We start from the raw sequence: 56,542 nt of genomic DNA on the forward strand, positions 1-56,542 counted from the left end.
GGCTGGCGCGACTTTCCGCTGGTCGACCGGGTCCGGGCGGTGACGGGGAACCTCCCGGTCGAACTCATCGGCGACGGCGTGGCGATCACCGCGGCCGAACACTGGCAGGGCGCCGCCCGCGGACACGACAACGCGCTGTGCATGGTGGTCTCCACCGGTGTCGGCGGCGGTCTGGTGCTGGGCGGCCGACTGCACCCCGGCCCCACCGGCAACGCCGGACACATCGGCCACATCAGCGTCGAACTCGACGGGGACCCGTGCCCGTGCGGCGGGCGCGGCTGTGTGGAACGCATCGCCAGCGGTCCCCACATCGCCCGCCGGGCCCTGGAGAACGGCTGGCTGCCCGGCCCCGACGGCGACACCTCCGCGGCCGCGGTGGCCGCCGCCGCCCGCGCGGGCGACCCGGTCGCGGTGGCGTCCTTCGAACGGGCCGCCCAGGCCCTGGCCGCCGGTATCGCGGCCACCGCGACCCTCGTCGAGATCGACATCGCGGTGATCGGCGGGGGCGTGGGCAAGGCGGGCGAGGTGCTGTTCGCCCCCCTGCGCAGGGCGCTCCGCGACTACGCCACCCTCTCCTTCGTCCAGCGCCTGACCGTGACGCCGGCGCAGATGGGCACGGACGCGGGCCTGGTGGGAGCGGCCGCGGCAGCGTTGTCGGCGAGCACGGGGGCCGGGGCCGGGGCGGGCGCCACGGCGGCGGGGGTCTGACGCCGACGGGCGCCCCCGTGAAAAAACGTTTCCGGCTTCGCCGTGGTGTGCGGGGGCGGTGGCGGGCCGGGTTGCCGGTGCTCGTGTGCGCGCCGGGCGACCGGGGGGCTGCGCGGTCACGGGCGGGGGCCCGGCCGTCGCACGGCCGGCCGTGCGACGCTCACTCGACGACGTGCCGGCCCGCCGTACCGGCCGCCGTGACGGCGTCCCAGCCGCTCCAGGCCGGGATGGCCTCGCGGGACCGCCGCCAGAGGGCGGGGACGCCGTCCGTGCCGGTCCGGGACGCGACCACGCCTCCCGCGATGGCGCAGGTCGTGTCGCGGTCGCCCCACCCGCCGACGGTCTGCCACAGCGCCTCGGGCAGGTCGTCCAGGTGCCCCGCGGCGGACCAGAGGGCGAACGGCACCGTGTCCGGAGCCGAGATCAGCGTCCCCGAGCCCAGCACGGACGCGGCGTGGCGCACCGAGGCGCGCTCGGGGAGGCCCGCGGCCACCAGCAGCCCGGAGCGGACGTCGCTGTCCGGCAGGTGCGAGGCGACCTCCCGCAAAAACGCGTCGCGCGCAGGGGCGTCCCGGCCCGCGCCGGCGGCCGCCAGCGCGGCGGCGACCGCCACGGCCACCGCGCCCGCGACCGCCTCGGGGTGGGCATGGGTGGCCAGCGCCGACAGCCGGGCCTGCTCGCGGGCCGCGGCGAGGTCGTCCCGGAACCAGGCGCCCAGCGGGGCGACCCGCATCGCGGCGCCGTTGCCGTACGAACCCTGTCCGCCGAACTGTCCCGTCGTCACCGCCCGCCAGTCCTCGCCCTCGCCGACGCGCCGCAGCACGCTGTGCATGGACGGGCCGTACTTGCGGCCCGGGTCGCGGCGGTACTCGGCGGCGAACTGCCGCGCCAGGTCGCCCGGACGGACCTCCCCGTGCTCCGTCAGATGGGCGAACAGGACGAACGCCATCGCCGAGTCGTCCGTCCACGGCCATGGCGCGGGACGCGGCTCCCGTGCCGCCCACAACTCCTCGGCGGGCTCGTCGGAGCGGGTGAACCAGCTGTCGCCGAAGGCGTCGCCCGTCACCAGACCGTCCAGGCCGGCATGGGCGTGCTGCGGGCCGATCATGGCGAAGCTCCTCCGAACCGTCGGTGACCACGGCATTCTCGCCGTAGACCGGTCGATCGTGCGCGGGGATTACCGGGTGGCGCGTGACCCCGACCCCGTCGACGCCGTTGATCCCCGCATGAAGAAGCGCAGCATGCTCGCCATCGCCTCCCTCGCCACCGGCTTCGTCGTCGCGGCGATCACCCCCTCGCACGGCCTGACCGGTGCCGACCTCGAAGGGCTGAACGTGGGCGACACCCTCAGCACCCTCGACCACACCATCGCCAGTGACAGCCTGGCCGTCGACGACGACGCCCTGGGGCAGAACGGCTGACGGACGGGCACCGACCACGAACGCCGTGGTGCCGGCACCCCACCGCGAGGGGGTCGGCGCCACGGCGTTCGTGCGCCCTCAACGGGAACTGGTTTCCGTGGCAGGGTGGAGCGGGCAAGCCACAGGGGGCCAACAGAAGAGGGGGAACTGTGACCGTCGTCTGGATCAACGGCGCGTTCGGTGCGGGGAAGACCACCACCGCACGGGAATTGATCGACCTGATCCCGAACAGCACGCTCTTCGACCCCGAGGTCATCGGCGGAGCTCTCCCGTACCTGCTGCCGCCCAAACGTCTCGCCGAGGTCGGCGACTTCCAGGACCTGCCGATCTGGCGGCGGCTCGTGATCGACACGGCGGCCGCGCTGCTCGCCGAGCTGGGCGGCACCCTCGTCGTCCCCATGACCCTGCTGCGCCAGGAGTACCGCGACGAGATCTTCGGCGGTCTCGCCGCCCGCCGGATCCCCGTCCGCCATGTGCTCCTCGCCCCGGGGGAAACGATCCTGCGCGAGCGAATAGCAGCCCGTGAGGTCCCGCCGGACCTCCCCGACGGCGAGATACGCATCCGTCAGTGGTCGTACGACCACATCGAGCCGTACCACGCCGCCCTCGCCTCCTGGCTCACCGCCGACGCCCATCCCGTCGACAACGGGGTCCTCACTCCGCAGGAGACGGCCGCTCGGATAGCCGAGGCCGTGGGCAGCGGCACCGTGGCCGCGTGCGACATCGTGCAGACCCCCGAGCCCACCGCCGAGACGGTGGCCGCCGGGGTCCTCCTCTTCGACGAGCGGGACCGGGTGCTGCTCGTGGACCCGACGTACAAGCCCGGCTGGGAGTTCCCCGGCGGGGTGGTGGAGCCCGGCGAGGCGCCCGCGCGCGCGGGCGTGCGCGAGGTCGAGGAGGAGACCGGCATCCGGCTGGACGACATACCCCGGCTGTTGGTCGTCGACTGGGAACGGCCGACCCCGCCCGCCTACGGTGGGCTGCGCCTCCTCTTCGACGGCGGACGGCTCGACGCCGCCGCCGTGGCGGGGGTGCTGCTGCCCGGCCCCGAACTGCGGGCCTGGCGCTTCGTCACGGAGGAGGAGGCGGCCGGTCTCCTGCCGCCGGTCCGCTACGAGCGACTGCGCTGGGCGCTGCGCGCCCGCGAGCGCGGGGCGGCGCTGTATCTGGAGGCGGGCGTGCCGACCGAGTGAGCGCCGCTACGACGGCGGAGCCGGTCAGCCGGCGGCGTAGTTGCGCAGGAACAGGGCCTCCGCCACCGAGAGCCGCTCCAACTCCTCGGGGGACACGCTCTCGTTGACGGCGTGGATCTGCGCCTCGGGCTCGCTCAGGCCGATGAGGAGGATCTCCGCCTGCGGGTAGAGGGACGCCAGGGTGTTGCACAGCGGGATGGAGCCACCCTGCCCCGCGTACTGCAAGTCCTGGCCGGGGTAGGCGATCGCCATCGCGTCGGCCATCGCCGCGTACGCCGGGCTGGTGGTGTCCGCGCTGAACGCCTGGCCCTGGCCGACCTGTTCGGTGCTCACCCGCGCACCCCACGGCGTGTGGGCCTCCAGATGGGCCTGGAGCAGCTTCGTGGCCTCGGCCGCGTCCACGCCCGGCGGCACCCGGAGGCTGATCAGCGCCCGGGCACCCGCCTGCACGGACGGGGTGGCGCCGACGACCGGCGGGCAGTCGATGCCGAGGACGGTGACGGCGGGGCGCGCCCAGATACGGTCGGCGACCGTGCCGGAGCCGATCAGACCGACCCCGTCCAGCACCTTGGCGTCCTGGCGGAACTGCGCCTCGTCGTACTGCAGGCCCTCCCAGCGCGCGTCGTCGGTGAGGCCGTCGACGGTCGTGGAGCCGTCCTCGGCGCGCAGCGAGTCCAGGACGCGGATCAGCGCGCCCAGCGCGTCCGGCGCGGCTCCGCCGAACTGGCCGGAGTGCAGGTTGCCTTCGAGGGTGTCGACCCGCACCCGCATCATGGTCATGCCGCGCAGCGTGGAGGTGACGGTCGGCAGACCGACCCGGAAGTTGCCCGCGTCGCCGACGACGATGGTGTCGGCCGCCAGCAGGTCGGGGTGCTGTTCGGCATAACGCTCCAGACCACCGGTGCCCTGCTCCTCGGAGCCCTCCACGATCACCTTCACGGTGACCGGGACGCCCCCGTTCGCCTTCAGGGCGCGCAGCGCGAGCAGGTGCATGATGACGCCGCCCTTGCAGTCGGCGCTGCCGCGGCCGTACCAGCGGCCGTCGCGCTCCGTGAGCTCGAAGGGCGGGGTGGCCCAGCCGGCCTCGTCCAGCGGCGGCTGCACGTCGTAGTGGGCGTAGAGCAGGACCGTCCTGGCACCGGCGGGGCCCGGCAGACAGCCGTACACCGACTGCGTGCCGTCCGGGGTGTCGAGCAGGGCCACGTCCTGGAAGCCCTCGGCGCGCAGCGCGTCCGCGATCCAGTTCGCGGCGGCCTCGCTCTCGCTCCTGGGGAAGTGGTCGAAGTCCGCCACCGACTTGAAGGCCACCAGCTCGGTGAGCTCCGCCCGTGCCCTGGGCAGCAGCGAGGCGACGGTCTCGGCGACCGGATTCGACGACATGGGCACGCTCCTTGTGGGTGCGACGTTGTACTGGTGTGTACTGGTCCGTACGGGTGACCGTGCGAGCGTACGCGCCTGCCGGGATGTGGGGCGCGCGCGCCGCCGATCCTCCCACGGCGGACCGTGGCGATCTCCGCCGTAGGATGCGGGGGACAGGTGCGGCAAGCGGCTTGATCAGGAGCAGTAGACCATCGTGAGCAGCGAGAACTCTCCGGCGGACGACGAGAACTCTTCGGCGGACGACGCACGGCAGGTGTGGGACGTCGTCGTGGTGGGCGCGGGCCCCGCAGGGGCTTCGGCCGCCTACGCGGCGGCGGTCACGGGACGGCGGGTGCTGTTGCTGGAGAAGGCGGAGCTGCCCCGCTACAAGACATGCGGCGGCGGCATCATCGGACCTTCCCGCGACTCGCTGCCACCCGGCTTCGAGCTGCCCTTCCGCGACCGGGTGCACGCGGTGACCTTCTCGAACAACGGGCGCTTCACCCGCACCCGCCGCTCCCGGCAGATGCTGTTCGGGCTGATCAACCGGCCCGAGTTCGACCATCAGCTCGTCGAGCACGCCCAGAAGGCGGGCGCCGAGCTGCGCACGGGAGTCACCGTGCAGCGGGTCGAGCAGCACGGCTCGGCGGTCCCGGACCGGCGCACGGTCGCGGTCGTCCTCCAGGGCGGCGAGACGCTGCTGGCGCGTGCGGTGGTCGGCGCGGACGGCAGCGCGAGCCGCATAGGGGCTCATGTCGGGGTGAAGCTCGACCAGGTGGATCTCGGCCTGGAGGCGGAGATCCCGGTGCCGGAGACGGTCGCCGAGGACTGGAAGGGCCGTGTCCTCATCGACTGGGGTCCGATGCCCGGCAGCTACGGCTGGGTGTTCCCCAAGGGGGACACGCTGACGGTCGGTGTCATCTCGGCGCGCGGCGAGGGCGCGGCGACCAAGCGCTATCTGGAGGACTTCATCGGGCGGCTCGGCCTCGCCGGGTTCGAGCCGAGCATCTCCTCCGGCCACCTGACCAGGTGCCGGGCCGACGACTCCCCGCTGTCGCGCGGGCGGGTGCTCGTGTGCGGTGACGCGGCGGGGCTGCTGGAGCCGTGGACCCGCGAGGGCATCTCCTTCGCGCTGCGCTCGGGCCGGCTCGCGGGCGAGTGGGCGGTCCGTGTCTCCGAGGCGCACGACGCGGTGGACGCCCGCCGTCAGGCACTGAACTACGCCTTCGCGATCAAGGCCGGCCTCGGTGTGGAGATGAGCGTCGGCAAGCGGCTGCTCGCCCTCTTCGAGCGTCGTCCCGGACTCTTCCACGCCGCCCTCACCGGTGTCCGCCCTGCCTGGCGGGCGTTCACCGACATCACCCGTGGCCGGACGACCCTGGGCGAGCTCATCCGCTCGCATCCGATGGCCCAGCGGGCGCTGGCCGCGGTGGACCGGCGGCAGGCGGCGACGGCAGGCCCGGCGGCCGAGGAGAGCGATTCCTGACCCGAAGGGCGCGGATCACCGTCGGTTCGTGACGGTGATCCGGAACACGGGGTGGTCAGGGGCGATCCGGCGCATCTCGGCGTCCGGGGAGTCGGGACCCACCCCGTTGAAGAAGACGCCGACCTCGGCCTTCCAGCGCTTGAGGTAGGCGCGCAGCAACGGCGTCTTGTCGTCGTCGGCGACCTCGACCGCGGTGAACTCCTCCACGTTCTTGCCGAGGCGCAGCTCACCGCCGCCCACCGCCCGCATGTTGTGCGTCCACTGGACGTGGCCGCGCGGTGCGATCAGGTACTGCTGCCCGTCCACGGTCAGCAGGTTGACGGGGGTGGTCCGCCACTGGCCGCTCTTGCGGCCGCGGACCGCCAGCACCCGGGACCCCCACACGCTCAGACCCCGGCGGGTCAGCCAGGCCACGGCGCGGTTGAAGACGTTGACGGTGAACCAGCCGGGCTTCTGCACGTGGGTGGACATGGCTGCTGCCTCCTGAACGACGACGGGACGGAAAGTGTGAGCACTGCTCTCGCTTGATTCGAGTCTGCCGTGTTCGCCGCTCCATGGCAAGAGCGGTGCTCTCTGTTTTGTGCACCGATCCCCATTGGGTGCGGTGCTCTGTTTTCGTGGGACACTGGCACGCATGAGCAGCGTCGTTCGAGGGGCTCGCGCCCGCGCCAGGATCGAAGTCACCGCCGCAATCAAGGAGGAGGCCCGCAGACAGCTCGCGTCCGACGGCGCGGCCAAGCTCTCGCTGCGTGCCGTGGCCCGTGAGCTGGGCATGGTCTCCTCCGCGCTGTACCGCTACTTCCCGAGCCGCGACGACCTGCTCACGGCACTCATCATCGACGCCTACGACTCCCTCGGCGAGGCCGCGGAAGCCGCGCACGCGGCCGCCGACGCCGACGCCGCTCCCGTCGAGCGCTGGGTCACGGTCGGCGAGGCGGTGCGCGGTTGGGCGCTGGCGCATCCGCAGGAGTACGCGCTGATCTACGGCTCCCCGGTGCCCGGCTACAGCGCGCCGCAGACGACCGTCCCGGCCGCCGCCCGCGTCGGCCTGCTCCTCATCGGCATCGTGCGCGACGCACACCGGAGCCACGCGCTGGAGGTGCCGCTGCTGACGGACGAGCTGGTCCCCGAGGCGGTCCGGCTGGCGGCCGACCTCGCCCCCGACCTCCCGCCGGGGGCGGTCACGGCGCTGGTGGCGGCGTGGGCCCAGCTGTACGGGCTGGTCGGCTTCGAGCTGTTCGGGCAGTTCAACCGGGTGGTGGAGGAACGCGAGCCGTTCTTCCGGCACGCGGTCACACGCCTCGCCCAAGGGGTGGGACTCCGCTAGGACGCGCCGCTGAGCGTGAGGGTGCGAACCGGCTCATCCGGCGGGCCTGGGTGTCGCGGTCCTCGGCCCGCGGCCCGCCTCTCGGCTCTTGACCTGTCGGCGCGTCGGCGTCGCGTCGGCCCGGCTGCCCGGCGGTCACGCGCCCGGTGAGGAAGGCCGGTGAAGCCCGGTGGAGGCCGTCGATCAAGGGTCCACACCGTCTCCAGGGGCGGCGCGTACTTCCAGGGGAGTACGGCTGATCACCTCGCTCGGCGGACGTCCGGCGCGCCCGGCGGCGTCTAGCGTGGCGGACATGGAAGAAGAGCGGACGCAGGGGCGCGGCGGCCCGGGACAGTGGTGGTCCCACGGGCCGTCGCGCCGGCTGCGCCGCTGGGGGGAGGGCCGGGACGGCCGGGCGGGTGGGGTGGACCCGGAGCCGCGTGCCGCGCGGTGGCCCTGGCGGTCCACCGTGCTGCTCACCGCCTTCGTCCTCGTCGGCTCGAACTTCGCCGCCCATGCACAGGAGGGTGAGCGGGCGCCGCTCGACGCGTTCGCGCGCGTGCTGCTGGTGCTCGCCTCCGGGCTGCTGCTGTGGCGGCAGCGACACCCGGTGGCCGTCGTGTTCGGCACGGCCTCCGCCGCCGCCCTCTACCTGGGCGCCGGCTACCCGTACGGACCGGTTTTCCTGACCGTGGCCGTGGCCTGCTTCACCGCCGTGGTCGCCGGTCACCGGCGGGCCGCTTGGACGGCGCTGGGCCTGTTGTGGACCGTCCACCTGCTGGTCGCGCACTGGCTGTACCGGTGGCTGCCGCCCGCCGGTGACGACGCGGCCTCCTACGGGCAGGAGATCGTCGTCGCGGGATGGGCCGTGGCGATCGTGGCGGTCGCGGAACTGGCCCGGATCCGGCGCGAACAGTGGGCCCGTGAGCGGGCCGAGCGCGCCCAGGCCGCCCGGCGGCGCGCCGACGAGGAACGGCTGCGGATCGCCCGCGAGCTGCACGACGTCCTCGCGCACAGTCTCTCGGTGATCAACGTGCAGTCGGGCGTGGGCCTCGCGCTCCTCGACTCCGACCCGGAGCAGGCGCGTACCGCGCTCACCACCATCAAGTCGGCCAGCAAGGAAGCGCTGGGCGAGGTGCGTCAGGTGCTCGACAGCCTCCGCACGCCGGGGGACGCGCCACGCACCCCCGCACCCGGCCTGGACCGGCTGCCCGAACTGGTGGAACAGGCGGCGCGCGCGGGCCTCACGGTCGATGTCGCCGGCCGCCCGCCCCGGTTGTCGCCGCACACGGATCTCGCCGCGTTCCGCATCGTCCAGGAGGCCCTCACCAACGTCGTACGCCACTCGGGTTCGCGCCACGCGCGCGTGCGGCTCGAACAGGATGGCGGGACGCTTCGGCTGCGCATCGACGACGACGGTCCGGCGACCGGTGCCGACGCGGGCGGCAGCGGCAACGGTCTCGCCGGGATGCGGGAGCGGGCCGCGGCCCTGGGTGGCACGATCGAGGCGGGACCGCGCCCCGACGGCGGCTTCCAAGTGCTCGCCGTACTGCCCACGAAGGCCGGGGAGAACCAGTGAACGCGGCGGGACCGGCGAACGGGGCGGGACCGGCGAACGGGGCGGGACCGGCGAACGGGGTTGGACCGGCGAACGGGGTTGGACCGGTGGACGAGGGAGGCACGGTGATCCGCGTACTGCTCGCCGACGACCAGTCGCTGGTCCGGGCGGGGTTCCGGGCGCTGCTGGACGCGCAGCCGGACATCGAGGTGGCGGCCGAGGCCGCCGACGGGGCGGAAGCGGTGCGCGCGGTGCGGGAACTACGGCCCGACGTCGTGCTGATGGACATCCGGATGCCCCTCCTCGACGGGCTGGCCGCCACCCGCCGGGTCACCGACGACGAGACGCTCTCCCAGGTCAAGGTCATCATGCTGACCACCTTCGAACTCGACGAGTACGTCTTCGAGGCGATCCGCTCGGGCGCTTCCGGCTTCCTGGTCAAGGACACCGAACCGGAGGAACTCCTGCGTGCCGTACGGGCGGTGGTCGCCGGGGACGCGCTTCTCTCGCCGGGAGTCACCCGCCGGCTCATCGCCGAGTTCGCCGCCCGTTCCAAGGAGCCCGCGGCGGCCGACGCGCTGAGCCGGCTCACCGAGCGCGAACGGGAGGTGATGGCGCTGGTCGGGATCGGCCTGTCCAACGAGGAGATCGCCCGCAGGCTGGTGGTCAGCCCGCTCACGGCCAAGACCCATGTGAGTCGCACCATGGTGAAGCTGGGCGCCCGGGACCGGGCCCAACTGGTAGTCCTGGCCTACGAGTCGGGGTTGGTCCGGCCGGGCTGGCTGGGCTGAGCGCCCGTCCGGAGGCGGACGAGGACGGAGACCACTCGGACCGCGAACACCACGGGAGCGAGGGCCAGGCCGGCCCGCGGCAGCGACTTCTCCGCCAGGTCCGGCAGTTCGAACAGCAGCGCCGGACCGGCGACCGCCCCGAAGAGCACCGCCGCCGCGAACACCGCACTGCACAGCGCGTATCCGATCTCGACCGTGATCGCGTCCCGCTCGGCCTGCGTGCGCCGGCCCCCGTACCCGCTCATACGGCGAGTTTCACAGGCGTACGCCCGGCGAGGCAATCGGCCCCGCCGGGCGCACTCCTGGAGGCGGCTTCCCCCTCAGGGCCCGTCTGTTGAGACGGGCCCTAGTCGCGGGCGCCCACGGGCTCCGCGTCCGCCTCCGTCACGGTGGACCTGGCGATCACTACCGAGCTCCGGGCGCGCCGGGTGCGCAGTCCGGGGAGGGTGATGAGCAGGCCCGCGGCGGCGACGGCCGTCACCACCGCCAGTCCGGGCCGGTAGCTGTCGAGGACGGCCTGCGGGGTGGGGTCGGCCGGGGCGCCCGCGGTCACCACCGCCGTCACCACTGCGAGGAAGATCGCACCGCCCACCTGCACGGAGGTGTTGAGCAGCCCCGAGACCATGCCCTGCTCGTGGTCCGCCACGCCGTTGGTGGCCTGGATGTTGAGCGAAGGGAAGACCAGCGCGCAGGCCGCGCCGATCAGCAGCATGGTGGGCAGGATCACCGCCGCGTACACCGGGTCGAGATCGACGCGCAGGAACAGCGCGTACCCGGTGACCATGAAGGCGAAGCCCGCAGCGATCAGCCGCGGAGTGCCGAACCGGTCGACGATCGCGCCCATCTTGGTCGAGGACACCGCCACCAGTGCGCCGGCCGGCAGGAAGGCGAGCGCCGTGTGCAGCGCCGACCAGCCGAGCAGCGTCTGCATGTAGAGGGTGGCCAGGAACTGGAAGCCCACGTACGAGCCGAAGAAGGCCATCGCGCCGAGCTGGGCCCGGATCTGGCTGCCTGAACGCAGCACGCCGAGCCGGATCAGCGGGCCGGCCGAGCGGCGCTCGACGAGGACGAAGACGGTCAGCAGGGCGGCGACGGCGAGGAACGACAGCAGCGTGCGTGCGGAGGTCCAGCCGGACTCCGGTGCCTGGACCACGGTGAAGACCAGCAGCAGCATCGACGCGGTGCCGAGCACGGCGCCGGGCACGTCGTAGCCGTTGTGGTCCTTCTCGCGTTCGCTGCGCGGCAGCAGCTTCAGACCGGCCGCCAGCGCGATCAGGGCGATCGGCGCGGGCAGCAGCATGGTGAGGCGCCAACTCGCCTCGGTGAGCAGGCCGGAGAGGACCAGGCCCATCGAGAAGCCGGTGGCGGCGCAGGTGGTGTAGATGGAGAGCGCCCGGTTGCGCAGCGGGCCCTCCGGGAACGTCGTGGTGATGATGGACAGGCCGGCCGGGGCCGTGAAGGCGGCGCTGAGGCCCTTGATGAACCGGCTCGCGATCAGCAGCGGGCCCGAGTCGACCAGCCCGCCGAGCAGCGAGGCCAGCGCGAAGACACCGAGCGCGATCAGGAAGACCTGGCGGCGGCCGAGCAGGTCGGCCGCGCGACCGCCGAGCAGGAGCAGGCCGCCGTATCCCAGGATGTAGCCGCTGACGATCCATTGCAGGGTCGAGGTGGAGAGGCCGAGGTCGGAGCCGATGGACGGCAGGGCGACGCCGACCATCGACACGTCCAGCGCGTCCAGGAACATCGCGGCGCACAGCACCAGCAGGGTGCCCCACAGCCGTGAGGTCCAGCGGCCCTCGGTGAGAGGGGACGCGGGGGAGGGGAGCGGAGAGGTCATGACGGAGAGACTACATGCGCATGCATCGAATGCAAGCGCATTTAATTCCGGTGCAATAATTGGTGTTCTCTGCTACGGTGCGCCCCATGGCGGCGAAGAAGGGTGAGGCCGAGGCCGATCAGGCGCTCGTGGAACAGTGGCGGGACATGCTGGCGCTGCATGCGCGGACCCAGTGTGAACTCGACCGGGCGCTGCACCAACACGGCCTGTGCGGAAGCGACTTCGAGGTGCTGGACGTCCTCGCGGAGTCGGCCGCGCCGGACGGCTCGTGCAGTTATCGCGTCCAGGAGATCGCCGAGCGGGTCCATCTCAGTCAGAGCGCGCTGTCACGGCTCGTCGCGCGTCTGGAGAAGGACGGTCTGGTCGAGCGCGGCATGTGCCCGGAGGACCGCAGAGGCGTCCGGGTCGCGCTCACCGGGAAAGGGCGCGCGCTGCACGGCGACGTACGGCCGGTGCAGCGCGCGGTGTTGACCCGGATGCTCACGGACTGACCGCGGCAGCCTGTCGGTTGACGGCGGCCTGTGCGGTTGACTGCGGCCTGTTCGGTTGATTTCGGCCTGTCGCTTGACGGCGGCCGGTCAGTCGATGGCGGACTTCTCCCGCCACAGCGTGGCCAGTGCGGCGTCCCCGGTCACGGCCGGGAGCGGCAGCCGGTTCCACAACGACAGATAGAGCGGTGCCGCGGGACCGGACACCTCGCAGTCGGCGTCCCCCTCGTCGTTCCGCTCCGTCACGGGCGGCTCTGCCGACAGACGTACGGTCCACACGGCGTCCTCCGTGTCCGTCGCGCGCACCCGCAGGACCCGGGGTTCGTCGGTCCGTACCCGGCTCTTGGCGCGCGCGTGGAAACCGCGCAGCAACTCGTCGATGCCGTCCGCCGCGAAATCGGCGGCGATGTCCCGGGCGGTCTCCTCGGGTGCGCGGCCACGGGCCGACTCCGCATCCACGCGGTGCACGGCCGTCTCGTGCGCCTGCCGCCTGGCCCAGAACGCGAGCGGTGACGGCGCGGGCAGGAAGTGCCAGCACCGCAGGTCGGGCGGGGCGGCGGCCAGGGTCCCGACGAGCCGCAGGTGGCCCTCGCGGAACCAGTCGAGCAGCGCGTCGCCGTCGAACTCCGGCGGTTCGCCGAGGGGGCGGGGGGCGGGGGTGCCCTCGGCCACGAACGACGTCGCCCAGCGGTGCACGGCACCCGTGTGCCGCAGCAGGTCCCTGACCTGCCAGTCCGGGCAGGTCGGCACCTTCGCGTCGGGACCCGCTTCCGCCGCCGCGGCGGCGAGCGACCGGCCTTCCCGGTCCAGGGCGTGGATGAACTCGGCAGTCTCCATGTGGGGGAGTGTGCCGGATGGAGTGCGGTCGAGGGGAGGGGCGGCGGTCGTCAGCCGGCGGTCGCGCGACGGGTGGCGAAGCCGATCGCCGCGGCCACTGCGGCCAGGACGGCCACGCTGGTGAGGGCGGCGGGCAGGGAGAACCAGTCGGCCATGAAGCCGATGGCGGGCGGGCCCAGAAGCATGCCGCCGTAACCGAGCGTCGAGGCGGTGGCGACACCGCTCGGGCCGGCCAGGGCGCCCGCGCGTTCCACGGCCACCGGGAAGAGGTTGGCCAGTCCGAGTCCCGCGACCGAGTAGCCGAGGAGTGCCGCCCACAGGGCCGGGGCGAGCGCGCCGAGCAGCATCCCCGCCGCCGCGACGCCGCCGCCGAGCACCACCGTACGGGTGCGGCCCAGCCTTTCGAGGAGGGTGGTGCCGGTGAGCCGGCCGACCGTCATGGCGAGCGCGAAACACGAGTACCCGGCCGCGGCGACCCCTGCGGAGGACCCCAGGTCCTGTCGCAGATGCAGGGCACCCCAGTCGGCCAGGGCTCCTTCGCCGTAGGCGGTGCAGAGGGCGATCAGGCCGAAGACGACGACGAGACGACGGGTGCGGGGCGTCAGCCGGTGCGGAGCCGCCTTCGCGGGCGCCTGATCGTCGGGCCCCGCGGTGGCGGAGCGCTCGGGCCCGGCGGTGGCGGAGCGCTCGGGCCCGGCGGTGGCGTGCTCCGGTGACCGCGGCGGCTCCAGTCGGAGCAGCGTGGGTGCCGTGAGCGCGGTGACGAGCAGGCCGATGATCCCGAGGCCCAGCAGATGGTGCGTGGGGGACAGGGATCCCGCGACCAGCCCGCCGAGACCGGCGCCGATCATGCCGCCCAGGCTGAAGGCCGCGTGGAAGGTGGGCATGACCGGCCTGCCCAGCGCCGCGACCAGATCGACGGCGGCGCTGTTGAAGGCGACGTTGATGCTGCCGTATGCCGCGCCGAACAGCAGCAGGACGGCGCCGAGCGTGGCGGCGGAGTGGGTGAGCGGGGGCAGCGTCACGCTGAGGGAGAGCAGCACCGCGCAGACCACGGTGACCGGGTGACTGCCGTAGCGGCTGCACAGGCGCCCGGTGAACATCATCGTGATCACCGCGCCCGCGGAGACGCCGAGGAGTGCGAGACCGAGGGTGCTGGGGGAGGCGCCGGTCTGTTCCTTGATGGCCGGGATACGGACGACCCATCCGGCGAAGACGAAGCCGTCGAGGGCGAAGAACGTGGTCAGGGCGATACGGAGCCGGGTGAGGTCATTGCCGTGGCCCGGCACCGTGTCGCGTGTTCGGGTTTTGTTTATTTGCGGCACAAAATCAGGCTAGGGGGTAGTCCGGAGCTGAACAAGACCGTCGAGGGGTCTTGGCCGCTCTCCTCCGCCCGGACGTGGAGACCGCCACTTCCTGCCCGCTCAGCTCCGTCCCCCGCGCGCGTCCGGCGGGCGCGTCCGGCGGGCGTCGGTCCTTGATATGTCACCGGCCCGGCAGGCGCGTGGTGATCTCCTGGAGCACCCAGCCGTTGCCGTCCGGGTCACTGAACGAGGCGAACGACGCGTAGCTGCGGCGCTCCGGGTCCGGGCCGGGCACCCGTCCCTCGGTCCCGGCGCGGTGGAACACGCCGCCCGCGTCGTGGAACACCGCGCTCACCGCCACGCCCCGCTCGACGAGTTCGGCCCGGGCCGCCTCGATGTCCCGGACGACGAGATGCAGGCCTTCGACGGACCCCGGCGCGGCCGCGCTCAGCCCGGCGCCGAAGATGACCGACGCCGAGGAGCCCGGCGGGGTCACCTGGACGACCCGTAGGCCCTCGGCGGTGGTGAAGTCGGCGTCCAGCCGCCATTCCAGTGTCTGGTAGAAGCGCTTGGCGCGGTCCACGTCGGAGACCGGCACGACGACGACCTCGAGTTTCATGTCCATCACTTGCAGTCCTGTCTGCCGAAGGGAGGAGGGGGAGGAGGAGATAGAGGAGATAGAGGAGGGGAGAGCGGCGAGGGCGTGGGGATCCGGGCGTCAGGCGCCGGCGAGGCGGTTCGCTTCGAGGACGGCTTCGGCGAATGCCTCGGGCGCCTCCTGCGGCACGTTGTGGCCGATCCCGGTCAGGGTGTGGTGCGCGTAGGGGCCGGTGAACTTGTCGCGGTAGGCAGTGCCGTCGCCCGCGGGGGTGAAGGGGTCCTTCTCACCGTCGAGGGTGACGGTCGGCACGGCGATGGCGGGTCCTGCGGCGAGCCGCTTCTCGAGCCTGTCGTACCGGGGATCCCCCTCGGCCAGGCCCAGCCGCCAGCGATAGTTGTGGATCACGATGTCGACGTGGTCCGGATGGTCGAAGGCGGTCGCGGTGCGCTCGAACGTGGCCTCGTCGAAGCGCCAGGTCGGTGAGTTGAACGTCCACACCAGCCGGGCCAGGTCCCGCGTGTTGTCGTGCAGTCCCTGCCGGCCCCGCTCGGTGGCGAAGTAGTACTGGTACCACCACGCCCACTCGGCCTTGGCGGCCAACGGCAGGCGCTGGCGCTCACGGTTGGTGATCAGATAGCCGGTCACGGAGACGAGCGCCCGACAGCGCTCCGGCCACAACGCGGCGATGATGTCGGCCGTCCGTGATCCCCAGTCGAAACCGGCCAGGAGCGCCCGTTCGATCCGCAGTGCGTCCAGCAGCGCGACGATGTCGAGCGCCACCACCGACTGCTGCGCGTTGCGGAACGTCGTGCTCGACAGGAAGGTCGTCGTGCCGTGACCGCGCAGGTACGGGACGATCACTCGGTGGCCACGCGCCGCCAGCAGCGGGGCCACCTCGGCGAAGCTGTGGATGTCGTAGGGCCAGCCGTGCAGCAGGACGACGGCCGGCCCGTGGGCGGGGCCGGTCTCCACGTAGCCGATGTCCAACTCCCCGGCGCGGATCTGCTTCAGCCGCCCGAAACCGCCCGGCGCGCCGAAACCGCCCGGCGCCCCGGGGCCGGAGGCCGCCCCGGCGGTGGAAGTTCCCCCGGGTGTGGGAAGCGCTCGGGGAGCGGGGACCGCCCCTGCGGCTGTGGGCAGCCCGGCCATCGACGCACCGGCGGCACTCACGCCCACCCCCACGGCCTTGCCGAAACCTCGCCTCGTGAACATCTGGAGCCTTTCCGTCGGTCGGACGCGGCACGAACGTGGCACGACACTGGCACGGGGTGCGTCACCTGTCAAACCGGTGACGCGTGACCGTGGGCATGCCGAAGGGCCCGCCGGTGGCGGGCCCTTGGGGTTCGGGTGCGACGTGGACGTGCCGCTGTCGACGCTCTCGCGGCGAGGTCCCGCGCGAGGTCCGGGTCGAGGCCCGGCGCTCTCGTGACGAGGCTTGGTGCGCTCGCGGTGGGGGGCTCGGTGAGGCCCCGCGTGCTCGGTGAGGCTCGGTGTCGGTAAGGCTCAGTGCAACCGGGTGGGACGGGCGGGGATCAGTGGGAAGCGGACCCCTGGGGCTGCTTCTTGCGGGCGCGATAGGCCGCGGCCTTGAGCTTGTTGCCGCAGGACTCCATGCCGCACCACTGCCGGCGCATGCCGCGCGAGCGGTCGATGTAGACGCGGGTGCACTCGGGGTTGCCGCACTCCTTGAGCAGTGGCACATCCGGCCCGCTCAGGAGCTCGACGGCGTGCCGCGCGACGGTGGCCAGCGCTTGTTCCGGGGTCGCGTTCGTCCACCGCCCCGTCTCGGTGAGCTGAGGCGTCGCGGGAGTCCCGCGGGCCGCGCCGTTCACCGCGGCGAGCGCCTCGGGACGGTAGGCCTCCCCGAGGCGACGGGTCGTGACCAGGTCGTAGACGGCCTCCCGCAGCGCGATCGCCTGCGTCACGTCGGCCTCGCTGCTGGGTGTCACCGCGTCGACGACCGCGGACTCGACGTACCAGGCCTCCAGGCGGCTCGGCGTCGCGAACATCTCGAACCGGAGCGACCGCCGCGCGCGGAGCGTCGCGGCGAAGTCGAGGGCCGGGTTCCCGCAGACGAAGACATGGTCCAGATTCACGTCACCATCTTGACAGGTGACATGTGGCCTTGCAAGGCTTGTCACCGGTCAGACCGGTGACGGACGTCAGGGGTGGTGCGTCGATGGCGCGTGACGGATGGAGCGTGACCGATGGCGCGGGCCGGGTGACAGCACCCGGCCTCCCCGTGCCGCGTCGTCACGGCAGCAGTCGTCTCTCCTTGGCGACAGCCACCGCGCCCGACCGCGTCTCCACCCCCAACTTGCCGTAGATCCGCCCGAGATGGGTCTTGACCGTCGCCTCGCTGATGAACAGCGCCCGGGCGATCTCCCGGTTGCCCAGGCCTCGGGCCAGCTGAGCGAGGATCTCGTGCTCACGTGCGGACAGGGTGGGGCGCGGACTGCGCAGCCTGGTCAGCAGACGGTCGGCGACGGGCGCCGACAGCGCGGTGCGGCCGGCCGCCGCGGCTCGGATCGCCGCGAAGAGTTCGTCCGGCCGCTCGGCCTTGAGCAGGTAGCCGGTGGCGCCCGCCTCGATGGCGCGGGTGATGTCGGCGTCGGTGTCGAACATCGTCAGCACCAGGACCCGGGGACCCGCCTCCGGTCCGCCGGTCAGGCGCCGGGTGGCCGTCACGCCGTCCATGCCCCCGTCGAGCTGCAGATCCATCAGCACCACGTCGGGGCGCAGCCGGGCGGCCAGGGCGAGTGCCTCCTCGCCGGTGCCCGCCTCGCCGACCACGTCGATGCCGTCGGCGCTGGACAGCAGGGCGCGCAGTCCGGCCCGGACGACGGCATGGTCGTCGCACAGCAGCAGCCGGACGGGCGGCGGGGGCACGGACGCGCTCAAGGGACGGGCTCCTTGTGAAGGTCGGGGACGAACGATGTCAGGGGCACGGCCACGGTGACGACAGTGCCCTCGCCCGGAGTGGACTCGACGCTGAGCGTGCCGCCCGCCTGCCGGGCCCGGATCCGCATGGCCGGCAGCCCGTGCCCGCGCGTGCGGTCCCGTTCCGGCACCGGAGCCGTGCCCAAAGGTGTGCCCGAAGCTGTGCCCGGATCGATGTCCGGAGACATGTCTGGAGGGGCGTCAGGAGCGGTGTTCGGGGCGATGTCCGGGGTGAGCGCACCGGCGGCGGCACCGCGCGGGCAGGCCGGTTCGCCAGGTCCCGGCTGAGGCCCAGGTCCCGGCCCCGGCCCCGGCCCCGGCCCCGGCCCCGGCTCAGGCCCCGGCCCGAATCCGCGCCCGTTGTCGGCGACGTCCAGGGAGACCAGGTCGTCCAGGCACGTCAGAGTCAGGACACCGCGGGTCGCCGCGGCGTGTTCGCGTACGTTGGCCAACGCCCCCTGGGCGATGCGCAGGAGCGCCGCCTCGACCCGTTCGGGCAGTCGGCCCGGGTCGCCGTCGAGCCGGAACTCCAGGGCAAGACCCGGTCCGCTCTCCCGAGCGGCGAGCAGGGTGAGCGCCTCGGGGAGGGTGTGTGCGGCGAGGTCGGCCGGCGCCAGGTCGTGCACGAACCGGCGGGCCTCGGCGAGGCCCCGGGAGGAGATCTCGGCTGCCTCGCGCAGGTGCTCCCGGGCCGCGTCCGGATCCGACTCCCAGACGCGCTCCGCCGCGTGCAGCAGCATCCGCTGACTGGACAGGCCCTGCGCGAGGGTGTCGTGGATCTCCGTGGACAGCCGCTGTCGTTCCGCGAGGACACCCGCCTGCCGCTCGGAGGCCGCGAGGTCGCGGCGGGTACGGACCAGATCGTCGATCAGCACACGCTGCCGGGCTCCTTGGCGTTGCAGATGGACCATCACGGCGGTGGCCACCGCGGCGACGGCCGGCGGGGCCAGGACCATGTTGGGATTGAGCGCCCCGTCGGCCACGCGCACCTCCGAGACCACGACCAGCGCGGTGAGCACGGCCGCGAGCGGCACCGCGATCCGTGTCGGCAACGCGTGCAGGCCGGCGAACAGCAGCGGCATGGCGCACCAGGTCGCGCTCGGCGCGAGCGCCAGGAGAACCACCCAGACGGCCGAGACCGAGCCCAGCCACGCAAGATGGCGTGAGGACGGCGCGGAACCGGGCCGGGGCGCCGGGGCCAGGACCCGCCCGAGGACGTAGAGCAGGCAGAAGGCCGCGTACAGCGCCACCACCCAGCCGGCGTGCGCTCCGCCCCGGTCGCGGCTCAGGAAGCGGACGAACGAGGAGCCGAGCAGCACGAAGAACGCGAGGTGAACGACGGTGCCCAGCCAGCGCTCGTCCGGATCGGTGTCTCTCATCCTCCGTGTCTAACGCGAGGGACGCCCGACCGCATCAACCGATCGGCTGACATCCGGATCGCCCGAACCGGTTGGCCGGCCGAGACGGTCGAACGAGGCGGACACGCCGAAGCAGCGCGAGGCTGGAACCGGATCCCGCACCGTGCGGGAGACACCGTTCGGGAACTGCGCGACCGCCGGGACCCGCACGGCTGCCGGGAACCGCGCGACGGTCCGGAGCCGCGCGACAGCCCGGAACCGGCGTGATCGCCGGGACCTCGCGCACGTCACGCATCTCGAGAACATCGTTCGGAAAGGCCGGGAATCGCATGCCTGCCAAGAAGCTCACCGTCAACCGCGCGGCCCTCGGTCACCGCATCGGGTACGCCCTGCGCCACCCGGACCGGGTGCCCCGCCATGTCGCCCGTGCGGCCCGGGACCTGTGGCTGAGCCGCCGCCATCAGGATCACGTCTCCTACTACCGCGCGGTGATGCGCTCCGACACCCGCGCCGATCCGGACGCGGCCGTCGGCAGCCGCAGCCGTGAACGGTGGCTCGCCCTCGGGGCCATGCAGTTCGACTACCTGCTCGGACACGGTCTGCGTCCGGAGCACCGCATGCTGGAGATCGGCTGCGGCAACCTGCGGGGCGGCTGGCGGTTCATCCGGCACCTGGAACCCGGCAACTACCACGGCATCGACATCTCCCCCGACATCCTCGTGGCCGCGCAGGACACGATCGTGGAGATGGGGCTGCAGCAGCGGCTGCCGAGGCTGACGCCGGTGCGCGACCTCACGCTGCGGTTCCTGCCCGACGCCCACTTCGACATCGTGCACGCGCACAGCGTCTTCTCGCACTCGCCGCTCCCGGTGATCGACGAGTGCCTGGCCAACGTGGGGCGGGTGCTCGCGCCCGGCGGCTGGTTCGACTTCACCTTCGACCGCACCGAGGGCGAGGAACACCACGTGCTGCGCGAGGACTTCTACTACCGCACCGACACCCTCGTGGCCCTGGCCGAGAAGCACGGCCTGCGAGCCGGCTTCATGGACGACTGGGAGGAACTCCCGCACGGCCAGTCCAAGATCCGCGTCACACATGGAACCTGACCTGACCTGACCTGACCTGACCTGAGCCGAACCGACTCGGCCTGAACCGACCTGACCTGGCTCGACCCGAGGAGAGGGGACCATAGGGGCCATGCGGATGTACGGAGAGCGGCTGCGGGCCCTGGCGGGGGCGGTGTTGGTGGTGGGTGTCGCGGTGGCCTGCGGCGGACAGGGAGACGGCGGCGGGTCGGCGACCGCCACGGCGACCGCGTCCGCCAAGGGCACGGCCACAGGCGCGAGTAAAGGTGGCGATGCCGCGCCGACCGCGTCGGCCCCTCGTTTCGACGAGGAGATCGGGTTGCCCGACGGCCGACGCGTGGGCATGGCGTACGTCGAGGGACGCGGGCTCGTGGAACGGCACCGGGACGCGGACACACGCGTGTGGAGCCCGCCGCGCGTGGTGTACGCGACCGCGACCGACCGGTGCCAGAGCCTCACGCTCACGGCGTTCGACGCGACGGTCGCGGTCATCGCCGACTGGGGCGACTACTGCTACGACGGCGAACCGCCCATGGAGTCGATCGCGGCCGTCGGCACGGGGGACCTCAGCCGGTGGGACACGAAACTCACCAGGAGCTTCGACGGCTGGTCGAAGGTCGCCCCCGTGGGCGGCTCGGGGGACCTCGTCTTCACCCGCGGTTCCACCGAGTGGCTGACCCGGCTGCGGTGGAGCGGAGCGGAAGGCTTCGCGGAGGTGGAGGAGATCCGGCGCTGATCTCCCGCCCGTCCGCCGCCCTGATCGCCCGCCCGGACCGCCTGTTCCGGTCTCCCGCATCCGGACGATCACGAACAGCGAGCACCGCAGGCTGACTTGGTGTTTTACAGTGGCTCTCGCCAGTCCAGGAGACTCCGGAACCTGTGAGGTACACGCCCATCATGTCGACAGAAACGTTTGAGTTCCAGGTAGAGGCCCGTCAGCTGTTGCAGCTGATGATCCATTCGGTCTACTCGAACAAGGACGTCTTTCTCCGCGAGCTCGTCTCCAACGCCTCCGACGCGCTGGACAAACTGCGTCTCGCCGCGCTGCGGGACGACACGCTCGACGCCGACGTCTCGGACCCGCACATCGAGATCGAGATCGACGCGGCCGCCCGCACCCTGACGGTGCGGGACAACGGCATCGGGATGTCGTACGACGAGGTCGGCCGGCTCATCGGCACGATCGCCAACTCGGGCACGGCGAAGTTCGCGCAGGAACTGCGCGAGGCCCAGGAGGAGGCCGGGGCCGAGGGGCTCATCGGGCAGTTCGGCGTCGGCTTCTACTCCGGCTTCATGGTGGCCGACGAGATGACGCTGCTGACCCGGCGGGCCGGCGAGAGCCAGGGAACCCGCTGGTCGTCGCGCGGTGAGGGCACCTACACGCTGGCGAGGGTGGACGACGCGCCGCAGGGCACCACGGTCACGCTGCACCTGAAGCCGGCCGACGCCGACGACCAGCTGCACGACTACACCGCGGACCGGACGATCAAGGGGATCGTCAAGCGCTACTCGGACTTCATCACCTGGCCCATCAGGCTGGTCCCGAAGGCGGTCGACGGCGCCACCGCCGACACCACCGACAGCGACGGGGAAGCCGACACCGCGGCCGAACCCGAGACGCTGAACTCGATGAAGGCCCTGTGGGCGCGCTCACGCGACGAGGTGTCCGACGACGAGTACCACGAGCTGTACAAGCACATCAGCCACGACTGGCGCGAACCGCTGGAGACCGTCCGGCTGCAGGCGGAGGGCACCTTCGAGTACCAGGCGCTGCTGTTCCTCCCCTCGCACGCCCCGCACGACCTGTACAACCAGAACTACCAGCGCGGTGTGCAGCTGTATGTGAAGCGCGTCTTCATCATGGACGACTGCGAGGCGCTGCTGCCGTCCTATCTGCGGTTCGTCAAGGGCGTGGTCGACGCGGCGGACCTCTCGCTGAACGTCTCGCGCGAGATCCTCCAGCAGGACCGGCACATCCGGATGATGCAGCGCCGGCTCACCAAGAAGGTCGTCTCCACGGTCAAGGACATGATGACCGCGGCCCCCGACCGATACGCCACCTTCTGGCGCGAGTTCGGCGCCGTTCTGAAGGAAGGGCTGCTGACCGACTCCGACAACCGCGACACCCTCCTCGCCGTCTCGTCGTTCGCGACCACGCACAGCGCGGACGAACCGACCACGCTGAAGAGTTACGTGGAGCGGATGAAGGACGGACAGGACGCCGTCTACTACCTGACCGGCGAGTCCCGGCAGAGCATCGAGAACTCCCCGCACATGGAGGCGTTCCGGGCGAAGGGCATCGAGGTCCTGCTCCTCACCGACCCGGTCGACGAGGTGTGGGTCGACGCGGTGGGCGAGTTCGACGGCAAGCCGCTGCGGTCCGTCGCCAAGGGCGAGGTCGACCTCGGCGGGGAGGACGGCGAGAAGGCCGACGGCGAGCGCGAGAAGCAGGGCGAGGAGTACGCAGGTCTGCTCGGCTGGATGAAAGAGCAACTGGGGGAGGACGTCAAGGAGGTGCGGCTGTCGTCCCGCCTCACCGTGTCCCCGGCCTGCATCGTCTCCGACGCGCACGATCTCACCCCGGCGCTGGAGAACATGTACCGCGCGATGGGGCAGGAGGTGCCGCGTGCCCTGCGGATCCTCGAACTCAACCCCGATCACCTGCTCGTGAAGGGCCTGAACCAGGCCTTCAAGGAGCGGGAGGACCGTGCCGGGCTCGCCGAGACCGCCGAGCTGCTGCACGGTCTGGCGGTCCTCGCCGAGGGCGGACGGCCGAAGGAGCCCGGACGGTTCGTGAAGCTGGTGGCCGACCAGCTGGAGCGCGCGCTGTAGCCGACGCCGTGGGGGCCGGGCAGAGCCGTCTGCCCGGTTTCTTCACGCGCCGCACACCGAAAGTACTAGTTGCTTGAGTCAATCAAGCGGGCTTACGATGCTGCGCAGTCGTGCAGAACCGCATCCCCCCACGGAGGCTCGGCCATGTCCCATGCGCAACCCAGGTCCGCGGAGGCGGGGGAGGGATCCGCCGCGCCGCGGGCCGGTCTCGTCGTGGCGGTGCTGGCCTTCGGCGGGATCGTGGTCTCGCTGATCCAGACCCTGGTGATCCCGATCGTCCCGGAGCTGCCGAAGCTGCTCGACGCCCCGGCCTCCGACACGGCCTGGGCGGTCACCGCCACGCTCCTCGCGGCCGCCGTCGCCACCCCCGTCATGGGCCGGCTCGGCGACATGTACGGCAAGCGCCGCATGCTGCTCGTCAGCCTCCTCATGCTGATCGCGGGATCGGTCACGGCCGCCCTCAGCGACGGGCTCGTCCCGATGATCGTCGGCCGGGCCCTGCAGGGACTCGCCTCCGGCGTCATCCCGCTCGGCATCAGCATCATGCGTGACGAACTGCCCGCCGAGCGGCTCGGCTCGGCCACCGCCCTCATGAGCGCCTCCCTCGGTATCGGCGGTGCCCTCGGGCTGCCCGCCGCCGCGCTCATCGCGGACCACTTCGACTGGCACACGCTGTTCTGGACCTCGGCCGTCCTCGGAGTCGTCGCGGCCGTGCTCGTCCCGGTCTTCGTGCCCGAGTCGAAGGTGCGCACCGGCGGACGCTTCGACCTGGTCGGCGCCCTCGGCATGGCGGCCGGGCTGGTGTGTCTGCTGCTCGCGATCTCCAAGGGCGCCGACTGGGGCTGGGGGAGCCGCACCACGCTCGGGCTCTTCGCCGCCGCCGTCGTCGTCCTGCTGCTGTGGGGCGCTTTCGAACTGCGGGTCGGGGAACCCCTGGTGGATCTGCGCACCACCGCCCGCCGCCAGGTGCTGGTCACCAACCTCGCCTCGATGGCCTTCGGCTTCTCCATGTTCGCGATGTCCCTGGTGCTCCCTCAGCTGCTCCAGTTGCCCGAGGCGACGGGTTACGGTCTGGGCAGGTCGCTGCTGGCCGCCGGCCTGGTGATGGCGCCCACGGGCCTGGTGATGATGGCCACCGCGCCGCTCTCCGCGCTGGTCTCCGAGGCGCGGGGCCCGAAGGTGACCCTGATGCTAGGCGCCGTCATCGTCGCCGCCGGGTACGGCCTCAACATCGTGCTGATGGACGCCGTGTGGGAACTCGTCCTGGTCTCCTGTGTCATCGGCGCAGGCATCGGCTTCGCCTACGGGGCCATGCCCGCGCTCATCATGGGCGCCGTGGACCCCGCCGAGACGGCCGCCGCGAACAGTCTCAACACGCTGATGCGGTCCATCGGCACCTCCACCGCAAGCGCCGTCGCCGGCGTGCTCCTGGCCCAGATGACCACCACCTACGGCGGCACCGCGCTGCCTTCGGAGAACGGCTTCAAGGTGGTCATGGCCGTCGGTTCCGGAGCGGCCCTGCTGGCCCTCGCCGTCGCCGCGTTCATCCCGCGGCAGCGGACGGCGGGCACGGCGCCGTCGGCCGCCGAAGCCGTCTCCCCGGTGCCCGCCGAGGCGGGACCGACCGGAGCCGAACGGGCCGTCGCCGCACCGGCGGTTGCCGCACCGGCCGTCGGCACACCCGCTGTCGCCGCACCGGACGAGCAGGTCGTGGGTGCCGCGGTGGCCGTGCCGCTGGCCCGCGCGGTCGCGGAACTCGTGGCAGTCGTCCCCGGGCTGACCGACGACGGTCCGGTCGGCCACGGGCATCCGATACGCGGGCACGTGCGGGACGCCCAGAGCGTGCCGGTGGACTGCGCCGCGGTCACCCTGATCTCGCTGGGCGGGCGGCAGCTGAGCCGGGCGGTCGCCGGCCCGGACGGCTCCTATGCCCTCGAGGCGCCGGGGGAGGGCACCTATGTGCTCATCGCCTCCGCCGACGCGCACCGGCCCCAGGCGACGACCGTGGTGGTCGGGACGACGCCGGTGACGTACGACGTGCTGCTCAGCGGCACCAGCGGGCTCGTCGGCACGGTGCGGTCCGCGGAGGGCGGGGCGCCGGTCGCCGGGGCGGTGGTCATCCTCACGGACGTGCGCGGCGATGTGCTGGCCACCGCGCAGACCGACGGCACGGGAGAGTTCTCCGTCGCCGAACTGGTGCCGGGTCCGGTGACCCTCGCGGTCAGCTCGCCCAAGCACCGGCCGCTGGCGCTGCCCGTGCAGATCGCCGGCACCGGTGTCACCCGGGTCGACGTCGAGTTGCGGCCCGGCGCGCTGGTGCGGGGCACGATACGCGGCGCCGGCGCTCCGCTGGGCGACGCACGGGTGACCCTGGTGGACGCCGCCGGGAACGTCGTGGCGACCGCCACGACGGGCAGCGACGGGGCGTACGCCTTCTCCGACCTGGACGGCGGCCAGTACACGGTCGTCGCGACCGGCTATCCGCCCCGCGCGAGCGGCATCAGCCTCGGCGGCGGTGACGTGGACGAGCACGACATCGAACTCGCCCACGCCGGGGACTAGTTCATCGACGGCGGCCACGCGTGCGTGGCCGCCGACCGCCAGTGGCACGGCGCCGAGCGGCCGACAACGGCACGGCACAGTCGCGGATGACCGGCAGCGGCACGGCGCCGGGCGATGGCGTACGGCCTGCGGGTTCAGACGAGGAGGACCCTGATTCCCGCCTCCTCGAACCGGCCCACCGCCGCCGCGTCGGCCGCCGTGTCCGTGACCAGTGTGTCCACCGTGTCGGCCGCGCAGATCCGGGCGAACGCCCGCCGCCCCAGCTTGCTGGAGTCGGCGGCCACCACCACCCGCTCGGCGCGCTCGCACAGCAGCCGGTCGACCGCCGCCTCGGCCTCGTCGTGCGCGGCGGCGCCGTGCGTCGCATCGAAGGACACGACACCGAGCACCGCCACGTCGAGGGTGATCTGACCCAGCACCCCGTCCGCTAGCGGCCCGACCAGCTCGTACGACTGCGCCCGTGCCACCCCGCCGGTCACCACGATCTTGAACTGGGGGCGCACCGAAAGCTCCGCCGCGATGTTCAGCGCGTTCGTGACCACGGTCAGCGCGGGCGAGCCGGACGCCAGATCGCCGCGCACGGCCAGCGCGCGCGCCACCTCCGTGGTCGTCGTGCCGCCGGTCAGCCCGACCGCCTCGCCGGGTGCGACCAGATCGGCCACCGCCCTCGCGATCCGCTGCTTCTCGGTCGCCTGCCGGGCCGTCTTGTACCGCAACGGCAGCTCGTACGACACCCCGTGCACCACCGCCCCGCCCCGCGTGCGCAGCAGCATCTGCTGCTCGGCGAGCTGGTCGAAGTCACGGCGGATCGTCGCCGCCGACACGGCGAGCTCGGCCGCCGCGTCCTCGACGTCCAGCCGGCCGCGCTCGACGAGCAGCTCCAGCAGCGCCTTCCAGCGGGCGTCACGCGACATCGACGTTCTCCGTTCGCATGCTTGAAGTTGCTCGAATGATGGCCCTATCTTGCATGAACAAGCATGAACAGTCACCGTCGGGAAGAGGTGGGGCATGACCCACGTCGAGGACGAACTGACCGACCAGCCCGCGTGCTGGACCCGCGCCGCAGCCGAAGTCCCCCGATACGCCGGCGAGTTGCCGATGCCCGGGGAGCGGGTGGCGATCGTCGGGTGCGGCACCTCGTACTTCATGGCCCAGGCCGCGGCCGCCCTGCGCGAGGGGGCGGGGCACGGCGAGACCGACGCCTTCGCCGCCTCGGAGTTCCCCCGCGCCCGCTCCTACGACCGGGTCCTCGCCCTGACCCGGTCCGGCACCACCACCGAGGTCCTCGGCCTGCTCGGCCGGCTGCGCGGACACACCCGCACGACCGCGATCACCGCCGACCCGCACACCCCGGTCATGGAGTCGGCCGACCACGTCGTGGTCCTGGACTACGCCGACGAACGCTCCGTCGTGCAGACCCGGTTCGCGACCACCGCGCTCACCCTGCTCCGCGCCCATCTCGGCCTGCACGGCGACAGGGTCGTCACCGACGCCCGCACCGCGCTCGCCGAGCCGCTTCCCCGAGGGCTCGTGGAGTGCGGGCAGTTCACCTTCCTAGGACACGGCTGGACCGTCGGACTGGCGAACGAGGCCGCGCTGAAGATGCGCGAGGCATCGCTGTCCTGGACCGAGGCCTATCCCGCGATGGAGTACCGGCACGGCCCCATCAGCATCGCCACCGCCTCCACCGCGACCTGGATGTTCGGCGAGGCACCCGACGGGCTGGCCCGACAGGTGGGCGCCACCGGCGCGTTGTGGGTGCCGGGCGAGCTGGACCCCCTCGCCGAACTGGTCCGGGCCCAGCGCCTCGCCGTGGCCGTCGCCGCCGCCCGCGGCCTCGATCCGGACCGCCCGCGCCATCTCACCCGCTCGGTGATCCTCACCCCCTGAGCCCCCGACTCCCGAAGAGGAGCTGCCGTGCCGCTCACCACCACCGGCGAACTGGTCACCCGGGCGCACGCGGCCCGTACCGCCGTCGCCGCCTTCAACATCATCACGCTGGAACACGTCGAGGCCGTCATCGCCGGCGCCGAGTCCGCCGGCGCGCCCGTCGTCCTCCAGGTCAGCGAGAACGCCGTCGCCTACCGCCGGGGGCAACTGCTCCCGCTCGCGCGCGCCGCCGCCGTCGCGGCCGAACGGGCCGCCGTGCCGGTCGCGTTGCATCTCGACCACGTCCAGAGCGACCCGCTGCTCCGCCGGGCGGCCGACGCGGGCTTCAGTTCGGTCATGTACGACGCCTCCCGCCTGCCGTACGAGGAGAACCTCGCCGCGACCCGTGCCGCCGTGGAGCTGGCGCATGCCCGAGGGCTGTGGATCGAGGCCGAGTTGGGGGAGATAGGCGGCAAGGGCGCGCACGCGCCCGGTGCCCGCACCGACCCGGTCGAGGCCCGCGCGTTCGTGACGGACTCCGGTGTGGACGCCCTGGCCGTCGCCATCGGCAGTGTCCACGCGATGACCACCCGCACCGCCGTCCTCGACCACGGCCTGCTCGACCGGCTCCGCACCGCCCTGGACGTGCCCCTCGTCCTGCACGGCTCCTCCGGCGTCCCGGACCGCGAGCTGACGGCCGCCGTCACGGGCGGCATCGCCAAGGTCAACATCGGCACCGCGCTCAACCAGGCCATGACCGGCGCGATCCGCGAACACCTGGACGCGCATCCGGACGCGGTCGACGCCCGGACCTACCTGAGCGCGGGACGGGAGGCCATGGCGCGCACCGTCGAGCGGATCGTCACGGGTGTCGGGCTCACCCTCGCCTGACGGCTTTCAGCACCACGAACTTCCGGTCACCGGCGACCAGTTCACTGTTGCCGAACAGCCGCTTCAGCTTCAGGTGGTAGCCCAGGTGCCGGTTGCCCACCACCCACAGCTCGCCGCCCGGCCGCAGGGCGCGCCGGGCCCCCGTGAACATCCGCCAGGCCGTGGCGTCCGTCGTCGCCTGGTGGGAGTGGAACGGCGGGTTGTTCAGTACGACGTCCACACTGCCGTCCGCCACCCCCGCCAGCCCGTCGCCGACCCGGAACTCGGCGTGCCCCGGCACCCCGTTCGCCTTGTACGTGGCCTCCGCCGACGCCACCGCCTGGAACGACTCGTCCGTGAACAGCACCTCGGCCTCCGGGTTGGCCAGCGCCACCGCCGTGCCGACGATGCCGTTGCCGCAGCCCAGGTCGACGACCCGGCGGGTGCCGCTGGTCGTCGGCAGGTGCTTCAGGAGGAACCGGGTGCCGATGTCGAGCCGGTCGGCGCAGAACACGCCCGCGTGGTTGACGACCGGACGGCCGGAGAGGGCGCCGCCGACGTCGTCGGGAAGGTCGTAGGCGTACGGCCATGGGTTGGCGGGGCGGCGCAGCGACGGGTCCGGGGTGCAGAACACGAGCCGGGCCTTCTGCTCGGCGAGCGAGGTCCGGGTCGGCCCGAGGATCCGCTCGAACAGCCTCAGGGTCGAGGTGTGGATCTCCTTCACCATGCCGGTGCCGACGACGACCGTGTCCGCGTGCACGGCGGGCGCCAGCCGCAGCAGCTGGTCCTCCAGCAGCGCCAGGCTCTTGGGCACCCGGACCAGAAGCACGTCGATCCGCTCCGGCACCGGGTCCTGGGTGGTGAGCAGCCGGACCGCGCCGGTCTCGACGCCGGCCCGCGCCAGATTCGCCCGGCTCGCCTCCTGTCCCAGCCAGGAGTCGGTGATCTGCGTGGGTCGATGCGCCGCGAGCGCCGTGACCAGCGCGCCCCAGCGGTCGCCGAGCACCACCACCGTGCCGGTCAGCGGGACGTCCTGCTCCGCGAGGTGTCTGAGCAGGTACGCGTCGGATGCGTCCCAGGCGCGCAGCGTCTCGCGCGGATCCTCGGGGTGGCGGGCCAGCGTGACCTCGCCCCACGGCGTCGTCATAGGGTCGTTCATCGTGCTTCAAGGCTAACCGAGCAGCAGCTCAGGCCCGGTGTCGGACCCATGGCGGAGGATGGGTGCATGGACTCCGAGCTGTTTCCGCGGGAACGCGCGCAGGTCGCGCCAGGCGCGGTGCACGTGCCCGACTGGGCGGACCCGGCACACCAGCGTGAGCTGCTCCGGGCCTGCCGGGACTGGGCCCGTCCGCCGGCCGGCCTGCGTACGGTCCGTACACCCGGCGGCGGCACGATGACCGCCCGCCAGGTCTGCCTGGGCTGGCACTGGTACCCGTACGCCTACGCCCGGACGGTCAGCGACGGTGACGGCGCGCCCGTCAAGCCCTTCCCCGCCTGGCTGGGCGAGCTGGGCCGGCGCGCGGTGGCCGACGCACTCGGAGCGGAGCAGGCCGCGGGAGCCGCGTACGACATCGCGCTGATCAACTTCTACGACGGCGACGCCCGGATGGGCATGCACCGTGACGCCGACGAGAAGTCCGACGCGCCCGTGGTCTCCCTCAGCCTCGGCGACACCTGCGTCTTCCGGTTCGGCAACCCGCGGACCCGGACCCGGCCCTACACCGACGTCGAGCTGCGCAGCGGCGACCTGTTCGTGTTCGGGGGGCCGTCGCGGCTCGCGTACCACGGAGTGCCGCGGATCCTCCCGGGCACGGCGCCGGCCGGCCTCGGCCTGACCGGACGGCTGAACATCACCCTGCGGGTGAGCGGCTTCCCCGCCGCCACCTGAGGAACGGATCATGGGAGACTCGCCCTCATGAGCGGCAAGGCGGACCCCCGGCCGGCGGGGGATGGGACCACCTCGAGAGCGCGGCTGGACCGGGGGCGCGGTGCGCTCGGGCCCGCGTTGGAGCTCGTGCACACCGGACGGGCGCCCACCCGCGCGGTCCTCACCGCCGAACTCGGCGTCACCCGTGCGACGGCCGGCGCGGTCGCCGCGGAGCTGGAGGCGCTGGGCCTGATCAGGGTCGACGCGCGGCCGGGCGCCGCCGCCGGTTCCCAGGGCCGCCCCTCCCACCGGCTCGAGGTCGCCGAGGAAGGCCCGGTCGCCCTCGCCGCGCAGGTCCACGCCGACGGGTTCCGGGCCGCGCTGGTCGGTCTCGGCGGGCGGATCGTCGCCACCACGCCCAGCTGCGAGACCGTCGACGCCGACCCCGCCAAGGTGCTCGGCGCCGCCGTCGACGCCGGCGCCGAACTGCTGCGGCAGACGGGCCGGCCCTGTGTGGGCGCCGGACTCGCCGTACCGTCCGCGGTCACCGAACCCGAGGGGCTGGCGCTGAACCCGCTGCACCTGGCGTGGCCGGTGGGCGCGCCCGTGCGGGAGATCTTCGCCGAGCGGATCCGCGCCGCCGGGCTCACCGGCCCCGGGTTCGTGGGCAACGACGTCAACCTCGCCGCCCTCGCGGAACACCGGCACGGCGCCGGACGCGGCGCCCGCGACCTGCTGTGCGTGGCCACCGGGCACCGGGGTGTCGGTGGCGCGCTGGTGCTGGACGGCCGTCTGCACACGGGCAGTTCGGGCCTCGCCCTGGAGGTCGGCCATCTCACCGTCAACCCCGAGGGCCGCCCCTGCTACTGCGGCAGCCGGGGCTGTCTCGACGTCGAGGCGGACCCGCTCGCCCTCCTCACCACCGCGGGCCGCGAACCCGGCCCCGAGGGCTCCCTGCTCCAGCAGGCCAACGAACTGATCCGCGAGGAGTACGGCGATCCCGTGGTCCGCATGGCCGCCGAAGCCCTGATCGACCGGCTCGGCCTGGGTCTGGCCGGTCTGGTGAACATCCTCAACCCCGACCGGATCATCCTCGGCGGTCTGCACCGCACCCTCCTCGACGCCGACCCCGACCGGCTGCGCGCCGTCGTCGCCGACCGGAGCCTGTGGGGCCGCAGCGGCGGCGTCCCCATCCTCGCCTGCTCCCTCGACCACAACAGCCTGGTCGGCGCGGCCGAGTTGGCCTGGCAGCCGGTGCTGGACGATCCGCTGGGGGCGCTGGGCCCCGTGTGAGACGCTGCGCCGCCCACGGCACGGCCCGACCCGGCCGACCGCAGGGGCGGCCCCCCCCGCATGGGTCGCTCACCGCACGGCCGCTCTACTGCACGGCCCTGCTACTGCACGGCCGGTCTACAGCGCGGCCCCGCCGTCGATCACCAGGTCGGTGCCCACGACGGACGCCGCGTCGTCCGAGGCGAGATACAGCACCGCCTGGGCCACTTCCTCGGTCGACGACACCCGGCCCAGCGGCGACTGCTCCTTCATCCGCAGGGCGCGCTCGTCCTCGGACTCGCCCGGCCGCAGCGACATGGCCGTCTCGGACGGGCCGGGGCTGACGGCGTTGATCCGGACGCCGTCGCCCAGGTGCTCCAGCGCGGCACCACGGGTCAGCGCGGTCACGGCCGCCTTGCTCGTGGCGTACGCGGTCAGGCCCCGGATCTGCCGGTGCACGCCGATGTTGGACGACACGTTGACGATCGCGCCGCCGCCCGGCTGCGTCCGCATCTGCCGCACCTCGGCCCGCAGGGCGAGGAAGACACCGGTCAGATTGGTGTCGATCATGGACCGCCAGTCCTCCTCGTCGACGTCGGCGAGCGGCCGTCCCGCCCGGAGGGCACCCGCGTTGTTGACGGCGACGTCGAGCGAGCCGAAGCGGTCGACGGCCGCCCGGACGAGCGCGTCCAGGTCGGCGGCGCGCGAGACGTCGGCGACCCGGGCGAGGGCCGTCCCGCCGGCCCGCTCGACGAGCCCGACCGTCTCGTCGAGCGAGGCGCGGGTGCGCCCGGCCACGACGACCCGGGCCCCCTCGGCGGCGAAAGCAAGGGCGAGGGTGCGTCCGATGCCGGAACCCCCACCGGTGACGAGTGCGGTGCGGCCGGAGAAGCGGTTCCGAGGCATGGCAGTCCTTTCCAGACCGATCATTCCAGTATGTGGGCAGGTAAAAGCGACCCCGGCGGTTGCAACGGGCCGGGGTCGGTCAGTCCAGCAGGGTGAGCGCCTGCTCCGCCGCGTCCCGCACCCGCGCGGGATCGGTCGAGGCCTTGCCGACCACCCGCAGCCCCTGGAGCAGGACCAGCAGCATGCGCGCCAGCCCGCGCGGATCGCGCCCGGCCGGCAGTTCGCCCTGCGCCCGCGCGCGCACCAGCGCCGACTCCAGCAGCGTCTCCAGATGCTCCCAGCTCCGCTCGACCCGGCGGGCCGCCGCGGCGTCGTGCGGGGCCAGTTCCGCCGCCGTGTTGGTGACGAGGCAGCCGTACGCCCGGCTCGCCTCGTCCGTCGCCTCCGCGGCGAACCGCCGCACCACGGCGCGCACCGCGGGGAGCGCGGGCCCCGGCTGCGACAACTCGTCGAGGAGCAGCGGCTGGTGCTTCTCCCCGTACCGGTCCAGCGCCTTCAGGTACAGGTCGTGCTTGTTGCCGAAGGTCGCGTAGAGACTGGCGCGGCCGATGCCCAGGTGCTCGACGAGGTCCGCCATCGAAGTGGCCTCGTAGCCGCGCCGCCAGAACAGCTCCAGCGCCGTCTGGAGGACCGCGTCCGGGTCGAATTCCTTGGTCCTGGCCATGGGGTGACGCTAGATCAAACGAGAATGATCGGTCAAGTATGGGAGGGGTGCGGGTCAGTCGTCCTCGCAGGCGTCCGCGCGGAAGTCCTCGATCGACGCGGTGACATAACCGTCGTCGTCGGCGCCCGGCACCTCGCCCGCGAAATAGCGCACCCGGCCCGGGGCGAGCGCGGCCAGGTGGGCGAGCGTGAAGGAGACGTCGGTCGTCGACCAGGAGTTGTCCTCGGTCGCTCCGTACAGGATGTAGGTGCGCTGCCGTTCGAGCGTGGCCGGCGGCTGCCGGTCGACGCTCCAGCCCCCGCCGCCGGTGCGCAGTGGCCAGGTGACGAAGCCGGTGGCGGGCTCCGCGCGGCTCCAACTCCCCACGTCCTCGGACGCGTCGCCGCCGTCGCCGGTGTACAGGACGGCACTGTCGATGTGGTGGTGACAGACCATCAGCACCCCGACCGGCTGTCCCTCCTCGGTCACCGTGATGCCCGTACTGCCCGCCACCGGCACCGTGCAGCCGGTGGACGAGGCCAGCACCGCGAGACCGGCGCAGGCCGCGGCGGCGTACCGGATCCGCATGAGCACCCCCTGGAGCAGACTCACATCCTCACCTGGGCAGGCTCAACGAACAAGGCTTGTAGGCCGGTTGCTACCAGGCCCGCGCCGCCGCCCGCAGCCGGTCGCCGACCCGGAGCACATCGGGGTTGGCGTCGCTGCCGGGACGCTGGACGAGAAAGAGCGTGTTGAGCGGGGGTTCCTCGGGGGAGTGGAGGCGGGTCAGGCGGCCCGCCTCCAGGTACTCCTGGCACAGCGAGTGCGGCAGCACGCTGTAGCCGGCGCCCGCGTTGACCGCCGACAGGACCGCGTACAGATTGGGCACCGTGACCGCGGCGCGGGCGGTGAGCTGTTTACAGCGTCGCCGACATCTCCTTCCCGCAGGGTGGAGGCCCCGAGCTGCAGGGCGGCGCGGTGGCCATCGGATGCCCGCGGTCAGGCGACTGGGCGGGCCTCCTCACCTACGTCGCCGTCATCAACGCCCGAGACCCGAGCCCACAGCTTCGTGGAGTACCTCTCCCTCAAGGTCGCCAGGAAGATCGGCAGTCACCTCAGCTCAGGCGAGCGGGTGGCCTTGCAGTCGGACCTGACGCACAGGCACCCCAAGGGGCGTCGGCGGTCCAACGTGCGCCGAGGGCGCACGCCTGAAGTACTTCTGTGCCCTTAACGCGCCGCTGACAACGTGCAACTCCGCGGATAGCGTCGCTGTGCGTCAAGCGGATGGGGGCCTTTCCGCCATTAGGGCATAGTTCTTGCACTGGTGATGTCGCGGGAGCACGGCGCGGGCCCCAAGCGAGTGGGGTAAGGCGTGAGTGCACCGGGGGGCTCATGAGCGGCAATCAAGGTCGGCGGCAGTCCGAGGGGACCCCGAGGCCGGGAAGCCGGTCCAGCGATCGGCGCGCGACCGCACAGCTCAGGGACCGGGCCGTGCGGGAGTTCAACGCCGCCACGCGGCGCGGCCTGGCAGGTGTCCCTGTCGCCGAGGAGACGCAACCAGTATTCGTGCAGTTCCTGCACGGCGGCCTCAACGAGCTGATGGCGGTGTCGGATCCCGAGGCTCGACTGCCCGAGGCCACCCACAATCTTGAGGGGTTCGCCTCGAATCTGGCCGTCGAGACGCGCCGTCGCAGTCTGGCCACCGTCACCTTGGCCGTGTTCACCGCGATCAGGGAACACACCTGTCCGCTGTGGCCGTTCTGCTGATCCTGAGAGAAGGCCACCATGGCAGCAGCTGAAGAAGCGGCCGCAGCAGGACGACGCAATGCCGCCCTGACATTGGCGTCGGATACGAGCAAGCACGTCCTGACGCTGACGACCGCGGTCGTCACCATCACGATCAGTCTGGCCAAGGACATCGTCGCCGATGCGACTCCCTCGGACCTGGTGTGGCTGCAGCTGGCCTGGCTGGCTCACGCCATCTCCGTACTCACTGGAGTTGGCACGCTCCTGGCTCTGGCCGGCACCGTGAGCGGAAGTGACGACACCACCTCCATCTACTCGACGAACATCCGACTGCCGGCCGCTTTGCAAATGACCTTCTTCGCGCTGGGGTTGGCGTTCGTGGTCGTCTTCGGTGTCTTGGCCATTTAGGCGCGACAGCCTCCACCTTGCGACGTCATTGAGATCCCTTATGGGCTCGTTCGCCCACCAATGGTGGGACGAGAAAGGACATAGGATGGCACCTTCCGGCTCGTACGGAGCCGCGTTCACACCCGGCGGTTCCCCTCGGGAGATAGAGGCCCTGCTCGGCGGCATCACTGAGGCGCTGAACGAGCTCAGGCACCTGGACACCGAGGCGGGCGGGCACGCGGTGGACGGATTCGCTGCCGGCTCCGCCCGGGTCACGGAGATCAGCAGACGCTATGGGGAGCCGTACCGGCTCGGTGTTGTCGGGGACTTCAACGCCGGCAAGAGCACGCTGATCAACATGCTGCTCGGCCGCCGCGGTGCCGTGGTTGAGGGCGTGGTTGCCACCACGGGGACGCTCACCGAGCTGTGGTGGGGTGGGACCGAGTCGGGAGAGGTGCTGGACCAGGACGGCGCGACCCTGTTCCGTGGAACGCTGGAGGAGGCGCAGCGGTACACCGACCAGCGCACCGTCGAGGGACGATCGGTGCACGGTCGGCGGGTGCGCGTGATCCTGCGCCTACCGGCAGGCGTGTTGAAGAACCTGATCATCTTGGACACGCCCGGTCTGAGCGCCACGCAGGCGGACGACGCGACGACCATGGAGGCTCTGCATTTGGTGGACGCGGCCGTGCTCGTGGTGAGCGGCCATCAGCCCGGGGGCGACAAAACGGTCCGGCTCGCCGAGCAACTACGGCGGACCAGGCGGCGGTTCCTGGTCGTGGTCACCAAGAAGAACAAGATCCCGGACGTGAATGTGGCTCTGGCTGCCGTCATGGACACCTTCGGCGCCACCGCCGACGGGCAGCCCGTCGCGGTTGACTCCATCGACGGCCTGGCGGCCTTGCAGGAGCTGCGGACGGTGGCACACGGCGGCGACCCCGAGGCAGTCCGCGCGGCGCAGGACCGTCTCGCCGCCTCGGGATACACGGCCCTGTACGAGCATCTCTCGGCGTCCTTCCTCGGCGGGCAGGGCAGTTCCGGGCGCAGCAGCCAGGCGCTGTCAGACGTCCGAGACACGCTGAAGCGACTCGTTGCCCGGGCGGAGCGGCAGGCAGAGCGCCTCACGGCTGAGGCCGAGAAGGCCGGGGGCGAGAAGGACAAGCACGCGGAGTTCGTCAAGACGGCCCTCTTTCCTCAAAAGCGCCGCCTCGACCGTCGGCTCGAGGATCTGATGGACCTGCACATCGGCGAGTTGCTCGAGGACGTGGCCGAGGCCGCGGAGTTGGCCGTGGAGCAGGTTCACGCCCAGGCGCGGCGTATGGCGGTGCAGGGCTTGTGGGCCAGTATCTCGTCGATCTTCACGGACGATTCCGGGCTCACCCTCGCAGAGAGGATGGAACGCATGGTCCGGGACGCTCTCGGACCAGACCGCCTGAGGATCTTCTCCCATGCGCTCCATCGCGCCGCGCTCGACGAGTTGTCGTTCGGCTGGAACGAAAGCGACTTGCGCATCGACGAGGTCGGCGAGGTGGTCGCCGCCGAGCTCGGTCCCGTACTCACACAAGTGACGGCGGGAGCGCAGGGGTTGGTCGAGGAGGCCTCTGATGAGCTCTTCCGCTCCGTGACGATGATGTGCCACCCGGCCAGCCAGGCCGTCGCAGCCACCGAAATGCTGTTGAACGACCTCGGCATCGGAGCAGGTGCGCAGCGACGGCGGGGCCAGCTGAGTCTCGCACGTCGCCAGGCAGCCACTGGTGTGCGGGCCACCCGGGCCAGCCTCCAAGAGGCACAGGGGAAGTTCTACCGGGCAGAGAACGCGAAGATCTTCAAGCGGCTGAAGGCGGAGGCTGACCGCAGGGCCGGTGAGGGCGGACGCCTGCAGATGGAGGCCCAGGAGCGCTCACGGCAGTGGCAGGAGGCAGCCGATGTCTGTGCCCGGCTGTCCGACGCCTGCGGCGGGTTGGGGCCGGCGCGTGCGTCCGCATGAGAGGGGGCCGAGCGTGGCAGATGAGGAAGCGCTTGTGGAGTGTGGCGCGAGCGCCGACGTATCCCTCGCGGAGGCGCTGGCGGGCCTGGTCTCCACGGCCGCCGACCTGGGCCTGGATCTCGGCGGCCGGGCGGACGAGCTCGCGGCGTTCCTGGTGGCGGCACCGACGTGTTGCCTGGTCTCCAGGCCCACGGGCGCAGCTGTTGCCGACGCTGTCGCGGGGGCGGTCGCCGATGCCGTTCCGGAGGTCCGCATGCTGCGGCACGCCGTCACGGACTGGGCCGACCGGCCTCTGTGCGATGTCGTCGTCCTTGCCACACCGGCAGAACAGGCGCTGTCCCAGCGGGAGGAGGACGCCGTGCGGCAGGCCGCGGCGGACGGCTGCCGTGTCGTCGTGCTGGTCACGGATGTCGAGCTGCTGGGCGGGGACTCGGAACAGCAGGCAGCCTGCAGCGAGATCGAGAGGTTCCGGCTGCGCCCCGCCCTCGGCCCACTGGGTGCACAGTGGCACTTTCACGCGGCGGGCGGGAGCCAGGGCACCTTCCCGGAGCTGCTACGGCAGGTGCTGGCCGAGGCAGCCGGGCAACCGCACTGCCTGCCCGCGCTACGTGCGCTCGCCACCCTCGTCGACACGGCTGCGGCACAGCTCGAAGGACGCGTGGAGATCAAGCGCCGGGAGTCGGCGCGGCTGGCCGAACTGCGCAGCCGGCAAGAGTCCGTGGTTGGACATCTGCACAATGAGGCCGACCTGGCCCGGATGCGCGCGCTTGACACGATCCGCGTTGCGGAGCAGCAGCTCACGCGAGTGTCGCTGGCCGTCGGTGGGCGTGCCGTCGAGTGGGCCGAGGACGGCGAAGTGGGCGTCGCGCCCTGGGAGTCGGTCGTACAGCCGCTGCGTGAGGCGTGGCGGATCTTCCGACACGAAGCGGAGCAAGCGATTCCGGACGCCTGTGCGGGCTTCCGGGCCGAGTGCGAGCAGGTGCTCGGCGACGATCGCCGCGCTGCGGCGATGCTGAACGTCGGAGAGCTGCCTTCGCCGCTGTGGTCTGGTCAGTGGACGACCACAGAGGTCGAGAAGGCAGTGACTGCGCTCGACCGGTGTGATCTGGACGGCATGTTGCACCGGTTGCGCCACTGCGCTGAGAACGCCATGCCCGGGCCCGCACGCGATGCCGACGAGTGGCACGTCGGCGCCGGCCTTGGCGGAGGAGAGGCACACCCCGACATCGAGAGGGGGACGAAAGGCTCCGACCCGTGGGGCACCCCCCAGGAATTCACGGCTCAGCAGCCGGACCACGAGGCCGAACCAGGCGCAGGCCCGCGCCGGGACGACGGCAACCCGTCCCGAGCTCAGGATTCCGCGCCGGATGTACAGAAGCAGCATCAACAGCAGTCGGAGCCGCCGTACCGCACGGCGAATGCCGGCCAGGAGAGGGCCGCCGCCTCGGAACCGCCGTGGGCCGACCCCGGCCTCGGGCAGGCTGCGGAGCTTATCGACCGCAACCTGCGTTTGCTCCACGAGACCGTGCTGCGTGCGGTGAACAACGTCCCGCAGGAGAGTGCCGATCTGAGCGGCCTGCTGCAGACCGGGATGCAGACCGTACTCGAACCGCAGATCAAGACGCTGAGCCGCACCGTCGAACAGGTCGTGGTGAAGGCTGCACGCGCAGACGCCGAGTGCGCCGGGCAGACCCGGGCCGCCTGGCTCGAGGCGGTGGCCGTCGCGCTCGCCGACCGGCACTCCTGGTCGGCCGGACAGGCGCGCATCGAGGCTCTGCGCGCGTGGTGCCGGACGGAGGGGCGCCGTGTCGGGTGAGCGGACGGCCGTGCTGCGGATGCCGCGACACACCGCTGCTGTGACCGGCTTGGCCGCGGCGGCGGGCATCGAGCTGCCGGCGGCCCCGCCGCTGTCCGGCACGGTGGCTGTGGTGGGGCCTCGGGGCTGTGGCAAGACCACGTTGCTGAGAGCGCTGCTCGGGGGCGGGTCGGCAGGCGCCCTTGCGCTTGCTGCCGTCGCCAGGCAGTGGCACGGGCCCACAGAGTACGTGTACGGTGCCGGGCCGGGCATCGAGGTCCACGGCTGTGCGGCCGACGGATGGCGGCCGGCGTTCCCGGTGGAGCCGCAGCGGGAGGCGACCGGGGCGCGGTTTCGGCGGGTGCGCGTGCACGTCCCGTGCGATCTGCTGGCGGGTGGTCTACGGGTACTGGACCTGCCGGGGTTCGACGGGGCGCTCAGCGACCTCGCCGAGTATGCCGAGGAGCTGGCCGATCCGGCCGTCGGTGTGCTGTACGTGCTGCCCCACCGCGGAGTCACCGAGCTCGACGTCCAGGCCTTCGAGGCGCTGCGCGGCCGGCAGCCGGTGGTGGTGCAGGCCATCAGGGACGACCAGTTGCTGCCGCGTCAGTCGCTTCTGGAACTGGTCCCGGTACCTGTGGCGGACTGGCCGTATGCCCTTCCATTGGTCGTCTCCGAGGTGACCGGCCACGGCGGTGCGACTTCGTCCGGCCGTAGCCGGGCGGTACTGGTGGATTGCCTGGCGGTCCTGCGAGCGCAGGCGCTGCGCCCGGGCACCGGATCGGCGGTGCTCGAGTGGTCCGCCCAGGTCGCCCTCCGGCTGTCGTCGGCGATCTCCGAACGGATGTCGGTGATCCACCACGACGCACGAGTCGACGCCACTGTGCAGCGGGTCGCGGCGTGGGGTGAGCTGGCCCGCGCACTGCGGGACTGCCGGACACTCCTTCCTGTGGATGGAATGCTGAAGGAGCTCTGCCGCGACGCACAGCAGACCCGGTTCTATCCCGTGTCGTTCCTGCGTCCGCTGGTCGCGCGCTCAGCGTCGGCGCTGGTGGACCACTGCAACATCCGGGCGGGCCGCCAAGGTGCCGAAGGGGATGCGCCGCTGCAGGCCCCGAAAACGGACTTCGCCCGCAGGTACCTGCAAGCGCGCGCCGACCTGCACGGCATGATGTGCAACCTCGTCGCGCACGCCAATGAGCTGGGACTGACCCAGGAGGAGCGGAACACGCTCCGCACACTTCGCCACAAGTCGACGTCCGAGTGCATCGAGATCGCCCTGCTCGGGCAGTTCTCCTCCGGCAAGTCCTCACTCATCAACGCCATCGTGGAGCAGCGGTTCGGCGACCGAGTGCGCAAGCTCCTGCCGACGAGCGTCCGTGCCGAGACCGCGACCGTCAACATCGTCACCTGGGCTGAGCAGGAGCAGGTCCTCGGAGTCGACTGGCGTACCACGGCCGACCTGTGTTTCCTCGCCCGGGAGCGGGACGAGGGAGCACGGTTCCGGATCCGGGCCGACGAGATCGAGGCCTTCGCAAGCTGGCTCCGGACAGGTCAGGTGACGCCCGCCGATTGCACCTTCTGGCTGATCAAGGGCCACCCGGAACGCGAGGCCGTGCAGGCGGGCGACAAGGACACGGTTCAGATCTTCCATCGTACGGTCGACGTACTGCGTGAACTAGGCGCCCACGGCAAGCTTCCCGACTACGTCTATCCGCACGGCGCCAACGATCCCGACGGCCGCACACTGCCCGAAAGCACGGTGGTCACCCGGGTCGAGGTACGGAAATTCGCTGCGGCGCCCTGGACCAAGACCTTGAAACCACTCACGCCCGAGCAGGCCTTCGAGCGGATCGGCGGGGATCTCGGCATCTCCCTGCGCGTCGGAAGACTACGCCTCGGCTATCCGCTGGAGCTGCTGAAATACGTCACGCTCATCGACACCCCAGGGACGGACGCGCCGAAGCCGCACCACGCCGAGATCACTCACAGCATCCTCTCCGAGCGCAAGTGCACCGTGCTGTGCTGTCTCCCGGCGGACCACGCCGCCGCGCAGGAGGACGAGAAGAACCTCCGCCGCATCCTCCGCTACATGGAGCGGGACAGCCGGGGCCTGGAGCGGCTGTTCGTGGCGGTTACGGCGGTCGATCTCAAGGCGCCGGAGGAACTACCGGAGATCCGGCAATCAGCTCTGAAGCTACTGAAGCGGCTCGGGGTTGAGTCGCCCAAGCTCTATCTGACCGATGTGAAGAACCGCAACGCGGACTTCCAGGATCTGGTCCGCGACCTCGGGCGGTTCGCCGAGGCGGACCGGCGGCCGTACCTGCTGGACTGGACCCGCCAGCTGCACAACCTGCTGACCGAGGCCGACCGGAGGTGCGTCGCAGAGGTGGCGATCGCGCATGCCGACGAGGCCGCCCGCCGGACCCGGCTGGCCGAGCTGGACGCCAGCCTGACAGTACTGGTTGGGATACGCAAGGACGCCGAGACGTCCGCTGAATGGGGCCTGCCGCGGTTGCGTAAACGCGTGGAGAAGGCCACCTCGCTCAACCGGCAGGAGGTGACCAGGCTCGTCAACGGCCTTGAAGGACCGGACACGTACCGGACTGTCGAAGACGACCTGCAGAACGCGTTCCGGGCCCTGAACGACAGCGCGGACAAAGCCGTCGCGGCCCAGCTCGCCCTCATCGCCGACGAGATCCGCAGCCGGAGCGAGGCTGCGGGCATCACCGCCTCGATCAGCGACCCGCCCACCCCGTCGACAGGAACGCTGTTCCCCGTTGCTCGGGTGGCCGCTGCCGCCCGAGCCGCCCATTGGCGCAACAGGTGGCAGAAGACCAAGGACTTCTTCGCCGGCCGGAGCGAGGGCAGCGATACCGTGCGCAACCGCAACCGCGTGGTCGAAGCATGGGGGGAGAGCGACGCGGCCGGGCGCCAGACGATGAAGGAGCGCGCAAAGGAAGGTGGGCAGCACCTCACCGACGAGATCTCACGACTGATCGACTCCCTGTTGGCCGAACGTTCGGCCCAGGCACGACCGATGTCCAAGGCCCGACTCGGCGAGATCGCCCGAATCCGCAAGGATCTGGAGCGGTGGCAGGGTCGACTGGCCGCGTTCGAACGCAATCTGGAGAACGGGGAAAGACATGGCCGCCATCGGTGACTACGAGCAGGAGACAGCGCAACTACTGGCAGCGGCAGTGGCGGAGACCGCCGACAAGGCGCTCCGACCACAACTACGGCCGCTGGCAGATCAGTTGGCGGAATTCGGCGAAGATCTGAGTCGGCTGCTGCAGGCCATCGGCCGGGTACGCACGGCCGTGGACGCCGTTCCGACAAGACTCGCGGACGCCGTCGAAAGGGGGACGGCCCAGGTGCGCCAGGGCCTGGGCCCGCAGGAGCGGTTGCTGCAAGACCTGAACGACCGGCTGGCCCTGCTCGTGGATCGCATGGCAGCGTTGGAAGAGCGACTGGAGGCGCAGGAGACCGCCCGTTCCGCCGGCGCCCGGTCAGCGGACGACGCCCGGGAGGCGCTGGCGACCCGGCTCGCCACGTTGCGCCGCTACCTGCTGATCGGCCTGCCCCTCGCAGTGGTCGCTCCGGTGGCCGCCCTGATCATGTTGTTCGTAGACAGCCGCAGCTGAAAGAGCGTTCTGTTCCGCCAGGGGTGTTTGATAAGGCGGCGAAGTTGAGTAGGTCACGGTCGCTCGAGAGGGTGGCACGTGGGATTCAATGCAGGTATGGAGAACGCCTTGTGGGATCGGCTGTCCGCGGCCGGAGAGGGCAGGAGCCTGCGATGGCACCGAGCCTGCTTGGCGTTCTCGTCAGGCGTGGTGTCGGCGTGCAGGCAGTGCATCACCTATGTCGACACCAACAGCCCCGGCGCCGATCCCGGCCCGGTCGTCATCGCCTGTCACGACCAGCGCGTCAACTCCGTACGCTCAGCCTCGCTGAGTACCAGTTCTGACTTGTGGCGGCCCGGCCGCGGCTCGTCAGCCAGTCCCACCATCCGCCGGTCAGCGAACAGTGAGCGTACTTGCGTACCGTCTCCGTGGATACCCTGAAGTTCGCTGGCACACGCGTGTTTGATGCGCCTTCCGCGCAGGCCGCAACGATCCGGGCCCGCTCCGCCACACGAGCTGGGACGTGCCACACAAGGCCGCCGTACCTCATGCGTGATGAACTGTGGCCCGGCTTCGAGACGTTGATCTCGTCTCGAACAAGAGAGTGGGAGGGACCGTGGACCTTGGTGGGGGGACGTGGCAGCGACTGACCGCCGTGGTGCTCGTCATGGCGGTGGCGGCCGGGTGTACGGGGCAGGGCGAAGGCGCGGGCGGCGGAAACGACGAAGACCTGCTGCGGAACCACGACTGGACGCAGATGCCGGGCACCACCGCGCGGAACGACATCCTGCGGGTCAGCGCATCGGATCGGCACATCGTGGAGCAGGACTCCTCCGGCGGCCAGCCCAACCCCCCGCTGAACCTGGCCGGCCCGCATCTTAGGTCCGATGGCGACTTCACCGTCACCGCGCGCATGTCCGGTGTGGGTGACGATGACGGCGACTCATGGCTGCGGCTGTACGGACGGGTACCGGTCATCTACGACGAGTGGCGGCAGGAGCGGCCCTCACTCCGCGTCGGCGTGACCGCCGACGGACAAGTGAAGGTACAGATATGGGACGGCGAGGGCGATGAGCCGGCCACCTCCAAGGATTTCGACTGCGGCTGCTCCGGGACGGTGACGCTCGCCGTGTCGAGCATCGGTGACACATTCCGCGTAAAAGCCGACGGGCGGCGGCTGGGAACCGTGCAGGACCCGGGGGTGTTCGCCGAGGGCACTGTCTGGTTCGGTCTGGAGGCGGACGCGGGCGAAGACGAGCGCCGCGAGGGATGGCGTCTGACGCAGCTGATCGCCCGGGCAGAGAGCGGTGACTCGCTCCGCGTGATCAAGGCGCCGCAGCTACGCCAGGAGCAGTCCGACGACTCGCTGCGTGCGCGGGCCGCAGACGTGGGGCGGCCGTTCGACGTCGGTGCCGCCCTGGCCGAGAACCCGCTGCTCACCGACTCACGCTACCGGGCGCTCGCGGGGAGCCAGTTCTCCATGCTCACTCCGGAGAACGCGTTCAAACCACAGTTCCTCCACCCACGCCGGGGCGTCTACGACTTCCGCGACGCGGACCTACTCGTACGCTTCGCCCGCGCAAACGACATGAAGGTGCACGCGCACACCCTCGTCTGGCACGAGGCTCTGCCCAACTGGATGCGGGAGAACGACGACCCCGAGGAGGTGCGCCGGACCATGCTCCGGCACATCGCCATGGTCGCCGGGCACTTCAAGGGAAAAGTCGCGGAATGGGATGTGGTCAACGAGCCCATGTCCGACGACGAGAAGAGCTACACCAACGGGGATCTCGGTCTGCGCTCCGAGCAGAGCCCGTGGTTCGAGGCCATGGGCGAGGAGTACATCGACGAGGCGTTCAGGGCGGCCCACCGGGCCGATCCGAAGGCACGACTGTTCCTCAACGAGTACGGGGTCGAGGAGGAAGGCGAGCGGTGGGACGCCCTCTACGATCTGGTCAAGCGGCTCAAGGAACGCGGCGTACCGATCGACGGCGTGGGTTTCCAGAACCATGAGTACGCACCCGGCGACCGCATCGACCCGGAGACCTTCCGCAGCCATGTGCGGGATCTGGCGGAGCTCGGGGTTCAGGCGCGGGTGTCGGAGATGGACGTCCCCATAGGTGAGGACGAGGAGGACGGGCGGCAGACCCAGGCTGATGAGATGGCGGGCAAGCTGCGGGTCTGCCTGGAGGAGCCGAACTGCACATCGTTCTCCACATGGGGATTCACCGACCGGTACGGTTCCACCGCCGACACCAAGATCTATCCTCCGCGCACGGCCGATTCCCTGCCGTGGGACGCGGCCCTGCGGCCGAAGCTGGCGTACGAGCGCCTGCTCGAGGCCTTTGACGAGGCGTGAGGAATCAAGGTGCGATCTCTCGGTTTGGTGTCGATGGTAGTGAGAGTCAAAGAGCGTCTTGTTCCGCCAGGGGCGTTTGATAAGGCGGCGAAGTTGAGTAGGTCACGGTCGCTCGAGAGGGTGGCACGTGGGAATCAATGCAGGTATGGAGAACGCCTTGTGGGACCGGCTGTCCGCGGAGGTCCGCCGGGAGGTGGACAGCCTCCTTTCGGCCGGTCGAAACGTGCAGGCCATTGCCCTGATGCGTGAGCATGCCGGCCTACCAACGCCGCATCTGCATGATTGCGTCGATGCAGTGGGCCAGCGATTCAGCGTATTGCGGCATAGGCCGGCGAGCTTGTGACGGTGCTTTACACCGCGGTCACGCGTGGCGCCAGTTCGAGGTCGATTCGCGAGTGAGCCTACGGCTCATGAGGTCGATCATGGCGAGGTGGACCATGGCTTCGGACCGGTGAGGGAGGGCCTCGTAGTCGCGGGCCAGGCGGCGGTGATGCATGAGCCAGCCGAGGGTCCGCTCGACAACCCAACGCCGCGGAATCACCTTGAAGCCCTTCTGGGCGGGATCGCGGCGAGTGACTTCCACATCAATGCCGAGGCGGGCACCATGGTCGATGACTTTGATCCGGTAGCCGTTGTCGACCCACGCTTTGGTGATGCGCGGGTGGTCAGCGGCGATGCTCGAAAGCACGTGAATGCCACCGGCATTGTCGGAGACGCTGGCGGCCGTAACCAGCACGGCCAGGAGGAGGCCGAGTGTGTCGACGCCGATGTGGCGTTTGCGGCCTGCGATCTTCTTGCCTGCGTCGATGCCCTGACCTGCCGCAGGCACGTTGGCGGAGGTCTTGATGCTCTGGGCGTCGAGCACGCAGGCGCTCGGCTCGGCGTCACGGCCTTCGGCTTCGCGGACGAGGCGTCGGAGCAGGCCGTTGAGATGGTCGAAGACCGCGTCAGACGGTTGCGGGGGCCCCGAGCATCGCGGAAGCCTCCTGGAACGCGCTGAGCGTGCGCGTTGGTGCAGCGGCTGGGGAACGGTCGCGGCAGGTGAAGCCGAGCTGGGTCATGGCCCGCAGGACTTCTCCGGTGCTGAAGTCGCGGCGGTCCTGGCGGGTGACGACCTGCCCGACCTGCTTGACGGGGTAGGTGCGACGGCCGACGATCACGGACGCCCCGAAGACTTCCTCGGGCTTGACGCCCTTCATCGATTCCAGGACGCCGCTCTTGGTGAGGTCGAAGGGGAAGCGGGCGATGACACAGCGCATGATGCCTCACAGGAGAAGAACGAGGGGATGGTTCTGCCGCGGTCGAGGCGGTTCAGCGGGCCAGGGCGAGGACGCCCAAGGCGTTGCCGTGTTCGTCGACCACGGGCAGGGCATCGAGGCGGCGGTAGCGCATCGCGTGCTCGGCTTCGGTCATCGTGGTCACGGGTGAGGCGAAGGGCCCCTGGTCTACGAGGATGTCCCGCAGCTGGACCCGGTCGGTGTACGCGGAGCTGTCGCGGACCGCGGTGAGCTGGGCCTGGGTGAGAAGTCCGGTGCACACGCCGTCGTTGTCGCAGACGAGCAGGTGTGAGGTGCGGGCGCTCGCCATGACGGACAGGGCCACCTCGACGGTCATGTCGTCGCAGACTTGCGGTCCGGCGGTCTCCATGGTGTCGGCCACTGTGGGCGCGGGGGCGGCGCCCGTCGAGCGGGGCTGCATCTGAACCATCGTCACAACGTGCCTCCTGCAGAGGTGGGCCAGATTCCTGAATCTGAACACGAAGTCCTTACGCCGCCGCGTTGAACGAGGACTGCCGGGTCATGCGCCGGGTGGCCGAGGCGGCGCTGCGTCGGCCGCGTGAGGACGAGGTGCTGCGCTGACGGCGCTCGGCGACCGGCGCGGTGATCGTCACGGGGATGCCGGAGGGCGTCTGGGCGCCGGTGATCTGGCTGAGTGCCTCTTCGCCGGCGCGGACCTGGGTGGTCTGGGGGATGATGCCGGCGGCGGTCATGAGACGGGTCATGTCGCGGCGCTGGTTGGGGGTGACCAGGGTGACGACGCTGCCGGACTCGCCGGCGCGCGCGGTGCGGCCGCCGCGGTGCAGGTAGTCCTTGTGGTCGGTCGGCGGGTCGACGTTGACGACCAGGTCGAGGTTGTCGACGTGGATGCCGCGGGCGGCGACGTTCGTGGCCACGAGCACGGTGACGTGCCCGGTCTTGAACTGGGTCAGGGTTCGGGTGCGCTGCGGCTGTGACTTGCCGCCGTGCAGGGCAGCGGCCCGCACCCCGCTGTTGAGCAGGTCCTGCGTCAACCGGTCGACGGCGTGCTTGGTGTCCAGGAACATGATCACCCGGCCTTCGCGCGCCGCGATCTGTGTCGTCGTCCAGTGCTTGTCCGCGCCGTGGACGTGCAGCACGTGGTGCTCCATTGTGCTGACCGCACCCGCGGACGGGTCGACGGAGTGGACGACCGGGTCGGTGAGGTAGCGGCGGACCAGGCGGTCGACGTTGCGGTCGAGGGTGGCGGAGAACAGCATGCGCTGGCCCTCGGGGCGGACCTGGTCCAGGAGCGCGGTGACCTGGGGCATGAAGCCCATGTCGGCCATCTGGTCCGCCTCGTCCAGGACAGTGATGGCGACCTGGTTCAGCCGGCACTCCCCGCGGTCGATGAGGTCCTTGAGCCGTCCCGGCGTCGCGACGACGACCTCGGCACCGCTGCGCAGCGCGTTGGCCTGCCTGCCGATCGACATTCCTCCCACGACCGTGGCAAGACGCAGCTGCACCGAGCGGGCGTAGGGGGTGAGTGCGTCGGTCACCTGCTGGGCCAGCTCACGCGTCGGCACGAGGACCAGGGCCAGCGGCTGGCGGGCCTCGGCGCGTTGTCCGGCGGTACGGGCCAGCAAGGCCAGGCCGAAGGCGAGGGTCTTGCCGGAACCGGTGCGCCCGCGGCCCAGGGCGTCGCGGCCCGCGAGGGTGTTGGGCAGGGTCGCGCCCTGGATCGGGAACGGGACGCTCACGCCTTGCGCGGTCAGCGCGGCCAGCAGCTGCTTGGGCATGTCGAGGTCGGCGAACGCCTCGACCGCGGGCAGCGCGGGAGTGATCGTCTCCGGCAGGGCGAACTCGCCCTGCACCGCTGCGGGCCGCCGGCCGTAGCCGCCCGAACGGCTCGGACCCCCTGAACGGCTCGGGGCGGATGATCCGAAACGGCTGCCCCGCTTCGAACCGGCGCTGGAACCGAAAGCGGGGCCGTCGCCACGACTGCGGCGGGAGGAGCGGTCATTGGTACGTGCGGAGTTCATTGAGAACCTTCCTTGATACGGCACGTATCAAGGAATTCCCGCAGCGGAAGCAGCGCGGGGAATCACAAGAACGGACCGAATGGACGCGAAATGAATATGGAGTGCAGTAGATCTGGTGCGGATTGCATCGACGAATTTCTGACGCCACATGGACGTGAAATCCCGAGCGCCTACCGGTTGCGCTTTGGACGAGGCGCGTGTCCCTGGGTGAGGGGCCACGGACGCCTCTCGTCCCGCAGGTCGCACCACTGCGGGAAATATCCGTAGCTGGGGCCCGCACCCCGAGGGATGCGGGCCCCAGCTACGAAGTGCGCGTCAGCGTCAGGCGAGGACGATGTTCTCGGCCGTCGGGCCCTTCTGGCCCGCCGCGATGTCGAAGGTGACCTTCTGGCCTTCGAGCAGCTCGCGGAAGCCCTGGGCGGCGATGTTCGAGAAGTGGGCGAATACGTCGGCGCCCCCACCGTCCTGCTCGATGAAGCCGAAACCCTTGGCTGCGTTGAACCACTTCACAGTGCCTGACGCCATGTCATATCTCCTCTTGGGCAGTACGCCGGGACCCGCGATGCACGGATACCGGGTCGCCGCGATGATGCCCCGTCCGGAAAATGACCGGCAATACGAAAACGCCGCCAGCGGCTGAAAATTCCGATGAAGGCGCTTGAAGTTTTTGGGAACCACAACTGCAACTGAGATCGACAGTAGCATGAGATGGCGGGCGGAGTGCGGTAAATGGCTCCGTCCTGCTGATTGCAGCAAAAACACTTTGCGCGCGACGTGTCAAACCCTCACTTCGCGACCATAGATATTGACCCACCCGAAGCGCAGCGTTTCAGGAACAGCGATCGCCGTTAAGCGCTCAAGAGAGCTCGTATTCCGGCGGAGATTTCCAGCCCGGCGGCCGCTGGTGGGGCGGGCGGGCAGGCCGGGAGGCATGCAGTGACGTGGCGGTCAGCAGGTGGCCAGGGAAATGGCGATGTAGTGCGCGGCGAAGGCTGCCACGGTCAACGCGTGGAACACCTCGTGGAAGCCGAACCAGCGGGGGAAGGGGTCGGGCCGTTGGAGGGCGTAGACAACCGCGCCCGCGCTGTAGAGAAGACCGCCGGCCACGATCAGGGTGAGGACGGCCACCCCGCCGGTGTGCGAGAAGCCGGGCAGGTAGCGCACCGGCGCCCAGCCCAGGGCCAGGTAGCACGGGGTGTACAGCCGGCGCGGGGCTCCGACCCACAGGGCCCGGAACCGATGCCGGCCAACGCCCCCGTCCCCACGATCCACACTAGGAGACTCACAGGACAGCCTTTGCAGAGGCCGGCCCGAAAACCAGGCGCCGCCTCGGCCGGGCGTGGGCTCCCTCGCGGCGGGTGGACGCCGGTGCGGCTCCCAGGTCCCGCCAATTGGGCCGCCCTGATCCGAGTAGCGCCACTGGTCCTGGGGAACGATCAGGGCTTCCGAACTGGCATCTCCGCTCGCCTACCCGCAAGGATCGCCGATGCTTCCTGAGGTCCGCCCCCACGTGTCCGCCCCGCTCGCAAACCAGTTGGAACACCAATTGGGCCTCGCTTCCGACCTCGAAGCCCGGCATCTCGATGTGGAGCGTGTCGCCGGCATCGCGGTCGTCGCGGCTGCCCACTCCGGTGGCTACGCGTCCATCGGCCATCTCCTCGGGTTGCTGGCCGCGCTCCCTGCTCCCACCGAGGCAGGCGAACGCTTCTGGTCGGACCTGTGGAGGTCCTCGGGCACCGCCTACCTGCTACCCGCCAACATCAAGGCCGAGGTGGTGCAAGCCCTGACAGGCGAAGGAACCGCCCTGGCCCGACAGATCCTCTCGGCTGTCGATGAGATGACCCCGCCCCAACGCGTCGCGGCCGGGGAGGTGATCGGTCGAGCGCTCGTCGAGTCCGACCATCTCCCCGACCTCAAGACACAGGTCATCGGAGAACTGTGGCTCCGCGATCTCGAACTCACCGCCTGGCGCGTCCTGCACGCCGACCGCAGGTCGGACGATTCTGCTGGACGGAAAGCCTTCCTCGAAGCCTGGACGAGCGTCTGAACGTCTGCTCCGCCAAACCGCACGACAGCCGCACCGGGCATGCGGCGCCCCAGCCGCGCCACGCGGCCCCGGCCTCGTATCCCTACTCATCCGGCCTGGTGCTCCTGTCCCTTCCGAGCCCCACCCTCGTCGCCGGCGACCAGGAGCGCAGCGTCGTCGCTTCCAGTCTCGGCGACGGTTGAACGCTCTCAGCCGACCCCGGTCCTGTCTGTGACAGGTCCTCTCCCCGCCAGAGAGAGGGACCCACTGCCGGCTGACAGCACCGCCCGCACGGACCCGGCAGCTACCGGACGCGGCCGTGTCTCAAGCCATCCAGCCGATGTACGCCTCCCGCAACATGCGCAAGGCGGAGATGGTCGCCTGGTTCCAGCAGCACAGCAGCACAGCAGCACAGCAGCACAGCAGCACAGCAGAACGCCCACGCCGAAGGCGTGGGCGAAGGGGAATTTCCGAACCATGACAGCTGACGCAGGCGCTGCACGCCCGTACACCCTGTCATCTGAGGCAATGCCCACGCACTGCCTCAGGCTGCGGGTGGTTTGGATGCTTCGGCGGCGAGGCGGTGTTCGGCGTTGATGCGCTGGGCTTCTTCGAGTTGGTCTTCGAGGATGATGATGCGGCAGGCGGCCTCGACGGGGGTGCCGTGGTCGACGAGTTCGCGGGCGCGGGCGGCGATGCGCAGTTGGTAGCGGGAGTAGCGGCGATGTCCGCCTGCGGAGCGCAGCGGGGTGATGAGGCGGGCTTCGCCTACGGCGCGGAGGAAGCCCTGGGTGGTGCCGAGCATCTCGGCGGCCCGGCCCATGGTGTAGGCGGGGTAGTCGTCGTCGTCGAGACGCCCGAACGAGTCGTCTGCTGTCATTGCACCTCTCTGCGGAACGCGTGGAGGGGCCCTGGTGCCGTACCGGCACCAGGGCCCCGAAGGAACTGCTACACCATCTGCCGGCCCTACTGTTGCGCCGGTCTCATGTTTCCGCGGACCCGACCTGAACACTGCCGGGGATGCGGGGATCGCGAATGCGTGACCGGAGACCACCTCACTATCGATGTCCTGCGGTACCCGGACCCACTACTCGGCCGGGCGATCCTGATGGCGCGGGCTCCTCCGTTCTTCCCTCTGATCAATCACTTGCGAAACCGGTACTGCTGGTGGCCTGGAACAAGCGCCAGCCTTCGGCAGCCAGCCCCGTCGCCCGTCCTGCATCTGCTCTGGCTTAGAACCCCACTGCCGAACTTCCCGGTACGCGCGCCCGCAGTCAGACGCCTTTACCGGGGAACCACAGGAAAACTGCACTGCGGGTACTGCGGTCCTGCTCATGGCGGCCCCTGATCACTGCGGGCCCCCCGGTCCGGCCGTCAGTCCCGTCGCCGTCCTGCAACAACCCTGGCTTCGGAACTCCACCGCCGCACCGTCCTGCGTACTGCTGCCCGGCAGTTCATTTCTGCCGGACCCTTCTTGATCTCGTCTACGAGAGAAACCATAACTGGCCCGTCACCCAATGTCTACTCCAGCCAACACAGATTTTCGTGGGTCTGGCTGCGAGGTAGTCGCCCACGCACAACAACGAACAAGCACACCCCTGGCCCCTGCGGCTGGGCAGCCGCTCCGGTCGGCGCACTTGCGTCTCGTCGCGGATCGCAGCACCTCATCCGGCTTCACTCGCGATCGGCACCGCACCCCGAAGACCGGCCCGGCGCGGTTAGTGGGTCCAGGACCTGGCAGGGCGCCGGCCCGATCCGCCACGGCTTCTCCGTGTGAGGGGGTGGGCTTTCCAGTACGGCTGGGTGTGCTTTCGGCGATGACCTGCGGTCGTCCCTGGCCGGCCGGGCCGCCGCGTCGGTCACGGCGGATCGCCACGTACAGAGCAGCACCCGGCTACCACGTCCTCAGATGCCTCCTGAAGCCGAATCACGCTGCACCGTGGCACTGCAAGGCTCTGGGAGACGTCAGAACGTGCGGCATCTTGAGCGTCGGCTTGCAAGCGGCGAAGGGCCACTGCCTCACCGCGCCCTGTTCGCCGGGGCGGCTGGGACGGGCTGCTTGAGCGCGGTGAGCGTCCAACGGTTCGTCCCGTAGTCTCCGTGCCGGTTTCTCCTGTCCGGGGCGCCGCGCTCTTCGAGGTTCCTCAGGTGGTAGATGACGGACGCCGGGCTGTTCATCCCGATCTCCCGCGCTGGCTGCCGCACGGACAGTGCCTCGCCGCGGTCCTGGATGGAGTGGCGGATCGCGCGGAGGATCTCCTCTTCGCGCGCCGTCGGGTGTTGCGGCCGCCGGTTTTGCAAAGCTGGCGGTGCCACGAGGTGGAGCGCTTCCGTCCGTCCTGGCCGCCAGGCAGTCACCGGCTTCCTTACGCACAACGGCACACGGATTCAAGGCTTCGCGTGGGCAGGAAGTCGCAGCTCGCAGGCATCGAATACGTCGGCGCGGCAGGCCAGAGTGCTGCCCGTCCAGCAGGGGTTGCGCGGCTAACCGCCACCCCCGTCAACCTGCCTGCGCAACCCCGCCGCCCTCGACGCTGTCCCTGCCCGCGGCTCAGCCCGCAAGGGGCGACACACCAGCGCCCTGGACGCGCTGGTCGTCGAGTTCCAGCCCCTCCGCCGACGCCGTCCCCGGCCGGCTGTCCTGGACCGCCAGGCAGGACGGCACGCCCGAGGAGCGGCTCGACGTGCTGCACGCCTGGCTGGTGGAGGACCTGCCCGGCGGCCGGGTCCGCATCCTGACCCAGGAGACCCAGCTCGGGCAGCCCGCGGCCGCCCTCGCGGGCGAGCGGCCGAACCCGATGCTCAACGGCCACCAGGCGTGGCTGGACGGCCTGGTCGCTGCGGCGTCGAAGTAGGTTGAGGCCATGACAGACGAACTGACCGTGAGCGTCCTCGGCACCGGCATCATGGGCGCCGCGATGGCCCGCAACCTCGCCCGGGCGGGTCACACCGTCCGCGCCTGGAACCGCACCCGAGCCAAGGCCGAGCCGCTCACCGCCGACGGCGTCCAGGTCGTCGACAGCCCCGCCGAGGCGGTCGAGGGTGCGGATGTCGTCCTCACCATGCTCTACGACGGTCCCGCCGCCCTGGAGGTCATGCGCGAGGCCGTGCCCGGCCTGCGCGCCGGAGCGGCCTGGGTGCAGTCGACGACCGCCGGGACCGGAGCCATCGGCGACCTGGCATCCTTTGCGCTCGCACATGACCTCGTCTTCTTCGACGCGCCCGTCCTGGGCACCCGGCAACCCGCCGAGGCAGGTCAGCTCACCGTGCTGGCGGCGGGCCCGAGCGAGCACCGCGACGCGGTGGCGCCGGTGTTCGACGCGGTGGGCGCGCGGACGGTGTGGACGGGCGAGGACGGCGGCGAGGGGAGCGCGACGCGCCTGAAGCTGGTGGCCAACAGCTGGGTCATCGCGGCCACCGCCGCGGCCGGCGAGGTCCTCGCCCTGTCGCAGTCCCTGGATGTCGACCCGAACGCGTTCTTCGAGCTGATCGCGGGTGGCCCGCTCGACATGGGGTACCTGAAGGCGAAGACCGGTCTGATCCTCGACGACCGGCTCTCGCCCGCACAGTTCGCGGTCGCGACGGCGGCGAAGGACGCGCGGCTGATCGTCGAGGCCGGCCGTGAGCACGGCGTCCGCCTGGACGTGGCGGCGGCGAGTGCCGAGCGTCTGGAGCGGGCCGCCGCCCAGGGCCACGGCGACGAGGACATGGCCGCCGCCTACTTCGCCAGCTTCGACAAGAACGCCTGAACCTCGAGACACCCGAACCTCGAGACACCCGAGCCGCGAGACACCCGAACCGCGAGGAGATCCCGTGTCCAAGCCCCCGCTGCCGCCCGAGGCCGTCGAACTGCTGGGCCGCGCCAACCCCTGTGTGATGGCGACCCTGCGTTCCGACGGAGCCCCCGTCTCCACCCCCACCTGGTACGTCTGGGAGGACGGGCGCGTCCTGATCAGCCTGGACGAGAGCCGGGTCCGCCTCCAGCACCTGCGCCGCGACCCGCGCCTGACCCTCACCGTCCTCGACTCCGACGACTGGTACACGCACGTCACCCTGATCGGGCGGGTGGCCGAGCTGCACGAGGACGAAGGCCTGGCGGACATCGACCGCATCTCCACCCACTACACGGGCAAGCCCTACCCCGACCGGGTCCGCTCCCGTGTCAGCGCCTGGATCGAGATCGACCGCTGGCACGGCTGGGGCGCCCTGAAGGACAGCGACCAGGCGTCCACCTGAGCGTCCCGCCGCCGGACCCGGCGTTCAGCGCCACTCGACGCCGAAGGCCCGCCCCGGGTTCTCCGCCAGGATCCGCGCCACCAGCTCCTCACCCACGGCGAGCGCCAGCCGTGGCCGGACCCGGCGCAACAGATACGGCATCCCGGGACCGCCGTCGACCGAGCGGGCCGCGGCCGTCGTGGTGTCGCCGCCGAGCAGCAGCCGGTCGCCGAAACCGGCATCGGCCAGGGCCCGTACGGCGTCCGGCATCCGCCAGTCGGTGGCGTGGTGGGCGCGTGACGGGCCGTCGAAGGCGAGCCAGCAGCCCGCCTCGGCGGCCTGCCGGTGCACCACCCCGTCGGGCGCCCGGTTGAGGTGCCCGAGGATCACCCGGTGCGGGGGCACGCCCAACTCCCCGCACAGCAGGTCGACCACGTCGAGGGCGCCGGTACCCAGCTCCAGATGGACGGCGATCGGCGCGTCCGTCGCGTGATGCGCCTCGGCCGCGGCGGCCATGGTCCAGCGGGTGTGCGCGTCGAGGGCGTGGAACCCGCCCGCGACCTTGACCAGCCCGGCGCGGACCCCCGACGTCCCGATGCCCTCGGTCAGTTCGGTCACGAACAGCTCGGCGAGCCGGTGCCGCAGCCCGTCGAGCGTCGCCTCGTCGTAGTGGACGTCCTGGTGCAGCCCCGTCGCGGTCACGACCTGTACCCCCGCCTCCCGGGACAGCGGGGGCAGATCCGCCGCGCGCCGCCCGAGACCGTACGGCGTCCACTGCACGACGGCGTCACCGCCCTGCGCGCGGAACGCCGCGAGCTCGGCACGCGCCGCGGAGCGGCTGTTCAGCTCCTGACCGGGCAGCCGGGGACTGCCGAAGAACAGGTGGTCGTGCGCGTCGCACACGCCGAGCCGCTCCGCCGGCAGGTCCCCGAGCACGGTCCGCACGGCGTTCACCACTGCCGGCCCGCGGGCAGGGCGGTCCGCCCCGGCGCCGACAGGTGCAGCACCTGGAACAGGTCGCCGTCGGCCTTGGGCGTGTCGTGCGCCCAGAGCGAGAAGTGAACCCTCTCCCAGCGGCTCGTGTCGACCGCCGCCGCCGCGAGCACCGCGCCCTCCTCCCGCGCCAGCCGCCCCACCTCGTCCGCCGCGTCCCGCGCCGTCTCGGACAGCGCCACCCCGTCCGGGACCGGCTCGCGCCGTCGTACGGCGAACAGGGCGGGGGAACCGGCGGCGACGCCCTCCTCGTGGGCCAGACCGGTCCACTGACGGACCGTCGGACGCCCGAAGTCGTCACTCAGGCCCTGGAAGCCGCCTCCCCAGAGGAAGGCGTTCATGCCCTCCACGGTGTTCCAGAGATAGAAGGGCGCGTACTGGTTGACCGGCGAACCGTGTACCCCGCGTTCGCGCAGCAGGTACGCCTTGAGGCCCAGGCCCTCCCAGTCGTCGAGCAGATGCCCGACACGGGACACGCGCGCGTGGATGACGCCCATGTCGTAGTCGGCGGGCAGCGTGAGCTCGTACTGCATGGCGTGCATCGGGTCTCCTAGTCGGCCGGACGGGGCGCGAGCAGCGACAGCAGCCCGCGGACAGCCGCGTCGAAGGCGGTCGGTGAACCGGACGCGCGGGCCAGCACGTAACCGCCCTGGACGGTCGCGACGACGGTGGCGGCGATCGCCTCGCCGTCCAGCCCGGCCCCGAACTGCCCCTGTTCCTTCCCCTCTTCGACGAGGTGCGCGATCCGTTCACGGATCCGGTCGATCGTCTCGTCGACGGGCTCGCGCAGCTCGTCGCTCGCGATCACCTCCGGATCCATCGTCAGCCGCCCGATGGGGCAGCCGCGCAGCACGTCCCGCTCGCGTGTCAGGTACGCCTCGATGCGCTCGTACGGCGTGCCCGGCCCGTCGAGTACTCCCTCGGCGGTAGCCCGCATCTCGTCGGCGGTCCGCCGGATCGCCGCCAGGGCGAGGTCGGGCTTGCCCTTGAAGTGGTGGTACATGCTGCCCTGCCCGGCGCCGGCGCGCTCCAGGATCGCCT

General features: G+C 71.3%; 54 protein-coding genes and 2 pseudogenes (2 of these 56 cut by a window edge). 27 read left to right on the forward strand and 29 right to left on the reverse strand.

Annotated elements, in window-relative coordinates:
• Positions 1-708 carry the 3' portion of an ROK family protein gene (locus OG933_RS38025; RefSeq protein WP_362521163.1) on the forward strand. The gene continues 264 nt to the left of window position 1, outside the view, so the window shows 708 of its 972 coding nt (coding positions 265-972); its start codon lies off the left edge, out of view; the stop codon is at positions 706-708.
• Positions 709-868: 160 nt separating this feature from the next.
• Here OG933_RS38025 and OG933_RS38030 read toward each other — a convergent pair whose 3' ends face one another.
• Entirely contained in the window at positions 869-1,816 is a 948-nt protein-coding gene (locus OG933_RS38030) for an ADP-ribosylglycohydrolase family protein (protein WP_405631520.1), read from the reverse strand.
• A 118-nt stretch (positions 1,817-1,934) separates the two neighbouring features.
• Here OG933_RS38030 and OG933_RS38035 point away from each other — a divergent pair, with 118 nt between their 5' ends.
• A complete protein-coding gene (locus OG933_RS38035; RefSeq protein ID WP_020125934.1) occupies positions 1,935-2,129 on the forward strand; it encodes a hypothetical protein in 195 nt (64 codons plus the stop codon).
• Positions 2,130-2,278: 149 nt separating this feature from the next.
• Positions 2,279-3,322 (forward strand): NUDIX domain-containing protein, encoded by a 1,044-nt coding sequence (locus OG933_RS38040; protein WP_362521169.1) that lies wholly within the window; start codon positions 2,279-2,281, stop codon positions 3,320-3,322.
• 24 nt (positions 3,323-3,346) lie between these two features.
• On the opposite strand, the gene OG933_RS38045 is transcribed toward OG933_RS38040, so the two are convergent.
• Positions 3,347-4,702, reverse strand: a complete 1,356-nt coding sequence (locus OG933_RS38045) for a dipeptidase (RefSeq protein ID WP_405631522.1) — start codon at positions 4,700-4,702, stop codon at positions 3,347-3,349.
• A 193-nt stretch (positions 4,703-4,895) separates the two neighbouring features.
• On the opposite strand from OG933_RS38045, the gene OG933_RS38050 reads away from it, so the two are divergent.
• Positions 4,896-6,167: a geranylgeranyl reductase family protein gene (locus tag OG933_RS38050; RefSeq protein WP_362521176.1), complete on the forward strand. Its 1,272-nt coding sequence runs from the start codon at positions 4,896-4,898 to the stop codon at positions 6,165-6,167.
• Positions 6,168-6,182: 15 nt separating this feature from the next.
• Here OG933_RS38050 and OG933_RS38055 read toward each other — a convergent pair whose 3' ends face one another.
• Positions 6,183-6,638, reverse strand: a complete 456-nt coding sequence (locus OG933_RS38055; RefSeq protein ID WP_057605354.1) for a nitroreductase family deazaflavin-dependent oxidoreductase — start codon at positions 6,636-6,638, stop codon at positions 6,183-6,185.
• A 163-nt stretch (positions 6,639-6,801) separates the two neighbouring features.
• On the opposite strand from OG933_RS38055, the gene OG933_RS38060 reads away from it, so the two are divergent.
• The 3 genes from OG933_RS38060 (at position 6,802) to OG933_RS38070 (ending at position 9,822) form a co-directional block, all read left to right on the forward strand.
• On the forward strand, positions 6,802-7,494 hold the full coding sequence (locus OG933_RS38060) for a TetR/AcrR family transcriptional regulator (protein ID WP_405631525.1): 693 nt from the start codon (positions 6,802-6,804) through the stop codon (positions 7,492-7,494).
• A 292-nt stretch (positions 7,495-7,786) separates the two neighbouring features.
• Positions 7,787-9,052, forward strand: coding sequence for a histidine kinase (locus tag OG933_RS38065; RefSeq protein WP_405631527.1), 1,266 nt, complete (start codon positions 7,787-7,789; stop codon positions 9,050-9,052).
• 104 nt (positions 9,053-9,156) lie between these two features.
• A complete protein-coding gene (locus OG933_RS38070) occupies positions 9,157-9,822 on the forward strand; it encodes a response regulator transcription factor (protein ID WP_362521186.1) in 666 nt (221 codons plus the stop codon).
• Here the strand turns inward: OG933_RS38070 and OG933_RS38075 are convergent.
• Complete coding sequence (locus tag OG933_RS38075; RefSeq protein WP_405631530.1) at positions 9,783-10,067, reverse strand: DUF6332 family protein; 285 nt, start codon at positions 10,065-10,067, stop codon at positions 9,783-9,785. The two genes, OG933_RS38070 and OG933_RS38075, sit on opposite strands and share 40 nt — an antisense overlap.
• A 101-nt stretch (positions 10,068-10,168) precedes the next feature.
• Positions 10,169-11,659 (reverse strand): MFS transporter, encoded by a 1,491-nt coding sequence (locus OG933_RS38080; protein WP_362521192.1) that lies wholly within the window; start codon positions 11,657-11,659, stop codon positions 10,169-10,171.
• Positions 11,660-11,745: 86 nt separating this feature from the next.
• On the opposite strand from OG933_RS38080, the gene OG933_RS38085 reads away from it, so the two are divergent.
• Positions 11,746-12,150 carry a MarR family winged helix-turn-helix transcriptional regulator gene (locus OG933_RS38085; protein ID WP_020125945.1) on the forward strand — a complete coding sequence of 135 codons (405 nt, stop codon included), beginning with the start codon at positions 11,746-11,748 and terminating at the stop codon, positions 12,148-12,150.
• A gap of 87 nt (positions 12,151-12,237) precedes the next feature.
• Here OG933_RS38085 and OG933_RS38090 read toward each other — a convergent pair whose 3' ends face one another.
• The 7 genes from OG933_RS38090 to OG933_RS38120 all read right to left on the reverse strand — a co-directional run bounded on the left by OG933_RS38090 (position 12,238) and on the right by OG933_RS38120 (position 19,208).
• Positions 12,238-12,984 (reverse strand): maleylpyruvate isomerase family mycothiol-dependent enzyme, encoded by a 747-nt coding sequence (locus tag OG933_RS38090; protein ID WP_405631533.1) that lies wholly within the window; start codon positions 12,982-12,984, stop codon positions 12,238-12,240.
• Between the two features lie 50 nt (positions 12,985-13,034).
• Entirely contained in the window at positions 13,035-14,309 is a 1,275-nt protein-coding gene (locus OG933_RS38095; protein ID WP_405631536.1) for an MFS transporter, read from the reverse strand.
• Between the two features lie 160 nt (positions 14,310-14,469).
• On the reverse strand, positions 14,470-14,913 hold the full coding sequence (locus OG933_RS38100; protein ID WP_405631538.1) for a VOC family protein: 444 nt from the start codon (positions 14,911-14,913) through the stop codon (positions 14,470-14,472).
• A 93-nt stretch (positions 14,914-15,006) separates the two neighbouring features.
• Positions 15,007-16,101, reverse strand: coding sequence for an alpha/beta fold hydrolase (locus OG933_RS38105; RefSeq protein ID WP_405631539.1), 1,095 nt, complete (start codon positions 16,099-16,101; stop codon positions 15,007-15,009).
• Between the two features lie 320 nt (positions 16,102-16,421).
• Entirely contained in the window at positions 16,422-16,985 is a 564-nt protein-coding gene (locus tag OG933_RS38110; RefSeq protein WP_362521205.1) for a CGNR zinc finger domain-containing protein, read from the reverse strand.
• Positions 16,986-17,142: 157 nt separating this feature from the next.
• Complete coding sequence (locus OG933_RS38115; protein WP_362521208.1) at positions 17,143-17,790, reverse strand: response regulator transcription factor; 648 nt, start codon at positions 17,788-17,790, stop codon at positions 17,143-17,145.
• Positions 17,787-19,208, reverse strand: coding sequence for a sensor histidine kinase (locus tag OG933_RS38120; RefSeq protein WP_405631542.1), 1,422 nt, complete (start codon positions 19,206-19,208; stop codon positions 17,787-17,789). Before OG933_RS38120 ends, OG933_RS38115 begins: the two co-directional genes overlap by 4 nt.
• Before the next feature lie 308 nt (positions 19,209-19,516).
• Between OG933_RS38120 and OG933_RS38125 the strand changes: the two genes are divergently transcribed.
• The 4 genes from OG933_RS38125 (at position 19,517) to OG933_RS38140 (ending at position 25,666) form a co-directional block, all read left to right on the forward strand.
• Positions 19,517-20,293, forward strand: coding sequence for a class I SAM-dependent methyltransferase (locus OG933_RS38125; RefSeq protein ID WP_405631544.1), 777 nt, complete (start codon positions 19,517-19,519; stop codon positions 20,291-20,293).
• Positions 20,294-20,384: 91 nt separating this feature from the next.
• The gene (locus tag OG933_RS38130) at positions 20,385-21,008 is read left to right on the forward strand and encodes a hypothetical protein (protein WP_405631546.1); all 624 of its coding nucleotides are present in this window, start codon (positions 20,385-20,387) and stop codon (positions 21,006-21,008) included.
• A 161-nt stretch (positions 21,009-21,169) separates the two neighbouring features.
• Complete coding sequence (gene htpG, locus OG933_RS38135) at positions 21,170-23,104, forward strand: molecular chaperone HtpG (RefSeq protein ID WP_362521220.1); 1,935 nt, start codon at positions 21,170-21,172, stop codon at positions 23,102-23,104.
• Between the two features lie 144 nt (positions 23,105-23,248).
• Positions 23,249-25,666, forward strand: coding sequence for an MFS transporter (locus OG933_RS38140; protein WP_405631549.1), 2,418 nt, complete (start codon positions 23,249-23,251; stop codon positions 25,664-25,666).
• Between the two features lie 134 nt (positions 25,667-25,800).
• Here OG933_RS38140 and OG933_RS38145 read toward each other — a convergent pair whose 3' ends face one another.
• Positions 25,801-26,580 carry a DeoR/GlpR family DNA-binding transcription regulator gene (locus OG933_RS38145; RefSeq protein ID WP_362521226.1) on the reverse strand — a complete coding sequence of 260 codons (780 nt, stop codon included), beginning with the start codon at positions 26,578-26,580 and terminating at the stop codon, positions 25,801-25,803.
• Between the two features lie 94 nt (positions 26,581-26,674).
• Here OG933_RS38145 and OG933_RS38150 point away from each other — a divergent pair, with 94 nt between their 5' ends.
• Positions 26,675-27,556, forward strand: coding sequence for an SIS domain-containing protein (locus OG933_RS38150; RefSeq protein ID WP_405631551.1), 882 nt, complete (start codon positions 26,675-26,677; stop codon positions 27,554-27,556).
• 27 nt (positions 27,557-27,583) lie between these two features.
• The gene (locus OG933_RS38155; protein ID WP_230196967.1) at positions 27,584-28,426 is read left to right on the forward strand and encodes a class II fructose-bisphosphate aldolase; all 843 of its coding nucleotides are present in this window, start codon (positions 27,584-27,586) and stop codon (positions 28,424-28,426) included.
• On the opposite strand, the gene OG933_RS38160 is transcribed toward OG933_RS38155, so the two are convergent.
• Positions 28,413-29,552: a methyltransferase gene (locus OG933_RS38160; RefSeq protein ID WP_362521234.1), complete on the reverse strand. Its 1,140-nt coding sequence runs from the start codon at positions 29,550-29,552 to the stop codon at positions 28,413-28,415. The two genes, OG933_RS38155 and OG933_RS38160, sit on opposite strands and share 14 nt — an antisense overlap.
• A gap of 78 nt (positions 29,553-29,630) precedes the next feature.
• Here OG933_RS38160 and OG933_RS38165 point away from each other — a divergent pair, with 78 nt between their 5' ends.
• Both OG933_RS38165 and OG933_RS38170 read left to right on the forward strand, forming a co-directional pair.
• The gene (locus OG933_RS38165) at positions 29,631-30,293 is read left to right on the forward strand and encodes an alpha-ketoglutarate-dependent dioxygenase AlkB family protein (RefSeq protein WP_405631554.1); all 663 of its coding nucleotides are present in this window, start codon (positions 29,631-29,633) and stop codon (positions 30,291-30,293) included.
• Between the two features lie 27 nt (positions 30,294-30,320).
• The gene (locus tag OG933_RS38170) at positions 30,321-31,565 is read left to right on the forward strand and encodes an ROK family protein (RefSeq protein ID WP_142268948.1); all 1,245 of its coding nucleotides are present in this window, start codon (positions 30,321-30,323) and stop codon (positions 31,563-31,565) included.
• Between the two features lie 117 nt (positions 31,566-31,682).
• Here the strand turns inward: OG933_RS38170 and OG933_RS38175 are convergent, their stop codons facing one another.
• The 4 genes from OG933_RS38175 to OG933_RS38190 all read right to left on the reverse strand — a co-directional run bounded on the left by OG933_RS38175 (position 31,683) and on the right by OG933_RS38190 (position 34,096).
• Positions 31,683-32,450 carry an SDR family NAD(P)-dependent oxidoreductase gene (locus OG933_RS38175; protein WP_405631557.1) on the reverse strand — a complete coding sequence of 256 codons (768 nt, stop codon included), beginning with the start codon at positions 32,448-32,450 and terminating at the stop codon, positions 31,683-31,685.
• 79 nt (positions 32,451-32,529) lie between these two features.
• The gene (locus tag OG933_RS38180) at positions 32,530-33,114 is read right to left on the reverse strand and encodes a TetR/AcrR family transcriptional regulator (protein WP_362521240.1); all 585 of its coding nucleotides are present in this window, start codon (positions 33,112-33,114) and stop codon (positions 32,530-32,532) included.
• A gap of 54 nt (positions 33,115-33,168) precedes the next feature.
• On the reverse strand, positions 33,169-33,705 hold the full coding sequence (locus OG933_RS38185) for a hypothetical protein (protein WP_405631560.1): 537 nt from the start codon (positions 33,703-33,705) through the stop codon (positions 33,169-33,171).
• 46 nt (positions 33,706-33,751) lie between these two features.
• On the reverse strand, positions 33,752-34,096 hold the full coding sequence (locus OG933_RS38190) for a LysR substrate-binding domain-containing protein (RefSeq protein WP_405633632.1): 345 nt from the start codon (positions 34,094-34,096) through the stop codon (positions 33,752-33,754).
• 488 nt (positions 34,097-34,584) lie between these two features.
• Between OG933_RS38190 and OG933_RS38195 the strand changes: the two genes are divergently transcribed.
• The 7 genes from OG933_RS38195 to OG933_RS38225 all read left to right on the forward strand — a co-directional run bounded on the left by OG933_RS38195 (position 34,585) and on the right by OG933_RS38225 (position 44,990).
• Positions 34,585-34,860, forward strand: a complete 276-nt coding sequence (locus tag OG933_RS38195; protein WP_405631562.1) for a hypothetical protein — start codon at positions 34,585-34,587, stop codon at positions 34,858-34,860.
• Positions 34,861-34,878: 18 nt separating this feature from the next.
• Complete coding sequence (locus tag OG933_RS38200) at positions 34,879-35,247, forward strand: hypothetical protein (RefSeq protein WP_362521248.1); 369 nt, start codon at positions 34,879-34,881, stop codon at positions 35,245-35,247.
• Between the two features lie 40 nt (positions 35,248-35,287).
• Positions 35,288-37,213: a dynamin family protein gene (locus tag OG933_RS38205; protein ID WP_405631564.1), complete on the forward strand. Its 1,926-nt coding sequence runs from the start codon at positions 35,288-35,290 to the stop codon at positions 37,211-37,213.
• Between the two features lie 13 nt (positions 37,214-37,226).
• A complete protein-coding gene (locus OG933_RS38210) occupies positions 37,227-39,029 on the forward strand; it encodes a hypothetical protein (protein ID WP_405631566.1) in 1,803 nt (600 codons plus the stop codon).
• Complete coding sequence (locus OG933_RS38215; protein ID WP_405631568.1) at positions 39,019-42,171, forward strand: dynamin family protein; 3,153 nt, start codon at positions 39,019-39,021, stop codon at positions 42,169-42,171. The genes OG933_RS38210 and OG933_RS38215 overlap by 11 nt, the downstream gene beginning before the upstream one ends.
• Positions 42,155-42,652 (forward strand): hypothetical protein, encoded by a 498-nt coding sequence (locus OG933_RS38220; RefSeq protein ID WP_362521255.1) that lies wholly within the window; start codon positions 42,155-42,157, stop codon positions 42,650-42,652. Before OG933_RS38215 ends, OG933_RS38220 begins: the two co-directional genes overlap by 17 nt.
• A 595-nt stretch (positions 42,653-43,247) precedes the next feature.
• Positions 43,248-44,990, forward strand: a complete 1,743-nt coding sequence (locus OG933_RS38225; protein ID WP_405631570.1) for an endo-1,4-beta-xylanase — start codon at positions 43,248-43,250, stop codon at positions 44,988-44,990.
• Between the two features lie 361 nt (positions 44,991-45,351).
• On the opposite strand, the pseudogene OG933_RS38230 reads toward OG933_RS38225, so the two are convergent.
• The 6 genes and pseudogenes from OG933_RS38230 to OG933_RS38255 all read right to left on the reverse strand — a co-directional run.
• A pseudogene (locus tag OG933_RS38230) lies at positions 45,352-45,939 on the reverse strand (IS5 family transposase); the annotation flags it as partial.
• Positions 45,938-46,249, reverse strand: a complete 312-nt coding sequence (locus OG933_RS38235) for an SCO5918 family protein (protein ID WP_362521259.1) — start codon at positions 46,247-46,249, stop codon at positions 45,938-45,940. The pseudogene OG933_RS38230 and the gene OG933_RS38235, both read right to left, overlap by 2 nt.
• 52 nt (positions 46,250-46,301) lie before the next feature.
• Positions 46,302-46,703: a CBS domain-containing protein gene (locus OG933_RS38240; protein WP_362521263.1), complete on the reverse strand. Its 402-nt coding sequence runs from the start codon at positions 46,701-46,703 to the stop codon at positions 46,302-46,304.
• A 52-nt stretch (positions 46,704-46,755) separates the two neighbouring features.
• On the reverse strand, positions 46,756-48,267 hold the full coding sequence (locus OG933_RS38245) for a DEAD/DEAH box helicase (protein WP_362521265.1): 1,512 nt from the start codon (positions 48,265-48,267) through the stop codon (positions 46,756-46,758).
• Between the two features lie 321 nt (positions 48,268-48,588).
• On the reverse strand, positions 48,589-48,792 hold the full coding sequence (locus OG933_RS38250) for a cold-shock protein (RefSeq protein WP_007387007.1): 204 nt from the start codon (positions 48,790-48,792) through the stop codon (positions 48,589-48,591).
• 423 nt (positions 48,793-49,215) lie between these two features.
• A pseudogene (locus OG933_RS38255) lies at positions 49,216-49,550 on the reverse strand (hemolysin III family protein); the annotation flags it as partial.
• A 227-nt stretch (positions 49,551-49,777) separates the two neighbouring features.
• On the opposite strand from OG933_RS38255, the gene OG933_RS38260 reads away from it, so the two are divergent.
• Positions 49,778-50,314: a hypothetical protein gene (locus OG933_RS38260; protein WP_405631574.1), complete on the forward strand. Its 537-nt coding sequence runs from the start codon at positions 49,778-49,780 to the stop codon at positions 50,312-50,314.
• A gap of 523 nt (positions 50,315-50,837) precedes the next feature.
• On the opposite strand, the gene OG933_RS38265 is transcribed toward OG933_RS38260, so the two are convergent.
• Positions 50,838-51,173 carry a MerR family transcriptional regulator gene (locus OG933_RS38265; protein ID WP_362521271.1) on the reverse strand — a complete coding sequence of 112 codons (336 nt, stop codon included), beginning with the start codon at positions 51,171-51,173 and terminating at the stop codon, positions 50,838-50,840.
• Between the two features lie 1,139 nt (positions 51,174-52,312).
• Positions 52,313-52,675 (reverse strand): hypothetical protein, encoded by a 363-nt coding sequence (locus tag OG933_RS38270; protein ID WP_405631576.1) that lies wholly within the window; start codon positions 52,673-52,675, stop codon positions 52,313-52,315.
• A 302-nt stretch (positions 52,676-52,977) separates the two neighbouring features.
• On the opposite strand from OG933_RS38270, the gene OG933_RS38275 reads away from it, so the two are divergent.
• From OG933_RS38275 to OG933_RS38285, 3 genes are all read left to right on the forward strand, one after another.
• Positions 52,978-53,148 carry a hypothetical protein gene (locus OG933_RS38275; RefSeq protein ID WP_362521276.1) on the forward strand — a complete coding sequence of 57 codons (171 nt, stop codon included), beginning with the start codon at positions 52,978-52,980 and terminating at the stop codon, positions 53,146-53,148.
• Positions 53,149-53,157: 9 nt separating this feature from the next.
• Complete coding sequence (locus OG933_RS38280) at positions 53,158-54,042, forward strand: NAD(P)-dependent oxidoreductase (protein WP_405631578.1); 885 nt, start codon at positions 53,158-53,160, stop codon at positions 54,040-54,042.
• A 64-nt stretch (positions 54,043-54,106) separates the two neighbouring features.
• Positions 54,107-54,529, forward strand: coding sequence for a PPOX class F420-dependent oxidoreductase (locus tag OG933_RS38285; RefSeq protein ID WP_362521282.1), 423 nt, complete (start codon positions 54,107-54,109; stop codon positions 54,527-54,529).
• Between the two features lie 24 nt (positions 54,530-54,553).
• Here the strand turns inward: OG933_RS38285 and OG933_RS38290 are convergent, their stop codons facing one another.
• The 3 genes in view from OG933_RS38290 to OG933_RS38300 are tightly spaced (at most 8 nt apart) and all read right to left on the reverse strand, a layout consistent with a single transcriptional unit that may run on beyond the window.
• Complete coding sequence (locus tag OG933_RS38290; protein ID WP_405631581.1) at positions 54,554-55,462, reverse strand: phosphotriesterase; 909 nt, start codon at positions 55,460-55,462, stop codon at positions 54,554-54,556.
• Positions 55,459-56,043, reverse strand: coding sequence for a DUF4865 family protein (locus OG933_RS38295; RefSeq protein ID WP_405631584.1), 585 nt, complete (start codon positions 56,041-56,043; stop codon positions 55,459-55,461). The genes OG933_RS38290 and OG933_RS38295 overlap by 4 nt, the downstream gene beginning before the upstream one ends.
• Positions 56,044-56,051: 8 nt before the next feature.
• On the reverse strand, positions 56,052-56,542 hold the 3' portion of the coding sequence (locus OG933_RS38300; RefSeq protein ID WP_405631585.1) for a TetR/AcrR family transcriptional regulator. The gene runs 76 nt beyond the window's last position; 491 of the gene's 567 nt are visible here — the last part of the coding sequence; the start codon falls outside the window, past its right edge; it ends in the stop codon at positions 56,052-56,054.

The sequence above is a fragment of the Streptomyces sp. NBC_00016 genome (assembly GCF_045040885.1).
Taxonomy (GTDB): Bacteria; Actinomycetota; Actinomycetes; order Streptomycetales; family Streptomycetaceae; genus Streptomyces; species Streptomyces coriariae.

Coding starts and splice junctions, on each gene's coding strand:
- OG933_RS38200 (WP_362521248.1), top strand. CDS start 34,879: ATGGCAGCAGCTGAAGAAGCGGCCGCAGCAGGACGACGCAATGCCGCC.
- OG933_RS38145 (WP_362521226.1), bottom strand. CDS start 26,580: ATGTCGCGTGACGCCCGCTGGAAGGCGCTGCTGGAGCTGCTCGTCGAG.
- OG933_RS38080 (WP_362521192.1), bottom strand. CDS start 11,659: ATGACCTCTCCGCTCCCCTCCCCCGCGTCCCCTCTCACCGAGGGCCGC.
- OG933_RS38075 (WP_405631530.1), bottom strand. CDS start 10,067: ATGAGCGGGTACGGGGGCCGGCGCACGCAGGCCGAGCGGGACGCGATC.
- htpG (WP_362521220.1), top strand. CDS start 21,170: ATGTCGACAGAAACGTTTGAGTTCCAGGTAGAGGCCCGTCAGCTGTTG.
- OG933_RS38060 (WP_405631525.1), top strand. CDS start 6,802: ATGAGCAGCGTCGTTCGAGGGGCTCGCGCCCGCGCCAGGATCGAAGTC.
- OG933_RS38295 (WP_405631584.1), bottom strand. CDS start 56,043: ATGCACGCCATGCAGTACGAGCTCACGCTGCCCGCCGACTACGACATG.
- OG933_RS38090 (WP_405631533.1), bottom strand. CDS start 12,984: ATGGAGACTGCCGAGTTCATCCACGCCCTGGACCGGGAAGGCCGGTCG.
- OG933_RS38105 (WP_405631539.1), bottom strand. CDS start 16,101: ATGTTCACGAGGCGAGGTTTCGGCAAGGCCGTGGGGGTGGGCGTGAGT.
- OG933_RS38245 (WP_362521265.1), bottom strand. CDS start 48,267: ATGAACTCCGCACGTACCAATGACCGCTCCTCCCGCCGCAGTCGTGGC.
- OG933_RS38045 (WP_405631522.1), bottom strand. CDS start 4,702: ATGTCGTCGAATCCGGTCGCCGAGACCGTCGCCTCGCTGCTGCCCAGG.
- OG933_RS38170 (WP_142268948.1), top strand. CDS start 30,321: ATGAGCGGCAAGGCGGACCCCCGGCCGGCGGGGGATGGGACCACCTCG.
- OG933_RS38220 (WP_362521255.1), top strand. CDS start 42,155: ATGGCCGCCATCGGTGACTACGAGCAGGAGACAGCGCAACTACTGGCA.
- OG933_RS38280 (WP_405631578.1), top strand. CDS start 53,158: ATGACAGACGAACTGACCGTGAGCGTCCTCGGCACCGGCATCATGGGC.
- OG933_RS38030 (WP_405631520.1), bottom strand. CDS start 1,816: ATGATCGGCCCGCAGCACGCCCATGCCGGCCTGGACGGTCTGGTGACG.
- OG933_RS38180 (WP_362521240.1), bottom strand. CDS start 33,114: ATGGCCAGGACCAAGGAATTCGACCCGGACGCGGTCCTCCAGACGGCG.
- OG933_RS38250 (WP_007387007.1), bottom strand. CDS start 48,792: ATGGCGTCAGGCACTGTGAAGTGGTTCAACGCAGCCAAGGGTTTCGGC.
- OG933_RS38085 (WP_020125945.1), top strand. CDS start 11,746: ATGGCGGCGAAGAAGGGTGAGGCCGAGGCCGATCAGGCGCTCGTGGAA.
- OG933_RS38175 (WP_405631557.1), bottom strand. CDS start 32,450: ATGCCTCGGAACCGCTTCTCCGGCCGCACCGCACTCGTCACCGGTGGG.
- OG933_RS38130 (WP_405631546.1), top strand. CDS start 20,385: ATGCGGATGTACGGAGAGCGGCTGCGGGCCCTGGCGGGGGCGGTGTTG.
- OG933_RS38140 (WP_405631549.1), top strand. CDS start 23,249: ATGTCCCATGCGCAACCCAGGTCCGCGGAGGCGGGGGAGGGATCCGCC.
- OG933_RS38065 (WP_405631527.1), top strand. CDS start 7,787: ATGGAAGAAGAGCGGACGCAGGGGCGCGGCGGCCCGGGACAGTGGTGG.
- OG933_RS38150 (WP_405631551.1), top strand. CDS start 26,675: ATGACCCACGTCGAGGACGAACTGACCGACCAGCCCGCGTGCTGGACC.
- OG933_RS38160 (WP_362521234.1), bottom strand. CDS start 29,552: ATGACGACGCCGTGGGGCGAGGTCACGCTGGCCCGCCACCCCGAGGAT.
- OG933_RS38100 (WP_405631538.1), bottom strand. CDS start 14,913: ATGGACATGAAACTCGAGGTCGTCGTCGTGCCGGTCTCCGACGTGGAC.
- OG933_RS38265 (WP_362521271.1), bottom strand. CDS start 51,173: ATGACAGCAGACGACTCGTTCGGGCGTCTCGACGACGACGACTACCCC.
- OG933_RS38055 (WP_057605354.1), bottom strand. CDS start 6,638: ATGTCCACCCACGTGCAGAAGCCCGGCTGGTTCACCGTCAACGTCTTC.
- OG933_RS38120 (WP_405631542.1), bottom strand. CDS start 19,208: ATGAGAGACACCGATCCGGACGAGCGCTGGCTGGGCACCGTCGTTCAC.
- OG933_RS38035 (WP_020125934.1), top strand. CDS start 1,935: ATGAAGAAGCGCAGCATGCTCGCCATCGCCTCCCTCGCCACCGGCTTC.
- OG933_RS38235 (WP_362521259.1), bottom strand. CDS start 46,249: ATGCGCTGTGTCATCGCCCGCTTCCCCTTCGACCTCACCAAGAGCGGC.
- OG933_RS38165 (WP_405631554.1), top strand. CDS start 29,631: ATGGACTCCGAGCTGTTTCCGCGGGAACGCGCGCAGGTCGCGCCAGGC.
- OG933_RS38125 (WP_405631544.1), top strand. CDS start 19,517: ATGCCTGCCAAGAAGCTCACCGTCAACCGCGCGGCCCTCGGTCACCGC.
- OG933_RS38205 (WP_405631564.1), top strand. CDS start 35,288: ATGGGCTCGTTCGCCCACCAATGGTGGGACGAGAAAGGACATAGGATG.